The organism is Hazenella coriacea, assembly GCF_004341825.1.
In the GTDB taxonomy this organism is placed as follows: Bacteria; Bacillota; Bacilli; order Thermoactinomycetales; family Thermoactinomycetaceae; genus Hazenella; species Hazenella coriacea.
In genome coordinates, this window is sequence record NZ_SMAG01000003.1 from 288,358 (window position 1) to 346,028 (window position 57,671).

A 57,671-nucleotide genomic window follows, 5' to 3' on the forward strand; every position below is an offset into this window, starting at 1 on the left:
TTCCGCTCGTTCTCTTTTCCATATACTAATTCTGAAGCATCAAAAATAATTACTGCGTCAAATTCGATTCCTTTGGCCAAATAAGAGGGAATGACGAGGATCCCTGTCTCAAAAGAAACCGTCTCCTTTTGAATCAGATGTAGGGAAACGTGATCCTTTAAAGATTCGTAAGCAATGTGACTCTCTTTAGCGGTCTTGCAAATGATTGCGATGGACCGATGTCCCGTAGCTTGAAGGGCTTTAATGCGTTTTGTAATCAGTGGAACTAGCTCCGAAGTCTCTTTAACTAGAGTGAGCGTGGGTTTACTTCCTTGTCGATTGAAAGGCTCAATCATTTTTCCTCCTGGAATGAGTTCCCGTGTAAATTCGACGATCTGACGAGTGGATCGGTAACTTTTCGTTAGGATCAATGTCTCTGTCTGTTCAGCTTCGTAATATGAAGATAATGTTTCAAAGCCGTTCTGATCGATTGTGTGAGTATAGATCGCTTGATTTAGATCGCCAAGAACAGTGATTTTACTATGTGGGAAAATTTGTTTGATAAAGAAAAACTGAAATGGCGAGTAATCCTGTGCTTCATCTATAAATACATGTCGAATCGCCGTGTTGGTATGGAATCCTTCGATCCGCTCTTTAAAATATAAGTATGGGGTGGCATCCTCATAGGCAAGTTCTAATCGATCCAGTCTCTCTATTGTTTGATGACAAATCTCATTCCACTGTTCAGGTAGACATTCACTAGATCCCAACTGAGATGCCAAGGATGGCTGTGCAAACAATTGCCGATACATCGCAGGAATATCGATGAAGGTCAGTTTTTTCACATGTGAACGAAGTGGCTTGAAATGCTTTTTCACAACGATTTCAGATAACATCTCTTGTTCTCGATCAAAATCGTTAAACGTATTCCCTCTGTACTGTTTTTCTCTTTGAAGTCTTTGATATACACGAAGATAGACTTCATGATCAAGGAGTTGAACTTCATTTTCCACCCATGGTTCACTCTGCTCTCTACGCTCTTTTTCAGTTAAGATATCTAACAACTGATCAGTTAGTAACCCCATTCGCTTGGGAATCGAGAGCATGGGGTCTAAAGTGTAAAAGATGTCCCTCATCAGCTCGGCAGATATGATCACCTGATCCCGAAATCGAATCTCTTTAAAGATCAAGCCTTCCTGTCCAAGAAAACGGATATATTGGTCAATCATCTGCATAAATTCAATCGTTGCTTTATACTGAATTCCTGCGACCCGAGCTCTAGATCCCCCTTCATCACTGGGAGTCAGTACATTTTCCATCTGTATAAATGGATCTTCCACCTGAAATGTTTTAGCAAGGTGATGCTCCAAATATTCTTGGAATGTTTTTTGTTGGACATTTTCTTCACCTAGCTCAGGAAGTACCGTAGAAATATAGCTGCCAAACATCGTGTTAGGAGAAAAAAGAATGATTTGTTCTGGACGTAGTGTTTCTCGATACCGATAAAGTAGGTAAGCTACTCGTTGTAAAGCTGCTGATGTCTTCCCACTTCCTGCCGCTCCTTGAACGATGAGCAATCTACTTTTTTCATTCCGGATCAATTGATTTTGTTCTTTTTGGATCGTAGCGACGATGCTTTTCATCTGTGCATCTGCTTGCTTTCCCAAAACCTGTTGAAGTAACTCATCACCAATCGTAACCCCAGCATCAAACATACTGATGATTCGCCCCTGACGAATGATGTACTGGCGCTTTAACTCCATCTCTCCTGAAACTGTTCCACTCGGTGTCTCATATTCAACAGGACCAGGAGAGAAATCATAATACAGACTAGAGATGGGAGCTCTCCAATCATAGACTAGATAATTTTCACCCTTTGGATCAAGGAATGATGCAATGCCAAGATAAATCTTATCCAATTCCTTCTCTCCATGCTCTCGAAAGTCAATCCGACCAAAGTAAGGGGATTGCTTCAGTTTTTGTAACGTTTTCATCTGCTTCTGGGCAAGCTGATGATGACGCTCTCTTTCTGATAAGACTTCCGCCTGTTGTTTTACACTAATATAGGTTTCAGCCGCTTCACCAGGATCATCGATATTGACACTCACATCATCCCAAAAGTTTTTGCGAAGATCGACGACTTCAGAGTGGAACTTGGTAACACCTTTTTGCAGTATAGAAATTTGTTTGTCAATCTCGTCAGCTAATTGTTCAACACGAGTCTGTTCTTTTAGCCATTCTTGCTTTTCCATACTCATCACCTCAACTCCATGTTTTAAAAAATTTTAGGCTCAAGGGGTTTGACAAGTCGACAATCACCATGATATAATATAATTGGATAATAATAACCAAATGATTATGGATGTTTTTCGCCGTTTTTTATTGTAATATGAGATCGTTGAAAAAGCAAGTAATGACATAAAGTCGATTATTATATAAAAAAGCATGCATTTGCCCATACGAGATCGTGGGTGAATGCATGCTTTTTTGTTATTTAATCTCGATTTCGATCGGCTCAGAGACTAGAGACCATTCGCCACCTAACATGGAGTATGATGTGGTAGCTAATAAGGTCAGTTTACCTTTTGTAAGTGCCTGAATCTGATTTCCTTCCATCTTTACATGAGTTCCATTTTCAATAGCAAGAAGGTTTGCGGCGATATTGGTTTTAACTTCTTTTCGGTCAACCATCATCGCTTCAATGGAGACAGTTTCACCTACTTTTAAAGTTAATTTCTTTTTCTTTGGTTGCAAGCTAACTGGAGCCTCATTGACCCATTGAGTGTAATCAGTAATGGGGCCTGTGCCTCCAGATGCTAGATATTGTCTGAAGGGCTCCTGATTTCTAAAGGTCCAGTTATAGGTGAGCAGTCCTCTTTGTCTCATAAAAGTGAGGAATTCTGGGTAAAGGCTTCCATAGCTCGCATTTAGAGTCGCATTCATCATATTTCCATAGTGCATCATTTGGGACGCTTTTTCTAACTTAGCCTCTTTCGTCGCTGGGATCGATGATGAGTATAGATAACCTAAGCCGATCGCTGGTTGCAACTGATGAGTCGCTATCACACTATTCGCGTCAAAGCTTTGTACCATCACTTGACTAGTCATACCCAGTTCTTCAATCATGTCGACCATTTCTTTTTCAAGACCTGTAGCTTTAGTCTCTACCAACAGAACTACGTCTTTACCATTAAACTCTTCTAAGAACTCACGAAAAGTAGGAACTTTCTCTCCTGCAAACTCAGAACTAAATTTAGAGCCTGCATCTAGTTGACGAATTTGCTTTAAAGTCAAAGATTTCACTGCACCTGTTCCATTCGTTGTACGATTGACAGTTAGATCATGCATAATGACTATGTGTCCGTCTTTGGTCATTTGAATATCCGTTTCCAGTACGTCTGCTCCCAACTCATATGCCTTTCTATAAGAAGCCATCGTATTTTCAGGAGCCAGTGAAGGAACACCCCGATGAGCTACAATGACAGGTCTTTGCATCATCGTTTGCTCCGGATATTGGCTTAGTGCTTGAGTGATAACTTGAGGGAAGGATGTAATCACACCATTAACCCCAGTTTGAATCAATTGATGAGTAGATGTTAGATCTTTTTTATGACTCATTCCCCATACGGAAATCGCTCGTTGATGAAAGAAATGTGTGATTTCAGGAGTGATTGCCTTTTGTGGGAGAATCACCACTTTCGCTCCATGTGCATGAACCTCTTGTACGATGCGATTTAAATCTTTTTGGCTTTGAGATTCTTCTTCATAAAGAATACCACCACGTACGACACGATATTGAGTTTTTAGATCACGGACAATCTCTGGTTGACTAGAAACGATCTGCACATCGTCAATGTTCATTTCCTTTAGTAAAGTAGCTACTTGATGGACAAGCTTTGGATCCTCGATCCGGATGATGGGAATATGCTTTCCGTTTAGTTGTCGCAATACATCAGGGAGACTAGCAATAACTGTAGAACGATGGAAAGCAACCAATTGCCCTTTTTTCCCTTCACGAACTTTCAATAAAACAGAAGATACTCCCAAACTTTCTAATTGATTGATTTCTTCTATGGATTGAATTTGTGAAATAAGGGTTGGGGGGCTAACAATACCCGTCTGTGGTTCTTTAGGTTGTAAAGGAGCTTTTTTCTCCACTGGTGGGAGCGTCCCTGGATGAAGTGCAACACGAACATTGTCAAACTGTACAGTAGCTCCATTGACTTGAAAGCCTAGATCTCCAGTTTTCCATTGACTAGCTAAGTCGGTATGAATCACTCGTTTACCGTTAATATATTGTTCAACGATTTGATCTGATACGATGACTTTGACGTGATACGTTTTCCCTAAAACAAATGGTTCATGATAAAAAGCGGTCTCTGGAACATGCCATTGATTTGATTCGTTACGAATCGCAAACTCTAAACCATTTAAAGCGGTTGCTCCTCGTCGAATGGCGAATTGATAGTAAGGAAAGCCTTCTGGTTGAATTCGATACATCAAAGAAGCCCAACGTGAATCGTCTACTGCCGATTGAAACGTCAAATCTGCTTCAAAAATATAGTCACCTGTTTCTTTAGGTGCAGGGATACGAACCCGAGAAGGTTTACTTGATGATGGTGAGGATAAAACTAATTTTCCATCCTGAACGGCTCCAGTTCCTTCGATCAATGACCATTGATCTGGTAAAGAGCCATTGGCTAGTTCATTAAAGTTTTCACTTAACCATTCACTCTCTTGAGAAGGTGATGCTGGTTTGGTTTCCGCAAAAGCAAAACTTACATTTCCTAGTGCAAAAATCATGATCATCAACAATACAAATGATCTCTTTAACCAAGACTTCTTCTGGTGACTCATCATTCTCCTCCTTGACTAGCCTCGCCTCGTTATTCTTAATCTAGGCTGTCTTCACTCAGCCTATAATAGATTTGTTAATCAGCTGTATACGATCAATCACTTTTTAACAAAGATTCGATATAGCAAAAACTCTGTTTAGACTCGTGTATGATGAATTAAGAAAAATAGTGTACTTCATCTGCATATGTACTCTATTCGTTGCCTACAATACACAGAGATAGCCTATGTCTACATGCAGCGGACTTCTCCACTTCTTTACGAGGGATAAGCTCATGGTGGGTGAAAATCAAGCTCTGTTACTCTCTTTCATATAGGTAAATATTGTCTAATCGACACTACTGATTCTGCATGATTGTCAATAACACAGAGCCAATCATCAAGTAGCTGAAGTGGTATTCGTCAATGATTGACCCAAAAACAGTTTAGGTAAAGTGATTTCTGAAAAAGGTGCATGGATGACTAACACTCATCACCCGGCTCCGCATTTTCTATTTGTTTTATAGCATAAACTTTTTAGAAATAACCTACACTAAGGATATACTTAACACTACCAAAATTTGACTTGTTTTTTATGGTGAATTTTAATGAATACATTTACTCCTCCAACTCATTGGATGATGACACAAACATGGAATCATGTATTATTCGTTCACTTCCCACTTAAGCCAGATCTTTTACGGAGGCTTATTCCGCAACCGTTACAATTGGATACATATCAAGGAGATGCATGGGTGAGCTTTGTCCCTTTTGCGATCACAGATATGCGTCTTCACTATTTACCGCCGATCCCTTTCACCACACAATTTTTACAAGTTAATCTACGTACATATGTGAAATACAAAGAAAAACGAGGGATCTATTTCATTAGTCTTGATGCAAACAATCATTTAGCTACTTTATCAGCTCGTACTTTTTTTTATCTTCCCTACAAATTTGCTAGAATCACGATGGAACACCTAAACTTATGTAATCGCTTTACTTCTCACCGAGACAAAGACACCATCTTTACTGCTTACTTTCGCCCTTCAGGGTCCGTATTTTGCTCAACACCAGGCTCTTTAGAAGAGTGGCTCACCGAACGTTACTCACAATTTATTGTCAAGGGTAAACAGGTATATGAAGGAAAACTTGTACACCCTCGGTGGCTATTACAACAAGCTGATTGTGGTCTTTCTGGCAACTGGATCTCTAGCTTTCACCCCAGTTTGTCTGAGATCGAGCCCATCTGTCACTATTCCGAGAAACAGACAGCTTGGATGATGATACCAAAAAAAGTATAAAAAAATAAAAAGAGTGCTCATAAGCACCCTTTTTAAAGTCAAATCTATTATTTTGAAACGACTGATCCTGCTAAATGATATTTAATTGCAATCCGTTCCACTTGCTCACCTAACTTTTCACCTAATTCGGGGCGAACCATCCGAATATAGCTGGTGGTTCCTTGAATATATGCCCAGAAGTTCGGATGATTGGAACGATTTTCTGCTTCTAAACCATTTTTCTCTACATTGTGAAGCAAAGCACGAAAACGACGTAGGTCTTGCCGAGTAAGATTTGGCTTTTCGTTCACCACAATCCCTGTTACCCGTTGCCGACGGGAGGCTCGCAAAACTCTGGTTTTCTCTTCATTGACAGTAAAACCTTCAAACTTAACGATGTTCCGAACGGAATTCAAGAGAGTCCCAATCTTTGAAAGTGAAGACTCTTGACAAGAAAAGGTTAAGTCATCGGCATAACGTGTATAAATAAAACCATTCGTTTGTGCTAAGCCCGTTAACCTTTCATCCAAACGCCGACATAGAATATTAGTAATGCTTGGACTGGTACATGCCCCTTGAGGTAATTGACGTTCACCCAAAGCTACATGATAGATCTTTCCATTAAATGAGGCTTCTTTTCTTGGTGGTTCGGTACATAGACAAGCAAAAAGAGTGCTAATCGCTTCACTGTATCCAAATGAGTGAAATAAACCTCTAACACGCCAAAAAGTAATTGAAGGGAAAAAGTCTTTCAAATCCATTTTAATGACAGCTGCTTGGTTGACGTGTTGTTTTGCATTATCTACGGTATTGATTTGAGGCACAAATCCGTAAGCTGCCGAATGAACTTGAATCTGATCTAGAATATGGGCTTTGATCCATGCTTGCGCCTGTCGTAATAGAGGTTTTGGGGAGGATATTTCCCGTTCGCCTCCGTTTTTCTTAGGAATGGTAAAACGATAATAATGATTGATGGTAGCTGTATCCCGATGGTATGTAAGCCATTTTAATTGACTCAAAGTAATCCCCATCTCATCAGCACATTGAACCGCTGAACGGATGAGTGGTAACCTTTGCTCCATTAACTTCTTTTCATCGGTTTCAAAGGATTGTAAACCAGCCGAGAGTCCATCTCCTACATGTACGATATGCGATTCTTTGTAATCTTGCCAACGAGCTTTTCGGTCAGCCTCTCTTTTTTCGATGGCAGCTTTTCGGTCAGCTCGTTTCTTTTTACTCTCTTCAATCCGCTTTGCACGTGCTTGTTTTAATATTTTATTGAGATTAGAAATTTTCGCTGACTCTTTTTGTAACTCTTGTAGTTCAGCTTGTAGTTGCTTTAATTTTAATTCATCTTCTGCTTGTTCTCTTTTTTCTTCTGGAGTAAGTGGTTTTTCTATCCAAAATCCTAAACGAAGCATCTCTTTTTTGATCGCTTCAGTTCTTCCTTCTGATTTAATCCGTTCAATCCACTCTTCTCGGGTTAATTGTTTGACTTCCTCTTGGTTTTGTTCTTCAGTCATCGGTTTCCCTCCTCTCATCCTTGTTGCGTTTGCCGATAACTTGAGATTAACGCTAACATATGCTCACAAGGTCCCTGCATCAAGCGATTCTGTTTATAGAAGTAACAAGAGCAAGCTCCGCGAGCGATGCGACCATCTTTATCCAAAGTAACCGTTGGATTAAATGGTTTAGTCTTTCCTTCTACCGTTCCTTGAAGCTCTACACCTTCCTCAACTGTAGGTAAGACACCTTGTAATGAAACTTTCCCACTTTCAAGCAATTTTTCTGCTTCTTCTTCACGTGGATTCGTGTATTGTAATTGATCCATTGGAAGAGGATCACGAGTTAATTCCCGTAAACGATACTTTCCGATTTCTAAGTCAAACATGACTCTCCCTGCACTACATAGTTGGCGGATCGCAGCTTGAACTACATTCTCTGGTAAGTGGGTCCAACGGGCTAATTCGCTTTCCGTAGCCGTTTTCTTTAATTTTAGTTGCGCGAAAACAAGGGTACTTTGACGCGGTGTTGCTTCTACACTGGTTCCCACCATGAGGTCAAAGTTTCCGGCTCCTGCCCAGTCATTCCTTGTCCAACCAGACAGTCCAAGGGTAAAGCTAAGTCCACCCAAATCTACAACATAAAAGCTTGGCATCCCCGTTCCCAATAAATGGACAGTAATCTGGTTGGCTAAGGGTAAGAGACGCTCTAAAAGAAATAGACGGCGACGTCCCCAAACCCGAATCTCTTTTGGTTCATCACCTAGGTAGACAGAATCTGTAAAGACCATCTCTTCATCCCATGGCTGGATGATACATTTAACAGGTTGACCTGGTTGTAATACATACTTAAGGGATCGTGGGCTCTTCCGCTCCTTGTGACGGCGTAAGAAAGCACATAGATTATATAGATCGACTGGTTTCATCGTAAATGAAGAAGTAGGCAAGCTCATCGCCGATTGTACTTGTAAGAAACCTCGTACCCAACTGGTTGGTACATCAATCTTTTTTTCTTTATAAACTTCGCGTCCTTCTGTAGCTACCTCGAATCCACTTGGATCAATTTGAAATTCAGTAGGTCGATAAGTACGAATTCGTTGTAATGCCCCTAATAAGTTGTCTGAAAAGTCAATGTTGGTTGTTCCATATTGAAACTCCTTTACATCCGTAAATAAACGATCATGAACAGCTAATCGTCCATATGATGACTCATCTAAAGAAAAAGCTTCAAAAAAGACTTGATCTGGTGCCACAGTAATCACGGGATCTAAAACCCACCAAGCATCTGGACTATTCTTATATAAGTACTGGAAGTATTCTCGACGTGCATTATAAAAGTCAGTCATCCGCGCATCTCGCCGCTTTTGCAAAACTTTAATCTGTTCACGAACCCCTGTCATTTGTTTGGCTAGATCTGATTTCAGTGTCAAAATAACTGCAATATCATCCATGTACTGCTCTTGAACCCAAGCCTGATAGGCAGTATGATCTTTCGGTTTATAGTTTAAATCAGATACAACCACATCTCTTAGTGCAATCATGGCATCTCGATAGCGGATCGGATCAGCGATTTTCCCACGAAAATAAGTGGGCTCCCTTCCTAAGTCAGGGGAAAAGTCAACGAGTGTCTGCCCTCCGACATGACTGATTCCACTTGATTTGGCATAAGTTTGTTGAAAAAGCATAGTTCTCCCTCCATTTCGATATTTGTTAGTGTTGAGTTGACAGTAATCCTAATCATCTAAGGCATCGGAGATCGAGTTTTACCCACCATGAGCTTGTACCTTGTCAAGAAGCAGAGAAGTCCGCTCCACCCTTCGATTCCGGGAGCTGGCAATCGAAGGGCTCCACTAGGAAGCGGTACAAAGTCATTTTGGGTGAAACAACGACCCGACGGTATTTACATTTTGTGACTATAATTACTCATTTGGAGATCCTAATTTATCAATTGTAAAGGCGATGAAAGATTTGGATATTGGGTTTGAATTCGGGTTAACACTAATAGAATTCGTTCCAGTTCTTTTTTCGTCTCATTTCTAGCTACATCCGCTAACAGTGGTACAACACATTCAGCTAATTCTTCACTTTGCTGTCCCAAACTCATGAGTAAATCCAATGCTTTCTTTTTCGCTTTTCGCCCTGCATTCACTCGGAATAGAACAGTACGGAAAAAGAGTTCTAACCGTTTGACTAACTCCGCATCCCAACTGACTTCGTCCGCTAACTGTAGTGCATATTCATGAATGTGGGGATAAGGACTTTCGCTAGCTCTTAACATTAACTCCTTCATGTCTAACTCTTTTCGATGGATCTCAACCATCTCCATCGCAAATTGTTGGATATCATCCCGAGCTGTATCCAGTAGTCCATAGATCAAATCAGTAGTAAATTCATCTCTAGACAATGTTTTAATATAGCTAAACATCCACTCACGAGTATCTGCCCAGTCCGTTTCAACCAAGTTAACCATCCCATCATCCGTCAAATCTTTGCGGATCTGAAGGATCAGTCCACGCGCTTCCTCTCTCACTAAAGCTACTGGACAATGTGCCATGTTTAGCAACTGTTCAAAGGTCAACTGACTCGCTTCGGGTTGAATCAATTGTATGAGACGAGCACCAAACTCTTGCAGTGCTGTTGAATCTGAGTCGATTAACAAAAGCACCTTGGATAATGGAGTGGCTTCCAATTCAGACCAGAATAAAGAGCCTAATAAGTCCTCACGAATATAGTCGCATACTTCTTCAGGAAGATCGTTTCGCAACATCCTTTTCCATAGCTCTGGAATCAGTTCAGCATGGAAAGGAACTAACCATAACAATCGATCGGTGAAAAACTGAGTAGTAAATACTTGGTGATCTTCACCGGGAATCGATGCCAACTCCACTAAAAATGAAGGCGTGATTTGTAGCTGAGTAAACCGTTCCGATAAAATTTGTCTTGCCATCTGGCACAAAGGTGATTCGATCTCTGACAAGATCGGAAGCAAACTATTGGCATCCAGTGGGTATTTCGCCAAATCCATCTGGGTCACGAGCAGCAATCCTAGTTCTTGAATGGCAGGAATAGATACACTCATTAACTTTTGAACCAGCTGAAGTGTGGCAATCCGATTAAGAACAGGCTTGAGCTTATGATGGAACAACTGTACCCAGTCAGCGACAATTGCTTCTGCTAGATCATCAGTTTGAAGTTTGGAGACAAACCGTTGAACGATTGACCCCAATTGCTCCTCAGACCAATGAATCATGTTTGTTTTTAAGAAATGATAAGCCTGTTCGCGAACTTCTGGAAATTGGCTTATCGCTAAATCAAACCAAGTATCAAGGTCTGTCTGTTTGGGATCAAGACGATCACAAATCATCGCCGCAGCTACCATTCGTCTGACAGGATGTTGATCCTTGAATAATGTTTTTAATGACGAATCTTCTATGTTTTTAACAAAAGAAAAATTTCCTTTTCGCAATGCTTTTCCCGCAAATAAAATGACCTGCCCTGATCTAGCTTCTTGCACAAGCTTCCATAATTGCTCTGGATATGTATCCCACAAATCTGGAAATGCTTCTTCACGATCTCCAAGGAGCGGATTAGCGGCTACTTGATCATCTGTATTTACAATCGTCCATCCATCACTTCGATAGCGATATCGAGTGCTATTGTGGTATAAGATGTGGTTAAATAGCCAATATTTCCGGTTAAACTCAGTTCCATAGCTTTCATCAAGCTGCATCAACACGTCCATCGACATACGAATATAGTCTGATGGTCTTTCTCGACCTGTATTTCTCAATGTCCGCCATGTTCTCCGTCGCAGATAATGGCGGGTCTTGTTGGAAAAATAACCTTGACCATACAGGGTATCAAATCGGTGCGCTAAAACAGCCCAAGTTTTGTAGTCTCTTTTCCATTCGGCCAACTTGTAGATGGCTTTGATATAACGAAAATATACATCTGTAAATGGAATCAATGTGTAACTATATGTGCGGTAACTATAAAAGTCATGTGAAGGACCAGAAACCAAACCTTTTTTAGGTACCTCAACTTTGGTAAAAGGAACAAATTCACCATATGTATAATGAGTGAATAGCTCATGAAAAGCTTGGCGTGCCAAGGGATGCGGATTTAAATACAAGGTCCAAAGCCAAGATCCATTTTTTGTCTTATTTCGAACCCAAGTAAAATACCCCCCCCATCGAGTCTCTTGATATTTATAATTATTAAAAGATTGATAGGCGAACTTTTTTAATTCATCAATAAATGCAGGATCATTTTGCTTAAGCAATGCTTGTAAATGTTCTGGTAATTCTTTATGAGGTTGTTCTTCTCTCCACCAGGCTGAGTACTCTGGTTTCTTTCCGTTTGTGGAATTCATGCAGATCCTCCCTCTTTTCTTTTTAGCTTCTTTATTAATCCAGATCCAAATCCCATCTGGTGTATAGTCACTCATTAAAGAACCCATCCTCTCAGCTTGTGCCTTACGAATTAATCAAACTACTAAAATGAAAGATTGGCTCCTGAATTTCTGTACATCGAAATCATCGAGTTCTATACAATCAAATAAAAAATGCCCAACTTCATAAGAAGCCGGGCACGTTGAGAACTTGTTCCACTAAGACTCTCCGAGCTGGATTCGCCACTGAACAGGACCCCCGATAGGTAGGGTGCTAAATTCTTGCGGCTGCGCCTACTTAGGCAGAATTTAGCACCCTACCTATCGGGAAGGGCCTGCCAAAGTCGCGCGGAGCCGGGTGACGAGTGTTAGTCATCAACGCAGCCACGGCGTAACACCGTGTTCAAAATGCTAGAACAAGTCTCTATGTATTAATCTTATTTATAATATAAATTATTTAGTGGAGGTTGTCAAGAACAAACATTCGCTTTTCTTATTTTTTTATTACTATGAAATGGGTTTGCTTTTAGATCTGAACAGATATAAAAAATGCCCAACTTCATAAGAAGCTGGGCACGCTGAGAACTTGTTCCACTAAGACTCTCCGAGCTGGATTCGCCACTGAACAGGACCCCCACCTAGTAGTGGGCAAATTTCTTGCGGCTACGCCTACTTAGGCAGAAATTTGCCCACTACTAGGTGGGAAGGGCCTGCCAAAGTCGCGCGGAGCCGGGTGACGAGTGTTAGTCATCAACGCAGCCACGGCGTAACACCGTGTTCAAAATGCTAGAACAAGTCTCTATGTATTAATCTTATTTATAATATAAATTATTTAGTAGAGGTTGTCAAGAACAAATATTCGCTTTTTATGTTTTGCAGATACATAATCTTCATTTAGTTTATTAGATCTTGAGTCCAGATGATCAACAAATTAAATCTATTACTTCAATATTTAATATTATCAGGTTATTGATGAGAAATTAGCTATATTTAGATATCCACTCTTTAAGAGCATCAATTTTTTGAACACCATGTTTCGTACCTACTTCTTTTCCATCTTTATATAGCTTCAATGTAGGGATACTCATGACTCCACATTTTTGGGCGGACTCTGGACTTTCATCCACATCTACTTTTGCAATCATTACTTGTTCTCCCATTTGTCCTTCTAAATCTTCCAAGATCGGAGCCAAAAGACGACAAGGTTGACACCAATTGGCGGTGAAATCAACAAGTATAAGCTTTCCCGTTTCAATAGTAGATTGAAACTCCTGATCATTCAACTGAATGATTGCCATATTTTACCCTCCAAAACATTATTTTTTATCTCATCATCTAACCAAGTCAAACTAATTAAATAGAAGGAATGGTGTGATAGTTAAGAAGAATACTCCCATAAAAAAGATAATAGTTACTATTCATCTTGTCAATCACACAAGCATTTTTCTTTGTGTCATCAGATCTAAAACACGTGACAGTGTATAAGTTTTTAATTGTTCTTCATATCGTAACTCTGCATCTTTGTAGATTTGTTCCATCACAAATCCAATTTGAGATCCAACTAAACAATCCATCGTAGACTTTCCAGATCTCCATGGAGGAGCTAATTCGCCGAATGAAATCAATCGATATAATTCCCCCAATGTTACTTTTTCAGGATTACAATTTAGCAGATATCCACCTCCCGTCCCTTCCTTCGTTTTTACATACCCATTTTTCCGAAGTAAGGACATCACTTTTCGAATACGAACAGGATGGGTGCAAACGGTATCCGCTAACACTTCACTACTCGCCATATGTTCAGGATGATGAACTAAAAACACTAAACTGTGTACTGCAATGGTAAACTCACTATTCATATTAAAACTCCTTTTATCATTTGCAATAATAACAATTACAGTTTGAATGGTCAACCTTCTTTTTTCCTTAAATTAGAAAACTTTTCATCCTCATGGGAGTAACAGCCTTGAAACAGGATTAATTTTACAAATATATTTCGAAATTTAGGATAGAAATGTCTCTTTATCAGGACCATCTCTTTAAAACGATTCTCTTTCAAGCCCAATTATAAAATTTTTTTATTTATTTAAATCCCACTTCACTATGAAAAATCAGTTATTCACTCTATATTTCTTCATTTTTCTCTTGCTTTCGTTCCTTGCGCAATAAACGATTCACGGTTTCCCTACTCATTCCCAAAAACTGTCCAATTTCTTCTTGAGTGAGCAAGTCTTCCACAGGATGATGTGGACAATAAATAGCCAACCATTTTCGAAAGAGAGGAATCCGTAGTTCGATCGCCACTCGAGTCATTTCGATCCGTTGTTGCATTTGTCGGATGGTGTTTTGTAAGAGAAGTGCTACCTCTTTATACTTCTTAGGATCTTGCTCCAAATCTTTATACCATTCTTCAGCAGGAATCCGTTCTAATTGAGATGAGAGCATTGCAATCACTGATCCATAGTATTCTTTGGGTGTGATTAACGAATGATGCGGAAAGACCTCACCAGGCACTAAAATATTAAATAATAATTGTGATCCATCTTCTTGAATTCGAACCACTTTTAATAACCCTGAACGAAGACGAAATAACTCTCCTTGCTCTTCCTGTAAAAATAATACTTCCCCACGTTGAAGCTCCATGGATGTCACCCCTTTGTCAAACCTATTGTGCTTCTCGTCACAGATGATGAGATAAATGTCGTATATAGTGGAAACATAGAAATCAATGGCTCTTCATTCCTAGAACATCTAGAATGAGATCTAATGATAAATCAAATTAAACATCCAATGAGGTGATCGAGATGTTAAGTCCAAAAACTATTGAAATCGTAAAACAAACTGTACCTTTTCTACGGGAACATCGTGAACAAATCACAACACTCTTCTATGAGCAAATGTTCCAAGAGCATCCTGAACTATATAATATATTTAACATCACTCACCAAAAAGAAAAATCACAGCCTCGTGCTTTAGCAGATACTGTATATGCAGCAGCAGCCAATATCGATGATCTATCTTCCATATTGCCTGTGGTTAAACGAATCGCATACAAACATCGAAGTATCGGCGTTCAGCCAGATCAATACCCCATCGTCGGAAAACACTTACTAGCAGCCATTAAAGAAGTATTAGGTGATGCAGCGACAGATGAAATCCTTAACGCTTGGAAAGAAACCTATCAAGTACTCGCCGATGTGTTTATTGAAGTAGAAAAGGACATGTATAAGCAAGCGAATGAACAAGCGGGCTGGCAATTATTCCGCGATTTTCTCGTGGTGAAAAAAGTAAAAGAAAGTGACGTGATTACTTCTTTCTACTTACAACCCACAGATGGAGAAAAATTAGCCCCTTTCCAACCAGGTCAATATACCAGTGTGAAAGTTCATGTTCCAGGACAACCCTATGAACAGATCAGACAATATAGCTTATCAGCTTCTCCACATTCAGACACCTACCGAATCAGTGTCAAAAGAGAAGAAGGAAGAAACGGGCATCCAGAAGGACTCATCTCCTCGTATCTCCATGATCATATTAAAGAAGGCTCCATACTCCCGATCACACCTCCAGCTGGAGACTTTGTACTTGATCAAGAAATAGATACTCCTGTAGTCTTACTTGCTGGCGGTGTGGGGATTACACCATTGATGAGTATGTTTGAAACTCTGTTAAAAACCCAACCACAACGCCCAGTCACTTTGATTCACGCTACCATCAATGGAAGCGTACAAGCATTTAAAAAACAAATCGAACAAGCTTCACAACTTCCACAAGTAAATATTCATTTTTGTTATGAACAACCCACCGAACAAGATGAGCTTCATCCACTGTTCAGCAAAAAAGGATATATTGATGAAGAATGGCTCCGTACGATTGTACCAACAGTTGAAGCAGATTTCTACTTCTGTGGTCCTGTACCCTTCATGCGAGCTGTCAAACAAGCCTTGGAAAACATGGAAGTTGCTCCAGAACGAATTCATTACGAATTTTTCGGACCTGCATTGCAGATTGAATCCGAAGCGGTTCAAAACTAAAACCGTTCACCTACAAATCCCTCCTAAAATATTAGGAGGGATTTTTCATAATCACTTGTCTTCATGAAACTATTTATGTAATATTAATGTAACAAAACAGAAATATAATCGCAATAATACATACTAGGAGTGAAAGCCCGTGAAAATCTTTGTGATCGGTGGGGCTGGATTTATTGGTTCGCATGTCGTTGATACCTATATCCAAGCAGGTCATGAAGTTGTCGTATTAGATAACTTCCGATCAGGAAATCGCCAACAGATTCATCATCAAGCAAAAGTATACGAAGTTGACATCTATCGAGATCAAGAATATTTAGAGTCAATTTTTGAAAACGAGCAACCTGACATTGTAAACAACCATGCAGCTCAAAAGTCGGTGCCTGATTCAGTGAAAGACCCTATTACTGATGCGCAGATTAATATTATGGGTCCTTTACATCTGTTGGAGCTTTGTGTCCAAAATGGTGTCAAAAAATTTATCTTTAGCTCTTCTGGTGGTGCGTTAGCCAGTGAAACAGAGAATATTCCTACTACTGAAGAAGGAGAGCCACAACTTATCTCTCCCTATGCAATCAGTAAATTTATCCTAGAAAAATATTTGCGTTTCTATTATTTAACTTATGGTTTACAGTACACTGTATTACGATATGCCAATGTATACGGTCCACGCCAAGTAGGTGAAGGCGACTGTGGAGCTATCCCCATTTTTATGGACAACTTGGTAAACCATCGTCCTTCTTATTTATTCGCTTATTCAGATATGCCCAAAGGAACAACCCGAGATTATGTATATGTAGAAGATGTCGCCAAAGCCAACTTACTTGCTCTTCATAAAGGGAATCAAGCCATTCTAAATATTGGTACGGGTCAGGAAATGTATACAGAAGATCTGTATGAATTAATCCAAGAAGTAGTGATGAAGCGGATTCCATTGATCCGAGAGACAGAGAGAATTGGGGATGTAAAACGAAGTGCCTTAGACTCTATAAAAGCGAAAAATATTCTTGGTTGGGAATCTAAAACCGATCTAAAAGAAGGTTTACTCAAAACATACCAATGGATGTGCAACAATCCTACGAATGAGAGAGTTTAACTCTTAAACCTTGCCATCCTATGTCATCTGCTTTTTCAAATACAACATAGGATGGCTCCATCAACAAATTAGTACTCTCCTAGGTCTTCAATCTCATCCAACTCAGAAAACTGCTGGTCTATCACTTTTTTTAAATTCTGATTCCAATGTTTAGCAATATACTCAGCTGCTTCATCTAAATCTAATACGATTTCTTCATTTTGATATCGAATTGCCCAAGCAACTTTAATACCAACAAAAACACGATCTACTTCCATATAGCTGTCCGACTTGGCAGTGGGAAAATAGACGGGTTCGCCTATATTCATTTTTTTTAGGCTCTCCTTCAATTCTTGCGCCTTCATGGTTATTAACTCCCTTATAACAATGTTACAGCTATGGTATATTTCAACCGACAGTTTTCATCATCAACTTCTAACGTTTACTTTTTTAAAAAATGGTATCTTCACTTATAATTAACAGCCAATTTCTTTTACTCTACTGATATCTCTTACTATTTTATGTGTTCACTCAAAAAAACTCAATCAAGGTTCGCAGATTACTATGAACATCTCTTAACAGCATGGGCTCATGGAAGCAAAAAAGAGCCGTATCAGCGGCTCTTTTTTTATATTATCAGAAGAAATGTTTCATTTAGCGAGAAAACGGATACTGTCCAGGTGTTGGATAAGATGGACCAGGACTTGGGTACTGGTTTGGAGCAGAGTATTGCTGCTGAGACGATGGATATTGATTTACTTGCGGGGGTACAGGTAGGTTTTTCGATTGAGATTTTACTTCTTGATCTAACTCTTCCATTCCAAACTCTTCAAGCACACGACGAATTAAACTCAGTTCATAGCCGACCATTTCATCCTTGTTTTCAGATTTAAGCAATAAATTGTTGTACTGTAACAAAGCTTCTTCAATTGTATCTAGTTCTTGCTTGGTCAAGTTAATGGTAATCTTCATTCTAATTTTCTACTCCTTTAACTATTCCTCTACCTATCTATATCATAATCGCACAATCTGCGCAAAACAACTAGAGTGGATTTTTTGTTTTATGCATAACTTTCTTTACTCAGCATCTAGATCGACCTTAAACTGCATTCTACCTTTTTTTCTCTTTATTCGCCTTACCTTCTTTTTCCTGAATGGCTAATTCATCCATCACTAGTTTGAAAATACGTTTAGCCCTTGGATCTTCAGAATTGTCTACACCTCTTAAAACAACAGCTACTGAATACCTAGGTTGATTCGTGGGACCAAATCCAATCATCCATTTGTTATAACGACGATTATCTTCTCCAATCTGGGCAGTTCCTGTTTTTCCCGCTAGTGACCAAGTGGCATTAGATACAGAAGTAGCCGTTCCATCTGTCACTACTTCTCTCATCATTTTCTGCACAGCTTGAACTGTACTTTTTTTCAACGGCTTACTTTGCAGAAGATATTTATTTGCAAATGTAAAAATAACCCGACCTTGTTCATCCTGAATTTCTGTTGCTAAGCGTGGACTAATCGCTTTTCCTTGATGAAATAAAGCAGTAACCATATTCGCCGCTTGAACAGGTGTCATTTTCACACCACGTTGTCCAATGCCACTTTGCACCACTGCCCCTTCATCTTTGGGTGAAGTCTCTGAGTCAAAAATGAGTCCCGTTTGCTCCTCATGGTATTGCTTAAAATTAGCTTCTCGAAAAACAGGCCCCGACCAAATAATAGGTTGACTCAATCCTAATTGCTTAGCGTACTGATCTAATTTTCTACCGCCTAGTTTACCTGCTACTTGACCTAGGACAACATTACAAGAGTCTGCAAATGCTTCATGGAAAGATTGCCTACCATGACCTTTTGGATTCGAATCTTTCAACCCATATCGTCCTAATTCCCCTGTACAGGTAAACATCTGATTGGGATCAACCAAACCCTCATTAATGGCTGCGATCGCAACAACAATCTTAAAAATGGATCCAGGAGTTGCTTCCATCAATGCTCGGTGTTTCCACTCATCATCCACAGATTGAGTAAGAGACACATTGGGGCGGCTTCCCAACGCCAGTAAGTTACCTGTAGCGATCTCCTGCACCACTACGGCTCCTTCCTTTACCTGTTCACGCTCTAAAATTTGTTCCACTCGATGTTGAATCTCTTTGTCTAAAGTCGTTTTAATAACATGTTTAGGAAATTCATTTCCACTTTCTTTTTGCTTCACTTTCACTTGAACACCATTCAACGGTTTACGAGTCATTCCTTTTTTATAAAGAATGATACTTTCTTCTTCACTATGTAAAAATGGTTCAAAAGCCGCTTCTAAACCTGTTGTACCAATCCGCGATTGTAAAGAAATTCTTTGATTTCGCACTTCTTCAGGATAGCGTAACGCCACAAGCTTTGCTCCACGCTGCACTCTTCCAATCAAAGGCTGACCGATCTGACTTTTCATCATTCGTTGGTCGCTTTCAATCACATAGATTCCTGGAATCCCTAACCGTTCAATCTCTAACTTTTGGTCTGCACGAATGCTAAGTTTGGAACCATCTTTTGCAGGTAGAATTAAAGGCTCATCCAGTTGGGATAAAAGAGAAAAGAATTTGTCAAGGGAATAGTCAATCTGTTCAGCTAACTGGCTCCATGATTCCTTTCTCAACTCTATTTGTTTTGCAGATTGTGGGAAGACAAGGAGATTCCAATCTTTATCTCCAACAAAGGGGACTCCATTTCGATCCACAATCATTCCTCTCCCTGTATCGATGACAATTCCACTTGTCTGTTTTTCTTGTGCCAGCTCGATCAAGTCCAAGTTTTGATTAGAAAAAGCAGGGGAAAACGAACGTGTAGATTTCACTTGGATCATATATAATCGCATGATAATACAAACAAATGCTGTAACAAGACTCATGGCAATGAACCAATTGCGCCACTGACTTTTCATCATTACACCCCACTCTTCTATGTTCCATCTTGGACATGAAATAGGGTGGGTATACTCCTTTTTTTCACTCAATGAAATCTGAAATCAGTGGTGATGATTAGGTAATAATCACCTATTTGATAAAAGAATGAGTCACCCTTTTGTGAGCAGAAGGGTGACTCATTCTTTTATATCACACTCTCAATTACAAATGGCTTGAAAGTGACAACTTATTTATTAAAATCCGGTAACAGCTACCACTGCAGGACGGGGGAGATCACCATAAGGCCATAGACTAGTTGGGTTCGATGGATCTTTCGTTTCTTCACCTGGATGCTGGATCGCAAAGAATAATGTTTTCTCATTGGGAGTAAAATCAGGTCCAGTCATTTCAGACTCACGTGGTCCTGAGGCAAATTGATAAGCCTCTCCCTTTTGCTTACCGTGGGTAGCGATGAAAAAAGCTCCGTTGTTTTTAAAGGTTTCATAGGTATTATTTTTGTTTAATTTACTAGATGAAATATCTGTAAATACCCATAGATTTCCTTTAGAATCAAAGTGCAGGTTGTCTGGACAGGAGAATCCACTTTGGGCTCCACCTACAGCAAATACTTCAAAAGTGAACTCAGTTGCTCCTGCATCATGACCCTTCTCTATAAAGCGAAGGATTTGACCATGAAAATTTCCATGCTTGGTGTTATTAGTGAGAGCAAGATAAACAGTCTGATCTTTCGGATGAACCTCTACATCTTCTGGACGATCAAGGGGAGTCGCACCAAGAAGCTTCGCCGCTTCACGGGCATGGACGACCACTTCTCCCTGTGTAGAAAATTTCTCTTTTAACTTTGGAGACAATTCCAAGTCAAGCGGAAGCCATTTTCCTTCTCCCAACTCTGCAACATATAAAATTCCTTTCTCCAAAAGCTTAGAGTTTTGCTTACCAGCTTGGGGGTTGTACTTTTCTGCCGTGACAAACTTATAAAAATACTGATCGTTGGCATCATCACCCATATAGACAACTAGTCGTCCATCTTTAGATAAAGTCATAGCTGTATTTTCATGGGCAAATCGTCCCAACGAACTATGTTTCTTCGGCTTGGACTGTGGATCAAAAGGGTCTACCTCCACAACCCAACCATAATGAGTCTCATTTCTTCCCCAACGTTTCGCATCATGTTCAAAGTTTTCTTCACATGTGAGTACTGTATTCCATAAAGTTTTCCCACCGCTACAATTTGCATGCATACCTATCACTTCAGTAACATTGCCTACAGATGCATCTCCCTTAGCTGGACCAGTTAAATCCATCCGAGTATTCGCAGTGATCCGACGTGCATAGGTGCTACTTTTATCTAGTCTCCAGTGACCTTTTTCTCTTTTTACTTCAATAATACTGCCACCCACATTATATTGCTCAATCTGATGTTTTTGTGCTTCTGGAGTTAATGAATCATACATAAACATTGCACCTGAACCGATATATTCATGATTCACCCAAAGCAACCCATGATCAGAAGAACCTTCGATTGGGAAGTATAAAGTTAAGTCGCAATTATAACCAAACTTCTCTCCATTTCCAATATCATCTCCCCATGCCGCAACGACATCATATTTAAATCCTTTGGGTAAAATTAACTGGTCTTGGTCAGAAGCTTGAATTGGATGAAAAGGTGGTTTCCCTCCAATTTTATCGAAAAAGTCAGTTTGGACCTTGTCCATTTTTCCAGCAGCTTCTGCCACTTGTGCAACACCTGAAGCTGTTCCAACTAATGCTACAGTACCGACTCCTACAAATTTCATAAAATCCCTACGTGTGACTGATGATTCTCCCATGAAAAATCCCCCCACATCTTGATCTCTCTTAAAATCTACTAAAGAACTATTAATCTCGTTTTAAAGAGATGATAAGAGGGTGTTGTTTTCTTACAATGAAATGAGAGAGAAAAAACACTACCCATCTCTGTGGTAGTGTTCATGTGAAATTGCCTTTTTTAAAATGATTTTATACAATAAACATAGTATGATATTAACACTTTAAAACAATCCATCAGCCCGCGACTCATCGTAATCATCAATTACTTAGCATCACATTTAATATTTCGGGCATTGAGATTGCTTTGTTGAATATATTTATTATGTTGTGTATAGGTTTCTGAAAAATAATGCTCATTTGTACAGTCACTTTTCGTCACATAATACTTATACTTATGCTGATCAGGGTTTAATGCAGCTCTTAAAGCTTTGGCACCCGGATTGGCGATCGGTCCTGGAGGTAGTCCTCGATTCAGATATGAGTTGTAAGGGTTAGATAGTTTACGTTCATTATGGATATTGGATCTCACACCTTTTTTTCCTTGCATCTCTCCGGCAAATGCAACAGTCGCATCAATACGTAGTTTTTGATCATCTGCACTTCCATTCAAGCGATTGTAAATAACTCCTGCAATCTTTGAATATTCTTGTTCAGCCTGACTCTCTTCTTCAACCATCGAAGCAACAGTCACCCACTGATCCATATCCATGCCTTCTAAATATGGAAAACCAGCAAAGGATTTCTCAGCTTCAAGTTGATCCACTTGTTTTTGAAATTGACCCAGCATCGCATCAACGATCGCTTCCGGTTTTTCATCTTTGCGGAACTGATATGTACTTGGAAATAAATAACCTTCTAAACGATAATATCGTTCTTTATTTTCTCCAATTTTCTGTTCAAACGGATACTTTGCTTTGCGATCTTTTAATGCCTGAAGAAAACCCTCTCCATCATAACCCTTTTTTTCCAATACTTCGGCAATTTGTAAAACGTTATGACCCTCAGGAATTGTTACACGAACTAAATCCTGGCTTCCTTTTGAGAATTTTTGCAACATATCGTCTAATGAATCCGTCGGTTGAATATCATAAATACCCGCTTGCAAATTGGTTTTGTCATAGTATCCTACGTAATATTGGAAGAAAGTTGATTTGCGAATCAGTTTTTGTTTCTCTAACAGATTCCCAATCTCTTTGATTGATGTTTTAGGCTGGATTTCCACTGTCACCACTTCATCTCTGGGCGGTGATTCAAGGGTGTAATTGGCGTACATATAAGCGAGTGCGCCCCATCCAGCGAGCAGAAGCAATGTGAAGATGATACGCCAAATCCATTTCATTAACTGTGACTCCCTCTCTGACATCTAGATCTACTGTACTTGTACAAACACCCTTCTATGTTAGCATAGTTTATTAAAAAAATAACGGGGAATTCTCCCCGTTTTAGACTAAGAGTCATAAAAATATAACATTTCGTCCACAGCTTCTGCAACCCGTTCCCATTCATCATCTTCATCAACTTCTTCGGCTAAGCCCTCATTGATGCGAAATAGATAAACGTCATTAGGATCATCTTTCTGTTTATGCATCACTGCATAATGTTGACCATCTAATTCAACTTCATGAAGCACAGAATACTTCTCTTCACCATCCGTTGATGTACGAAGAAAAAAATCACCAGGCGAGATCTGACTACGAAGAATCTTCACTTCTTTAGCTAAAGGTTGGTTTAAATCAGTCATAGGTTTTACCTGTGATGATTAAAAGTCTTCCTCTTCTAAAGTATGAAGTACTTCTTCGATCATAGCCCATTCTTCATCACTTTCGATGATCTCATAAACAGGCTCTTCTTCACCCAGTTTAAATTTAATGGGGTACACTTCAACTTCTTCAGTCTCTTCTTCGCCTTCTTCAATCGCTGGTACTAGAAGTATGTAGTGATAACCAGTATCCTCTACATCAAATTCATATAAGACTTCAAACTTCTCATCTACTCCCTCTTCATTAGGGATATAGAAAAATGGATCCAAATCTTGGTTTTGTTGATCTGACATGTTACGTTCTCCTTTTTGCATCTAAATATCCTTGTAAAATCCATGATGCTGCAAGTCGATCGATGACTTTTTTCCGTTTTTTACGACTCACATCTGCATCAATGAGGGTACGTTCTGCGGCCATGGTTGATAATCGCTCGTCCCATAAATGAACGGGTAAGGAATAACGTTCTTCTAATTCTTTGGCCCATTGTTGACATGCTTCACCTTTGGGGCCAACCGTCCCATTCATATTTCGAGGGAAACCAACGACAATTTCCCCAATTTGATATTCAGCAATCAATCGGTCTAAGTGGCTATACCAGTTATCTAATTTGCGGTCTATAACTTCGACTCCCTGAGCTGTCCAGCCCAAGGAGTCACTGACTGCTACACCGATTCTTCTTTCACCGAAATCTAGTCCTAAGATCCGTGCAGAAGCACTTAAATCTGATGATGATAAATCATTCAAACTCATGTTGAATTCCTTTCTAGCTGTCTGGTTCCAGATAAGCCTTAACCAATTCTTCTACAAGCTCATCCCGCTCCAGCTTACGAATGAGAGTCCGAGCATTGTTATGACGAGGAATATAAGCGGGATCACCCGAGATGAGATATCCAACAATTTGATTGATCGGATTATAACCTTTCTCTTTTAAAGCATCATAAATGAGAATCAACACTTCCTTGGGATTGGTTTCCTGATCGCCCCGAAACTTAAACTTCATTGTTTCATCCATGGATGATCTCACAACCTCTCTTTGGATGATCAGCTAAAATTTTAATTTCGCCTTACTTACTAGTATTCCTCTTTTTATTGTACTTTACAATTGATTCGGAATCCACTCACTTACTAAGGAAAGTGCCTCTGGTAAACGATCCGTTTTTTTGCCCCCCGCTTGTGCCAGTTCAGGACGCCCCCCACCACCACCACCACAAACTTTAGCCACTTCTTTAATCAACTTTCCAGCATGAAGTCCTTTTTTTACAAAATCGGGGGAAACAGAAGCCAATAATTGTACTTTTTCATCAGCTACAGCTCCAAGGACGATCACACCTTCCTGCATTTTCTGTCTCAGATCATCCATCATCGAACGTAGCTGTTCCATTTCATTGACCTCTACGATGGCTGTGAGTAACGGAACATCTGCAACTTTTTGAACTTGACTTAATAAATCAGAGGCAGCTAATCGATTTAGCTTAGAGTGAAGGGATTCATTTTCGCGAGATAGTTCTTTGATTCGATCCTGATATTGAGCAATCCGATCAGTTAAATCCTGTGGGTGAGCTTTCACGAGTTGAACTGCTTGATGTAACATTTGTACTTGCTCATCAAAGTAAGCAAAGGCACGTTTTCCTGTCGCAGCTTCAATTCGTCTCACACCTGAACCAATCCCACTCTCACTGAGAATCTTAAATAAACCAATCTCTCCAGTGCTATGAACATGGGTTCCACCACATAGCTCTATACTGTAGTTGCCTACACGAACCACTCGAACCACTTCACCATATTTCTCCCCAAATAAAGCCATTGCCCCCATCTCTTTGGCCTCAGCTAATGGTTTAATCATGGTTTCGACTTTAGTATTTACCCATATTTGTTCATTTACACGCTGTTCAACTTCTCGAATCTCTTCTTCCGTCATCGCCTCAATGTGAGAGAAGTCAAAACGGAATCGATCGGGTGCAACTAATGAACCAGCTTGATTCACATGAGAACCTAGAACTTCTTTTAACGCTTGGTGTAAAAGGTGAGTGGCTGTGTGATTTTTGATGGTTTCGCCCCGTAACTCCTGATCAATCATTGCAGTTACTTTTTCACCCTGACGAATCGTGCCTTTCTCTACTGTTACAGTATGAATATGCTCGCCATGTGGACCTTTTTTAACGTCTTCTACTTTTAGCATTACTGAATCAGAAGAAATGAATCCTTTATCAGCAACTTGACCGCCACTCTCTGCATAGAATGGAGTCTCTTCAAGAACGATGAAGCCTTTGTTTCCTTCACCAAGAATATCCACCAATTGCTCATCCACAATGATTGCGGCAACCTTGGTTTCTGTAGCGAGCTCCGAATAGCCGACAAACTGGGTAGACACATTTAGGTCAGCAAGGGCTCCCCCTTGGATCTTCATACTTTCAGTTTCATGACGAGCCATCCGTGCACGTTCACGTTGGGCTTCCATTTCTTGTTGAAAGTGTTCATGATCTACGGACATGCCATGTTCTCTAGCAAAGTCCTCTGTGAGATCAACAGGGAATCCATACGTGTCGTATAACTTAAATGCTTCTTTTCCTGTGATCGACTTGCGACCTTCATTTTGTGCATGATGCACAAGATCTTCTAAGATTCGTAGACCATCAGCTAGGGTTTCTAAGAAGCGTTCTTCTTCCCCCTGAATCACTCGTTCAATAAATTCCTGCTTTTCAACAGGCTCTGGGTAATAATCCTTCATGATGGTTGCAACAATTCCCGTCAGTTCATACAAGAATGGGCGTTCAATCCCTAACTTTCGTCCATAACGAACAGCTCTGCGTAATAAACGACGCAGGACATAACCTCGACCTTCATTCGAAGGAAGAACTCCATCCCCCACTGCAAATACAATCGTCCGAACATGATCAGCAATCACTTTTAAAGCCGTGTCTGTTTCAGGATCTTTATTGTACTCGACTCCTGCTTTTTTACAAATTTCTTGAATGGTTGGTTGGAACAAGTCGGTATCATAGTTGGTAGGAACATCTTGTAATATAGAAGCCATCCGCTCAAGTCCCATTCCCGTGTCAATATTTTTCTTGGGTAGGGGAGTATATGATCCATCTGCATTATGATTGAATTGGGAGAAAACCAAGTTCCAAATTTCTAGATATCGTTCATTCTCCCCACCTGGAAAGCATTCCGGGTCGGATTGATCCCCAAAAGATTCTCCACGATCATAGAAAATTTCACTGTTGGGACCACTGGGTCCTTCACCAATATCCCAGAAGTTCTCTTCTAATTTGACAATCCGTTCAACTGGAATGCCTATTTTCTCACTCCACACCTGATAGGCTTCATCATCTTCAGGATGAATGGTGACTGATAGACGCTCTGGATCAAGCCCCATCCATTTGGGGCTCGTAAGAAATTCCCATGCCCACACAATGGATTCTTCTTTAAAATAATCTCCAACGGAGAAATTTCCCAGCATCTCAAAGAAGGTATGGTGACGTGCTGTGTAACCTACATTTTCAATATCATTGGTCCGAATCGCCTTTTGGGAGTTTACAATCCGTGGATTTTCGGGTGTTAGTCGACCATCAAAGTATTTCTTTAAAGTTGCAACACCGCTATTAATCCACAATAAGGAAGGGTCTTCGACTGGCACCAGTGAAGCACTTGGTTCCACTTTATGCCCTTTTTCCACGAAAAACTCAATAAATTTGCGACGAATGTCAGCCGATTTCATAAAAAATCCTCCTTTACCTGTATCTAACGTTCATTGTGCAGACATCAAAAAAACCTTCTCATCCCCATCAAATAGGGACGAGAAGGTTTCCCGCGGTACCACCCTGATTACCGCTATCTATATCACCTGTTGGTTGTAGACAGAGGTCACCTCATACATAGGATAACGGTGCGTGAAACACCGGCAGGGATTAGCTGCACTCCAGAATTGGCCACTGATCAGTCATTCCGAGAAAACTTTTCAGCCGATGAGTTTTCCTCTCTGACGGAGACTTGGTTCAGTTCGATTCCATCAACATGTTTAGATGTTATTCATCTTTATTTACAAAATACATTATACAGGGAGAAAAGGCAAGATTCAAACCTTATGATGAGCATAATGAGCAACTAGATGTTCGATCACCACTTTTCCCATCGCAAAAAAAGGAACAGCTAGTAGTAATCCAATAATCCCACCCATTTCTCCTCCAACCAATAATGCAAAAATAATCATCAACGGATGCATATGAAGCGTTCGCCCCACAATCTGGGGTGAAATCACATTTCCTTCCAATATTTGCACGATAAAATTGACAATGATGACCGCAATCACCATTTCTTTCGATTCTCCTAAGGCAACTAAAATTGCTGGAATCGCACCAAAAATAGGACCCAAATAAGGAATCACATTGAAAACACTGACTAAGCCTGCCAATAATAAAGCATAAGGGATTCCAATGATCAGATACCCCACATAAGCTAATAATCCCACCACTATACAGACAAGTAATTGTCCACGTATATAGTTTCCAAGCGCATGATCCATATCACGCATCAATCGAATGAGACCCCGTCTTTTTTCCCCTGGAAGCAAAGTCACTACGGAGCGCTCAATACTTTGCGCATCTTTCATCATGTAAAAAGCAAGAAACGGGATAATAAAAACCAAAAAAATTTGATTGATGGTCGTGCCGATTCCACCCATCATATTTCCTACCATATCACCAATCCCTTGCTCAACACGAACCAATGATTTCTCAATTCCGGCTTGAATCCCGATCGGTAGCATATCTTTTCCATGATCATTATATTCTTGAATCATATTTTGAATTTTTTCATTCCACTGGGGTAAGTGCTCTGCCAACTCATAAAGTTGTTCTTCAAGATGAGGAACCATGTTCATCACCAAAGTGATCATTGAAAGAATAAATAATGAATAAATGAGTAAAACGGCGATTGAACGTGGAACAGTCCGTTGACTTAGTAAGTTAACAATTGGATTTAGTAAATAGGAGATAATCATCGCTACAAAAAAAGGGCCCACTACAGACTTGATAAAACTGATGATCCAACGAATGTAAGGGCTCATCTGTGTCAGTAGAAATAATATGGCCAAAACGATCAAAATGAGTAAAGATCGGGTCAAAGCCTTGGACTCTTTCCACTGTTCCACTCTTAGCACCTCCACCCTTCAGACATAGCTTATCCATAAGATACGAAAATCAAGCCGTTTTTATGTCTACAAAAAAACCTCTGGACTGTATAAATCCAGAGGAAAAAAGGGATTATCTTGCTGTTTGGAAACGACGCATCATCTGTTTGCCCAGAACATTAAGAAATGAGCGACTCGTATAATAAGACCTACGTAAAGCTCTCATTGCTCGTGTTCTGCCATTGGTTCGAAATAGCATGCTTGCTAAAAAAAGAGCAGCTCCACCAGCAAGCATAGTATAGATCGTTTGGCGATTCATCAAGACTCACTCCTCCTTTGGCAAATGGTCAAACCATATAATGAGGATGAGGATCGTCATCTAGAAAAAGATCATTGAGTGAACTTAGGCTCCCATCTTCTTCCACCTGGTATACCGAGGAGATTTGGTCATTTTCGATGGTGATTTCAACAAAACATTGCCAACAATAGAGCTGGCTAGTTCCTACTTTTCCCAGGTCATGCGAATTACAATTTGGGCAACGAAGCATGCCAATTTTCCCTTCCTTTACCTTGCATCTTTGATTTCAACATGATCAGCGGAAGCGATAATACAATCTTTTCCCCAGATGAGAGGGTCAGAAGTTTTTAACATTTTACGTCCTTGGCTCAAATCGCTAATCATTCCATCCGAGAGTTCGTACCCTATCAGAGTTCCCATTTCTTCCAGAAAATAGACATTTTCAATCATGCCCATCTCGCATCCATTTGACAGTAAAATAGGACACCCTTTTAGCTTTCGAGCCCCTGAGACCATTCCCATCCAGCTTTCCGCTTCAGTATCAAAAGGAAGGATGACATCTTCGTTCTCGACAATCACTGCATCTTTTCCAATTGCGGTGATGTGATCTGTAGGAATATACTTTCTACTTTTAAAAACCAGCCCTGTCTCCAATAAAATCCCTCGAAAATGTTGAGTGTAATCAAACAGTAAATCAGCTACGGTTCCAAGCTTTTCGCCCGATGAAAGGACCATAATGGGAAGACCCATCACTTCTTGGGATCTTTGCAAAGGAAATCAGCCTCCCTTCGCTACTCTTATTATGAGCTGGCGACAGAGAGGCATGTAGGTGACTTCTTTCCATTTCCACTTCACTTATTTACCAATCTTCAAGAATTAAATCTTTGAGCCGACAATTCCGTTCTTCACCCCGTTGATTGGTAAGTCCTGCTTCTAGGGCTTGAGGTTCACCGCACATGATTAGGTAAGATTTGCTTCGTGTAATACCTGTGTAGATTAAATTTCTTTGTAACATGCGCCGATATGCATGTAAAACTGGAAAGATAACGATTTCAAATTCTGAGCCTTGGGCTTTATGAACGGAACAAGCATAGGCAAGAGAAATTTGTGAAAGCTGGCTTCGTTTATAAGGGACTTCTAATCGATCATATTGAACCCATAAAACGGGTTGCTCTGAACTTGCCTTCTCATCAATGGCAGAAATGACTCCCATATCTCCATTGTAAACGGGTTGCTCCGGGTGATTTTGTAACTGTAACACCTTATCTCCAAAACGGAAGATCCCATCTCCCCAAGAAATCTCTTTTTTATCTGGTGCTTGGGGATTAATCACTTGTTGGATTTCTTGATTGATTTTCTCCACTCCAGCTGGCCCTTTATAGATTGGCGCTAAGACTTGAACATCAAACAAAGTATATCCCCGCTGGATCGCACTTGTAAAAGTTTGCATGATAATCGAAATCGTTTGATCTCGTTGGCAAGGAAAAAAACGACGATCTGGATATCGAGTTAGTAAGTCATTAGGAGATTTTCCTTTTTTTATTTCGTGGGCGAGTTGGATGATGGAGGAACCTTCTCCTTGCCGGAAAATTTCAGTTAACTCAACTCGCTTGATTTGCTCTACCTGTAATAAATGATGTAACACTTGTCCAGGTCCAACTGAGGGTAACTGATCCTGATCACCAACCAAAATCACTTGCATTCCTTTGGGGATGGCTCGAAATAATTGATTCGCTAGCCAGATATCCAGCATCGAGACCTCATCCACAATCAAGAGAGAACCCGTGATCGGGTGATCAGAATGGTGCTCAAAAAACTCACCCTTCCACCCTAGAAGACGATGAATCGTCATCGCTGGCAATCCTGTTGACTCAGACATTCGTTTAGCTGCCCGTCCTGTGGGTGCTACTAAGCGAATAGGGAATGGAGTCTCTGTCCCCTCATACTCTTCAGGATCCAGAGAACATTCATGCAACGTAGCAAATAACTGGCAAATCCCTCGAATAACTGTCGTTTTCCCTGTTCCAGGCCCCCCTGTTAAGATCATCAAGGAGGAAGATAAAGCAGTAATCATCGCTTCTCTTTGTTGGTCCGCATAAGAAACCTGCCACTTTTCTTCCATCTCCCCAATCACTCGATATAGCTCCGCCACTGGAAAGTCACTTTCCACTTTCTCTTCCAAGCATTCTTTTACTCGTTTTGCCAAACCGTATTCCGAATAGTACAGAGTAGGTAAAAAATAAAGCTCCTCTTCAATCATAATTCGTTCGTCTTCTTCCATCTGCTCCAAACATTGTTGACGAACTTCCTCTAAGTAAAGCTGGCTGGCTTGACTTCCTAATAACTGATTTACTTGCTCATTTAACTGTATATAGGTAAGAAACACATGTCCATGTGAATAAGAAGCTTCTTTCATCGCATATAAAACAGCTGCCTGAAACCGCTCAGGAGCATCTTCTTTTAATCCCTGTTGACGAGCCATTTCATCCGCACGTCGAAACCCAATTCCATCCACATCATCGATCAAACGATACGGATTTTCCTTCAGGATCGCGATGGTTTGATATTTGTATAACTGAACGATTTTTAAAGCTAATTGGGGACCCAATCCAAATTCATATAGATATACCATCGCCTGTTCAAGAGCATGATGCTCATGCAAGCTATCGGCAATGGTTTGCGCCCGGCTCTTTGAAATCCCTTTAATTTCTGTTAAGATATCCGGATTTTGTGCAATCTGGTCCAAAGCTTTCGTCCCTAATTGGTCAACAATCTTTTCGGCCGTTTTTTTGCCAACTCCTTCAAATAGCCCACTCGACAAATATTTAATAATCGCTTCACGCGACTGAGGGAGTTCTTTTTTTACAGCCTGCACATGAAATTGTTTCCCAAACTTCGGATGCTCTCTCCATTCGCCATAACAGGTGTAGATTTCATCCGTGTGTGGTCGTAACAAATGTCCTACAACAGTAACAGCTTCTTCCTTGATCGGTTCAGAAGCCTCTTCAACCTGTAACAAAAAGACGCCATAACCATTCTCTTCATTATAAAAAATCTCTTGGGTAAATGAACCTTTAATAAAGCTCTCAGCAAATAAGTCAATTTGGGTTTGAGTCATTTCGTGTACACCCACCCGTCTACATTTAAAACTTAAACAAAAACATTTTCTGATCAGTTATATGAAAGAGTAATCCTATCAATCATGAAGAAAAGGAAAGTAGAAAAATGACCCCATTAGAAGGGTCATTCTCTACAAACTTACTTTTCTCAGTCATTTCCATATTCGGTTACACACTCAGGTGAACAAAACGATCCCCACTCTTGACGAGGATCCCACTCTCTCCGGAATGGAGCCATCGGATTAAATTCAAACTCACAGTGTTTACACTGTTTCGTTTGAGTCAGTCGTAATAATCCATCATGTAAAAGATCTAATTGTGTTTTACTTAACTGTAAAGTATAGGCGATATAGTTCATCACCTCGTAAACGTCAGCAAAAAAGTAAGGATCTTCCTGAGCATAGAGACGTGGATTCCACCAAGCCCAACGTCCATCAGAAAGGTGAGTAACATAAAACTGATCCACAATCAATCTAGAAGCTTGTTCTAATCGTTCAAAAGATGGAAAGCCAAGTTCTGCAGCAAGATTGTCCATTAAAGCCTGATCAATATCACTTAACATCTCTTTCCAATTAATGTTATCTAATTCATCTTCCCATTCATCCATTTGCTTAAAATTACCTAGATTCACGACTCATCTTCCTTTCTCTCTCACTAAACCGTCGTCAATCTACGGACAATCTCAGCCGTCTTTTTTGCTACCCCTCTCATTTGTTCCACTGTATTCCCACGTCCAAAACTAAAACGAATCGCTGATCGGGTAATTTCCTCACTGAGTTGCATCGCTTTTAATACATGTGAGACTTCTAAGGTCCCAGACGTACACGCAGAGCCACTTGCACAAGCAATATCAGCTATATCATAGTTCATCAATAACGTTTCTGAGTCTGTTCCGGGGAAACTAAGATTGAGGATATGGGGTAAAAAACGTTCTGGATGTCCGTTTATAACAAAGTTTACCTTTTCTCTTTTCAATTCTGCAAGTAACGTATGGCGTAAATGAAGCAAAAATCGTTTATGTTCTTCTCTTTCTTCCATTGCCAGCTCTGTGGCTTTTCCAAACCCTACGATTCCGATGACATTTTCTGTCCCAGGACGGCGTCTTCGCTCCTGTGCACCACCAAAATTTCGCGGGATGATGCGAACTCTTTTCGATTGGTACAAAGCACCTACACCTTTGGGTCCATTAATTTTGTGGCTAGAAAGAGAGAGCAAGTCAACAGGAAGTGTACGAAGATCCAATTCCTCTACACCAAAGGCTTGAACAGCATCTGTATGAAAATAAATCTGTTGCTCCTGAGCCCATTGACCCATTTCTTCAATCGGTTGTAAAGTACCTACTTCATTGTTTCCAGTCATAATCGAGATGAGACACGTGTTAGGACGTGTTGCCTTTTTTAATTCATCTATAGAAATCATTCCTGTATGATCTACGGGAAGATAAGTGACTTCAAACCCGACCCTTTCCATATATTTACAAGTATCTAGAACCGCATGGTGTTCAATCTCCGAAGTAATAATATGATTTTTTCCTTCTTCCAAACATGCTGTAGCCACACCCATGATCGCTAAATTATCTGCTTCCGTTCCTCCACTTGTAAAGGTGATTTGTCCTGGTTCTGTGTGAAGAGCATGGGCAATCTCCTGTCTTGCTTGATCAATAGCAGTACGAACTGTCCTTCCATACTGATGAATACTAGAAGGATTACCAAATGCCTCGTCTAAAAATGGAAGCATTGCTTTTTTTACTTCAGGACGAATCGGTGTAGTAGCAGCATGATCCAAATAAATTGCCATAGCCCACTCCTCCGCTAAATATAAAACATATAGTTCTCATTGTTCCCATCATATTCAAAATTGATCAGAGAAGCTAAAGAAGTGGAATCTAACACCTCTGCAATCGAATCACGAATCCTTCTCCATAAATCCCTACGAGCTGGATCCTCTTCTTCAGTAAATTCAACTGGACTGATCGGACCTTCTAACACACGAATAATGTCCCCAGCCGTAATTCCTTCTGGCGGCTTAGCCAGCTTGTATCCCCCATAAGCTCCACGCACACTTCGCACTAACCCTGCATTTCTTAAAGGAGCGATTAGCTGTTCCAAATAATGTTCAGAAAGACCATGTCGTTCTGCTACACTTTTGAGCGGAATCGGTCCTTGTCCATATCGACATGCTAAATCCATCATGATTGTGAGACCATAGCGACCTTTAGTCGAAATTTTCAACCGAATTGACACCTCTTTTCAAAAGCAATTGCAACAAACGTTGACTATATTGAATCGAGACTTGCATCAAGGGACCTGCTAAAAACCCAAAAAAGAGGGTACCGATGTGTACAGGTCCACCCAAAAACCAGCCGATGCTACCAACAATTAACTCCATTATAGTACGAACACTACGGATCGACCAGCCAAAGCGTGAGGAGAGTTCAATCACTAAACCATCTCTTGGACCAGCTCCAGCTTCAGGTGCAATATAAAGTCCAATTCCCACTGCGATCAAACCTATGCCTATAACAAGTAAAACTCCTTGAGACCACCACTGATTAGCCATAGGAATAAAATCAAAAAACATAATAATATCAATAAAAATTCCAAAGAGTAACATATTGAGAATCGCCCCAACACGTGGAAATTGACGATTCAGTATACAGGTACAAGCAACAATCAAAACTCCAATCGCGATTGTCCAAAAACCGATGGATAAAGGAGTGATCTTTGCTAGACCGATATGTAACACTTCCCATGGGGCCACTCCCAAATTCGCTTGAATGGTACAAACGGTCCCTAAAGCCATGATCCATAGCCCGAATATAAAAAATGAAAAACGATACCAAAAATCCCCTGAACTTTTTGAAAAGCCCCCTATAAACCAATTCACCCATTTTTTTCTTTTACTCATGATAAAAAACCTACTTATTATTTATATTATATTTTAGGTTCAATCCGCCACATGAGGAGTGTTACTATTTTTTAAAACCATACAATTTATGCAACATTTTCTACGGTTTGTAGTCAGTTTATCACAGGATGAATCTTTGCGAACAGAACATTTTCTGATTAAATATAGATTGTTAATTTTGTTGGATGAAAAAACAACATCACCTTGGCAACTCAAAATAACTGACTCCTTACAAATATACATAAATTCCTATTGCCCACTTTTACTAATCCCCTCTTATAAATAAAACCATTTAACAAAAATATAATTATCAGAAAAACCCTCATATCCATTTCCACTTTTTTCATTCACGATAAACTTTTTTTGCAAACTTTCATCAATGAACCACCCACTCAAATCATCGAATTATTGCACTTCACGATAAATCTCAAGGTGTAAGGAGACATGTTACAATAGTACAGGAAAGCTAAACAATACATTTTTTTGTTAACTATGAGATTCAAATAAAAGTAATGCTTAAAATCATGAAATCATCGATCACTGAGTCTGCTTATATTTTCACTATCTATCAATAAGAGGGATGTACATTGGACTTATTTGAATTTGGAATGGAAAAAGAACGAGAAACAAAGGCACCCTTAGCAGCTCGCATGCGTCCTCGCCACTTAGATGAAGTAATCGGTCAATCTCATATCATTGGGTCTGGAAGACTCTTACGACGAGCCATCGAAGCTGATCAATTAACATCCATGATTTTTCATGGTCCTCCTGGCACGGGAAAAACCACACTTGCTCAAGTGATTGCCAATTCCACAGAAGCCTATTTTGAAAAATTAAATGCAGTCACTGCAGGTGTTGCAGATTTGAGACGCATTGTGCAAGAAGCAAAAGATCGGTTGGGAATGTATGGACAAAGAACGGTTCTGTTTATCGATGAAATTCATCGGTTTAACCGTTCCCAACAAGATGCCTTACTTCCCTATGTGGAGGATGGAACCATGATCTTCATCGGGGCTACGACTGAGAATCCTTCCTTTGAAGTAAATGCAGCCCTTCTCTCTCGTTCAAGGCTTTTTTCTTTACAAACATTAAGCGATGAAGAAATGAAACAGATCCTTCTACGTGCATTAGAAGACCGAGACAGAGGATTAGGAGAGTATCAAGGAGAGCTAACACCAGAAGCTTTAGATCATCTTGTTCAGATCGCAAATGGAGATAGTCGAAATGCGCTAAATGCTTTGGAGTTAGCCGTTCTTACAACGCCACCCAATGAAGAGGGTATTCGAAAAATCACTTTAGAAGTGGCTGAAGAATCCATTCAAAAGAAAATAATTCGCTATGATAAAAATGGGGATCAGCACTATGATACAATCTCAGCTTTTATCAAAAGTATACGTGGCTCTGATCCTGATGCAGCCCTCTACTATCTAGCAAAAATGATCCTCGCAGGTGAAGATCCTCGGTTCATTGCTCGACGAATTTTTATTCATGCTGCTGAAGACGTGGGAATGGCAGACCCCCGAGCTTTATTAATCGCCTCTGCGGCTGCTCATGCCGTTGACTATATTGGACTCCCTGAAGCTCAAATCCCCTTAGCCGAAGCGGTGATTTATTTAGCTACAGCTCCTAAGAGTAATGCGGCTTACAGAGGTATCAATGAGGCACTAGCTGCTGTCAAATCGGAAAGAAATGCGGAAGTTCCTCCCCATCTTCGTGATGCCCATTTTAAAGGAGCTAAAGAACAAGGGAGAGGCAAAGGATATTTATATCCTCATGATTATCCACGTGGTTATATTAAGCAACAATACCTTCCGGATGAACATGTAGGGAAAACATTTTACCATCCAACTACCATTGGCTATGAACAAAAACTACAAGAATTTATTCGTTGGGTCAAGAAAGATAAATAATGATCGATGTATTTGAACACTCCTTTAGGGCAAATTAAGAAAAAATACTTAAAGGAGAGTGTACGAATGGATCCGCAAATGAAAAATTTGATTGATGGTCTCAATGAAGACCTTAGCTATGAACTAACAGCCGTTCATCAATATATCTACAATGCGGCGGTGGTGTCGGGATTAGCTCGGTTAACACTGAAAGATTTCTTCTTAAATGAAGCCAACGATGAAATGACTCATTCCCAATACCTTTCAGAGAAAATTGCTTCTTTGGGCGGTGAACCAAAGGTTGAATCGAAACCCATCTCTTCCCTACGGAATGTAAAGGAGATGCTCGAAGCTACTTTACAAGCCGAAATAGATACGATCCAGAGGTATACTCAACGAATTGAACAAGCGGAGGCTGTGCGGGATCTTGAGTTAAAAATAAAACTAGAAGACTTTATCGCTGATGAAACCAAGCACAAGGAAGAGATCCAGCGTTTGTTAGCTGACCCTCGACTGTAGACAAGAAAAAAACTCTCACCAAGAATGGTTAGCTTTCTCACCTTCAAGTCTCTCCATAGACCCAAAACCCCCCTTTCTCTTTGTAAGGGGGGTTTTTACATATAACCGCTATGAATGTTTCGAGATTATCTCATGCACTTGACGCCAATCTGTAATTCTTTTTAAAGGAATGGGGAAATCACGATTATAAGAAGCATCGACAATCACTGTAGGGATCCGATTCTTACATAAATTTTCTAAATGTTTGGGTGCATCTTCAAAAAAAAGGTCAATTCCAATCTCATTAGCGACTTTTGCTTTATCTTGAGCACTCATTACCAAATTCCTACCTGTGTAAGGAAACTCATGCTTTTGTAACCAGTCGATGGTCACTTTACGTAAATTTCTCATTCCTGGACGTGCAGTAATAAAAAATACTTTGTGCCCACTCTCTACTAGCTCATTGAGAACCTCTGATGCATGGGGTAAAGGAAGACCTAATGTGTAGATTTTTTCCTCTAGTTTCCGCCACATCTTGGCACCTTCCTGGCGTGTTAACCTATAAGCTCGATCTAGATAAAACTCTGGTACATCTTCCACTTCGATGGTTTGATTGAGCTCTTCATTATAAACTTGTACCGCTGCACGGTGAGTGTCTTTAATGGTTCCATCGATATCCACACCGATATTCATTCTGTCTCTCCTACCATCATTGGTTTCATTTTATAAATTCCCCAAAACAGTCCGCTCCATACAAAAAAAGAGCCCCATTATGCCGTGCTCCCTTGGTTTTGAACCTGCTCTCTCGCAGGTGGGTGCTCTACATCTCAGATCATGGGTCCACTCCTGTGGCTTCCACTTACAAAGATGACTCAAGCTCCCATAGAAAATGTGTTGGTTACAAAACGTAAGGTGCACGAACATCGCAGGACTCTTTTTTGTTTGTGATTTTATGGTATCAAATATACAGACAAAGTGCAAGTAAAACTATTATCTAGTTAAGAAATTAATTTTCTTTTCGTTTGTCTTTACGTAGCTCAATATTTAATTCTTCTAGTTGTTTTTCATCCACCGTTGATGGCGCTTGTGTCATTAAACAACTAGCACTTGCTGTTTTGGGGAATGGAATACATTCACGTAAATTGGTCCGCCCCGCTAGTAACATCACCAAGCGGTCAAAGCCAAAAGCAATTCCCCCATGCGGAGGCGCTCCATACTCAAATGCTTCTAGAAGGAAACCAAACTTCTCTTTTGCTTCCTCTGGGGTAATTCCTAGTGCATGAAACATGAGCTCTTGCACTTCACGCCGATGAATTCGACGACTTCCACCAGCTACTTCGTATCCATTCAGAACCATATCATATGCAACCGCACGCACTTGTTCAGGGTTTGTTTTCATCAATGGCAGGTCTTCTTCCATCGGACTTGTAAATGGATGATGCTTAGCATAAAACCGTCCATCTTCTTCCGAGTACTCTAAGAGTGGGAATTCAGTGATCCAGACAAATCGATATTCATTTTCGTTAATAAGCTTTAACTGTTGACCGAGACGAACACGAAGTCCTCCTAGAACATCGGCAACGACCGCAGGACGATCGGCGACAAAAAATAGAAGGTCTCCCGTCTCCGCTTGGGCTGCTTGACAGATGGAGGTAATCTCCGCCTCAGATAAAAACTTAGCTACGGAACCTTTAACCCCTTCTTCTTTTAAAGCGATCCAAGCGAGACCTTTCGCTCCTAACTTTTCAGCCTCTTTCCCCCACTGATCAATCTCTTTCCGGCTCCAATGTGCACATCCTTTCACATTGAGTGCCTTTACTTGTCCACCACTAGCGATCGTGGAAGCGAATACTTTAAATGAGGTCTCTTTGAGTGTCTCCGATAAGTTGATCAATTCCATTCCAAATCGCAAATCTGGCTTGTCAGAACCATATCGGTCCATCGCCTCTTGATAAGACATGCGTTGAAACGGTGTAGGCACTTCTACATCAATAATTTCTTTGAGTAGAAGAGCCGCCATCTCTTCCATCATGGTTAAAAATGTTTCCAATGGAAGGAACGAAGCTTCAATATCGATTTGTGTAAATTCTGGTTGTCGGTCGGAACGCAGGTCTTCGTCACGGAAACATCGGGCAAATTGGAAGTAGCGTTCCATCCCTGCTACCATGAGCAACTGTTTAAATAGTTGTGGAGACTGAGGAAGTGCATAAAAAGAACCTTTATGAACCCGACTCGGAACCAAATAGTCCCTAGCACCTTCAGGAGTACTTTTCGTTAACATGGGGGTTTCTACTTCAATAAACCCATATTGATCTAAATAACGACGTACCAACTGCATCGCCCGGTGACGAATCAGCATCGTTTGTTGCATTTTAGGTCGACGCAAGTCTAAATATCTATACTTCAAACGAATCGCTTCATCAACCTCCACCCGGTCTTGAATCAAAAAGGGTGGGGTTTTCGCCTCGTTAAAAACGTCAATTTCTTTACTGATGACCTCGATGTCCCCTGTGGCCATCTTAGGGTTTACTGTTTCTGGAGAACGAGCAACCACTTTTCCTGTAATGGAAAGTACATATTCGCTTCGTACTTGTTCAGCGATTTCAGCAAGCTCCGGAGATGAGTCTGGGTTGACCACGACTTGGACAACTCCAGACCGGTCACGTAAATCGATGAAAATTACGCCACCTAGGTTTCGTTGTTTTTGCACCCAACCATTTAAAGTAACGGTTTGACCAATCAACTCTTTGTTGCACTCATGTGCATGATGGGTTCGGTATCCATGCCCCATTTGTATCACACCTCATCCAATTCATTTTCCATTCGCTACACCATTTATTTGTTATTGCGTAGATAAGTGACGACTTCAGCAAGAGGGACCAGCTCTTGTGTACCTGTACCCAGATTCTTGAGATTCACTTTTCCTTCTTTCAACTCGTCTTCTCCAAGAATCGCTACCCAACGTGCTTGAACCCGATCAGCTTGTTTCAATTGGGCTTTCATCTTGCGATTGAGATAATCTTGATCTCCAGTGAAACCTGCTTTTCTTAGGTCTTGTAACAATTGAAACCCTGTTACTTTAGCCTCTTCACCTATACTAATCACATAGCAGTCCACCCCTTTATCAATGGGTAGAGAAACATTTTGCTCATCTAAAGCTAAGACAACACGCTCTAAGCCAATTCCAAATCCGATTCCTGACATCTCTGGTCCGCCAATCTCCTGAACTAATCCGTTATATCGACCGCCACCACCGATGGTACTTGCTTGTGCCCCTTTGACATCTAACATAAATTCAAAGGCTGTATGTGTGTAATAATCAAGTCCCCGTACCAGACGATCATTAACCACATAGTTGATTCCTAGTGCATCTAAATACTTTTTAACCATTTCGAAGTGATGTGCACAATCTTCATTTAAGTGGTCAAGGATCGAAGGGGCTTGATTGGCAATCTCTTTAGTTGCAGGATCTTTGGTATCAAGAATTCGCAATGGGTTCCTATATAGCCTTGCTTGTGCATCGGCTGCTAGTTGATCTTTATAAGGCTCAAAATACTCAATGAGTTTTTGCAAATAAACAGGACGACATTCCGCATCCCCTACACTATTGATTTCCACCCGAACTCCTTGAAGACCCAATTCCTCGAAAAATTGCATTCCCATCGCGATCACTTCTGCATCTAAAGCTGGGTTGGTACTCCCGAACGCTTCTAAACCAAACTGGTGAAACTGACGCTGCCGACCGGCTTGTGGACGTTCATAACGAAACATGGGCCCCATATAAAACCATTTCGTTGGTTGAGGTTGTGCATACACTTTATTCTCAACAAATGAACGCACAATCCCTGCAGTCCCCTCCGGTCGAAGTGTTAAACTCCGTTTTTTCCGATCCAAAAAAGTGTACATTTCTTTCTCTACAATATCAGTAGTCTCTCCTACACCTCTTTGAAACAGTTCGGTCGTTTCAAAAATAGGTGTACGAACTTCACTAAAGCCATAACGACGACTGATTTGGCGAGCTTTTTCTTCTACCCATTGCCACTTCGTTGTTGTGTCTGGCAATAAATCTAAGGTTCCCCGTGGGATCTTATAACTCATTTCCTTACCCTCCCAATCCTAAAAAAGCATTCACTCGGTAAAATCAAAAAATCTCCCGCCACTGACCTAATGTCAGGGACGAGAGATTAGTTAACATTCCCGTGGTACCACCCTTATTAGAAATTGGTATGATGCCAATTTCTCACTCAAGTCCTGTTATCGCCAGGAACGCGTCTAAATCTACTAACCATCATCATGGCGTTCGGTTAGAACCTCCAGGTGTCTTTCCTCGAATCGTAACACAGGAAACTTTTCAGCCACGAGTTTCCCTCTCTAGTTGTTCGTAGACGAGTACTTTTCCTTTCACCGGTGTTCATATATCATTCAAAAAACTGGATGTATTTAAGATTAGATTTTATAGACTGATGATTTAATTGTCAAGGCTATTTTATGTCGTATCCCTGCTCTATATGTGTATAATTTGTGTCTGAATTAAATTTTTAACCTAGGAGGGAAGATATTTCTCCGGCAAAGGACTTTTGCGGATCCACTACGGAAGTCAGATAGAGAAACAACGCCCCGACGGGATTTGGAGTAATATTGTGACTGAAATTACTCAAATTTAATTAGTCAATGATTTGCCAACAAACAGTGACATCTTGACCTCAACCAGCTGAATAGTTCCATCATTGATTGTGTTATAGTAAACATAATCAATTGTATGCACGATTGGAGGAGAGTTCTGCGTGATGAAATTATTTATCAGTCTTGGCAGTATCAATATGGCTTTAGCGATTGCGATTGGTGCCTTTGGTGCACATGGATTAGTCGGGAAAGTTTCAGAAAAAATGTTAGCCAATTGGAACACTGGTGCCCACTATCATATTGTTCATGCGCTAGCATTGATTGTCATTGGACTATTAATCTCTAAAATAGGACCTACACCTTCCTTACATTGGGCAGGGTGGCTGATTCTTGCTGGTATTATTTTATTTTCAGGTAGTTTATACGTAATGGCACTTACCAATATTAAAGTTTTGGGAGCTGTTACACCTTTTGGAGGGGTAGCCTTTATAATTGGTTGGGTGTTAGTAGCCATTGCTACTATTAAAAAGTTAACCTAATCTTTATACTATATCCTCCTATAACATGAATAAACTCTACTTTTAAATCAAGATCTTCTTCAGCTGGTTGTTCACATGGACCAGCTGTTTTACTTAAAAACAAACTTTAATTTTTATGCACACTTTGCAACCCCAGGAGGAAATCTGATGCTTCATCATATTGAGATCTATGTGTCAGACCTTCAAAGAACGATTCAATTCTGGAATTGGTTTTTAGGTGAGTTAGGATATGAAGTTCATCAACAATGGAGCTCAGGAATTAGTTGGAAGCATGGTTCCACATACTTGGTATTTGTACAGGCTGATCAAAAATATATGGATGTCACCTACCACCGATGTCGTGTCGGGTTAAATCATTTAGCTTTTCATGCCAACTCAAAAGAACAAGTGGATGAGATCACCTTAAAGTTGCAGGAGAAAAAAATTAAAATTTTGTATCAAAACAAACATCCCTTTGCAGGAGGAGAACATCATTATGCGGTCTATTTTGAAGACCCTGATCGGATCAAAGTAGAGTTAGTCGCTCCATCGAGTCAGTGATATGTTTGATGAAACCATTACTGGTATCATATAGGGGAATGTGATTATTCAAACTTTATCCATCGTGCCGAAATCTCCATTCACAAAAAACGTCGCTGCTTCAGTTTTTGTAAACAATCTTTTTCTTGCTCATGCTCTTCTTGATTCATCTCCTCTATGGGAATCTGTTCCAGTGAATGGACTGACCCGTATTGCATCATTTGTTCAAGAATGGCTATATCTTTAGGTAACCTACGCATATTATTTCCTCCCTTGGAAATCATCCTGCTTTCAGGTTGCCCTTATTAATCATCGACTAGTCTTTGGATACTTAGAGATGGTGCAAACAAAAAGACTGCCGAAATTCAGCAGTCTTTTTGTGTTTGACCCTATTTTTATTTCTTCAAAAGAGCTTCCACCCGCTCCATCACATGATCCACATCAAATCCATACTTTTTCATTAAAAATCCACCTGGTGCAGAAGCCCCAAATTGATCGACACCAATGATCGAGCCCTGTTCACCTACGTAGCGTTCCCAGCCCATTGGATGAGCCGCCTCGACTGCGAGCCGAGCCCGTAAATTTGGTGGGAGAACTGAGTCTTGGTACTCTTGAGATTGTTGGTCAAATAGTTCACGACATGGCATGCTGACTACACGTACATAGATTTCTTTTTCAGCCAGTTTCTGCTGAGCTTCAATCGCTAGACTGACTTCCGAGCCTGTCGCTATGATGACTCCTTGCGGATTTGCATTCTGTGCTTCTGAAACGATATAAGCACCCTTAGCAATGATTTCTTGATCTTTTCCGACCGTACCTTCCAAGATCGGCAAGTTTTGTCTACTCAATGCTAACACAACAGGATGCTCTTGTTGATTCATGGCATATTGCCACGCCGCAACGGTTTCATTAGCATCTGCTGGACGAATCACATGTACGCCAGGGATCAAGCGTAAAGATGGAATTTGTTCAACCGGTTCATGAGTTGGTCCATCTTCTCCTACTGCAATGCTGTCATGTGTAAAGACATAGATGACAGGAAGTTTAGAGAGTGCTGCGACACGGATCGCTGGGCGTAAATAATCGGAAAAGACAAGGAATGTGGCTCCAAATACACGAACCCCTCCATGGTACATCATTCCATTGAGGGCTGCCCCCATTCCATGTTCACGAACTCCAAACCATAGATTACGTCCCGCATAATTCTCACTATGAAAGTCTTGTTCATCTTTCATCAAAGTGTTATTGGAAGAAGCTAAATCTGCCGATCCACCGATGAGCATGGGGACATGCTTAGCTAAGGCTTGAATCGTTTGACCTGAAGCAACCCGAGTCGCCATAGCTTTATCAGTAGCTTGATAAGCCGGGAGATGTTGCTCCCAACCTTTAGGTAACTCTCCCTTGATGGCTAGTTGTAATTGATTTGCTAGCTCTGGATATTTCACTTGGTATTGATCATATAAGTCATTCCATGCAGCTTCTTTTTCTGAAAGACGAGTTTGAATAGAAGCCAGATGCTCTCTTACTTCTGCTGGGACATAAAAATCTTCCTCAGAGCTCCATTGATAAGCCTTACGAACTTCAAATCTTTCTTCTGTTCCTAAAGGCTTTCCATGTGCTTCTGAAGAACCAGCCCGATTGGGGCTTCCATACCCAATTACTGTTCGAACCTCGATCAGGGTTGGTTTTCCCGTTTCCTTTTGTGCTGCTTCAATCGCACGACCCATCGCTTCGAGATCATTTCCATCTTCTACACGTAAGTATTGCCAACCATAAGCTTCGTACCGCTTTTTCACATCTTCGGTGAAAGAGACCGCAAGCTCTCCATCCAAGGAAATATCATTAGAGTCATATAAAGCAATTAATTTTCCGAGACGCAAATGCCCTGCTAATGAGCTAGCCTCTGCAGAAACACCTTCCATCAAGTCACCGTCACTACAAAGGACATAGGTGTGATGATCAATAACAGGGAACCCTTCTCGGTTGTATGTAGCTGCTAAGTGTGCTTCTGCCATCGCCATCCCTACACCATTGGAGATTCCTTGTCCCAAAGGTCCTGTCGTCGCTTCGACACCTACTGTATGTTTAAACTCAGGATGTCCAGGGGTTAGACTTTGCCACTGCCGGAAATTTTTCAAGTCTTCAAGGCTTAAATCATAACCAAATAAGTGCAGTAAACTATATAAAAGAGCAGATCCATGACCTGCAGATAAAATAAAGCGGTCACGATTCACCCAATCTGGATTAGCTGGATTATAATTCATATATTTGGCCCACAACGAATACGCCATGGGAGCAGCTCCCATCGGTAAACCTGGATGCCCGGAATTGGCTGCTTCAATTTGGTCAATAGACAGTAATCGAATGGTATCAACTGTTAACTGATCTATGTTTGACATATTAGTTTTCCCCCTTTTGGAATCAATCAGTTTCTGTATTATGATGCTTCATTTCACAAGGAGTTTGCAAGAGTCTTTTCTCTGACATTCATCCTAGTTGTCCGGATCTTCTTTCGTAAACAGTCACTGATATGAGCACATGTAGTAATTAATTTATCCAGACCGTTCAAATCCTATTGGGTGTTGTTTCTCCAGATCAAAGAAAATGAGTTACATTTCCAAACTACTAGGAACATTTTTCTTAAGTCGGTAAGCAAATAATTCTTTATCTAGCATATGTACAAAGCTACATCCATAATCTTGATCACACAGAAGTCATTTTGTGGTGATCAGTTGAATCGTCCAATTAGTTACTTTCTAAAATCAATGTAACAGGTCCATCATTGACCAGCGACACATCCATCATCGCTCCAAAAACGCCCGTCTCTACCTGTAGACCTGCTCGTTGAAGCTCTTCATTAAACTTTTCATAAAGAGGTAACGCTTGGTCTGGTTTGGCTGCATCCATAAAGTTGGGGCGTCTTCCCTTACGACAATCTCCATAGAGTGTAAATTGGGAGACAGATAGAATACTCCCTCCAATATCCATAATGGAGTGATTCATCTTACCCGATTCATCTTCAAAGACCCTGAGATTTGACACTTTATTAACTAAAAATTGAATGTCTTTTTCTGAGTCCTCATGAGTGATTCCAACAAGGAGAAGCAGACCGTGGGCAATTTCCCCCACGATCTGCCCTTCAACCGACACTTTTGCTTCTTTCACACGTTGTAATACAATTCTCATTATCTGCTCCCCTATTTACTGCATCACTCGACGCACACTGTAGATATCACGAACTCTTTTTACACGTTCGACCACTGATTGTAAGTGCTTTGTATTCTGTATACAGAGGCGGATGTGAATCGAGGCAATCCCTCGTTTTTCATCCCCTTTCGCATTAACCGCTGACAAGGTTGTTTTGGTATCATAAACAGCTTGTAAAACATCATTGAGTAAGCCTTCTCGATCAAAACCTGTCACTTCAATATCGACATGGTAGGAGTGTACAAGTGCACCATCCCATTCAACAGAAATTCTACGTTCATCTGGTACAGCCGTCAAATTATTACAGTCAGTACGATGAACCGTCACGCCCCGACCTTGTGTCACATATCCAGTGATATCATCACCAGGTACAGGGTTACAGCATCGAGATAACCTGACCAACAAATTGTCAATTCCTTTTACACGTACACCCGAATCACGATTACGATGAGGCATTGTTTTTACTTCAGGTAATACAATCGGCTCGTCCACCTTTAAGCCATCTGTAAGTCGGTGCACGACCTGTGCTGTTGAAATGCCACCATAACCGACTGCGGCGAATAAATCCTCCGTATCTTGGAAGTTAAACTTTTTAGCCACTTCGAGTGTACGATCCTGAGTCAGAACATCATTGACTTCAAACTCGTTTTTAGTCAAAAGAGCCTCGACCATTTCGCGGCCTTTTTCGATGCTTTCCTCACGTCGCTGTTTTTTAAACCAGCTACGTATTTTACTGCGAGCATGAGATGTTTTTACAATTTTAAGCCAATCTCTACTAGGACCATAGCTATGTTTGGAAGTTAAGACCTCGATTCGTTCACCAGTATTCAGCTTATAATCGAGAGGAACAATCTTGTTATCCACCTTGGCTCCAATACATTTATTGCCGATCTCTGTGTGAATTCGGTAAGCAAAGTCAAGAGGAATGGATCCTTTTGGTAGTTCAATCACATCTCCTTTAGGTGTAAAGACAAAGACCGCATCAGAGAACCAATCCCCTTTTAAACCTTCCACAAACTCTTGGGCATCAATCGTTTCTTGTTGTAATTCCATCATTTCACGGAACCACTTCAACTTATCTTCAAAACTATCTTCTACAGTTGCCCCTTCTTTGTAAGCCCAATGAGCAGCGATCCCGTATTCCGCAGTACGATGCATCTCTTTGGTACGAATCTGAACTTCAATCGGTTCTCCTTTGGGACCGATCACCGTCGTATGCAAAGATTGATACATATTGGTTTTAGGCATGGCGATATAGTCTTTAAATCTTCCTGGCATCGGCTTCCAAATGGTATGGATAATCCCTAATACAGCATAGCAATCGCGTACTGTATTGACAATTACCCGAACAGCCATCAAATCATAAATTTCATTAAACTCTTTGTGTTGCTTAACCATCTTTCTATAAATGCTATAAATATGCTTGGGCCGACCCGAGATATCTACTACATTGACTTCCATCTCTTCAAGACGGAGGCGTAAGGCTTTAATCACTTCCTCTAGGTATTGCTCTCGTTCTGCCCTTTTCTTTTTCATCAAATGAACAATTCGATAATACTGTTGGGAATTCAGATATCTAAGCGCAATATCTTCTAACTCCCATTTAATTTTAGAAATTCCGAGTCGATGAGCGAGTGGAGCAAAAATTTCTAGGGTCTCTTTGGACTTTTCACGTTGTTTGTGTTCAGGCATATGCTTGAGAGTTCGCATATTATGAATCCGGTCAGCCAACTTAATCATAATAACGCGGATATCTTTAGCCATCGCCACAAACATTTTCCGATAGTTTTCTGCCTGATGTTGTTCATTGGAGTTAAACTTGACTCGTTTACGAAGTTTGGTTACCCCATCAACTAGATGGCTAACCGTTCCCCCAAACTCCTCTTCAATCTCTTCTAAAGTCACGTCTGTATCTTCAACAACATCATGAAGTAAACCAGCAGCTAATGTGGAAAGATCCATATGAAGTTCTGCTAAAATCTCTGTCACAGCTACAGGATGATTGATAAAAGGTTCCCCAGATTTGCGCACTTGTCCTTCGTGCGCTTGCTTCGCAAATTGATATGCTTTTCTGAGTTGCTCCACATCTTCTATCGATAAATACTCGGATGCTTTTTGTATCATGTGCTCAAACGGCATAATCGATCACATCCGTACCCTTTAAATGATTTTCCTCCTATTATCACCCAATCATATAGGATTGTAAAGTAAAGACCTCTTCGACCGAAGTTGTAGGTTGGTATCTTTACTTAGCAAAAACACAAGTTATTAGGAATATTTTTTCTCTCCAACCCACCGAGGAGAGGAGAGGTTTCTCTGACAAGATACCTTTACAGATCTGCAGTGAGACAGAGAAACAGCGCCGCCCACGGGATCTAGATCAATTTACTCATATAAAGTCAATACTAAAAAGAAGTCGCTGGATCAACCAGCCACTTCTTTTTTTATTATTTATGTTTACGCACTTTCGAGCGCCCGAATGAAAAGCCCATGGTACGCTTCCGTATTTGAAAACAGATCAAAGACAAGATAATTGCTGCAATGGTAACCATCACATAATGAAAAACCTCGTCTTCAGTCTTAAAAGCCATAATAGGTCCCACAATGACTCCACCATACGAGACAATTTCAAATGAATAAAGAAGCCATTTGAGAACTTTCATCAGATAATCACGGATATGAAAAGCATCAGAACTAAATAACTCTCGAAATAAAAGAAATACTAAACCAGCCATCCATAAAAAAAGCGTAAATAGACCAATCGTTGCAAACCCTGATACTGTTTCAAAAGATAGCTTTTCAAAAAACTCCACTCACTCTTTCTCTCCTATTCCTAAAACTTGATAACTCCAGTTTAATAATAAATGATAAAACCTTCAAAAGGCAAATAGACTTTTCTGAATAACAGTCTTTTTAATCATATTAGCTTTTTAGACTAGCTAAATTCAATGAAACTCTTTAAAAATTTTTCCTTTCTACATAGGTTCACTCATTGCCTTATCACAAAGAAAATTGTAATGACAATATTGACAACGCTCTCCTGGAACTGCTGTCCAAGGCTGGGTCAAATCGAAAGATCGAAGCCACTCCACACTCTCCCATAATCGCTCTTTAGCCTCTCTCATCCACTCTTGATCAACCGGAAAAGTATACTTGATCCCGGGCTTTAAGAAAAGGAGTGTCGCTTCATCAGGAAGAGTCCCCTCAATCTGTTGAATCGCCAAAGTGTATAACTGCAACTGTGGTTTATATTCATGAGCCAATGCTTCAACTTGATCATTGGTGACTTGATCCGTTTTATAATCAATCATTTGACAGGAGCCTGTAGACGGTCTCAGATATAGGTCAATCACCCCTGTTACTTGTAATCCTCCTAATGGAAGCGAAAAAGGAAGTTCAGTGAATACTTGGTCAGGAGCTAGATGAGAAAGTTCTTGGGCAATATCGCTTTCAAGAAAACAGCTGATATATGGAGCGATCTCCCTTTCTGCCTGTTCTTGAATAGGATCAGGAACCTTAAATTCTTCCCACACCTGTGTCAATAAAGGAGTCCAGTCGTTCATTTTTTCTTGAGATAGACTCCATAACTCAATCACACGATGAACAATGGAACCTTTCGTTACTGATGACAAAACATACTGTTTTCTAGGAGGAATATTATCTTGATCTTCTTTGATTTCTGGGAGACCGAGTCGATGACGATAAAAGTATTTACGAGGACAGTTGAGCAATGACTTCCAACTAGTCACGTTAATCTCTAACAACTCATCAGGACTTATTCCTTGAGAGTGTAACATTGGAGCCACATCAGGAAAAGTCTCCATGACCAATGGCTCTTGGTCTACCTCTTCATCACCTGACTTCTGAACTTTTGGACCACTATCCTGTACAAATAACTCATCCATCACATGGATCGGTAAACAAGGATCTCCAATCTCCCACTTGTTTCTTTCCCGATCGATTTGGTCATATGAAAAAATACCATCCAACCATTTACTCCACTTTCGCTCATCTTCAACAGTTTGGTTTTCTTTCAAACGATCCGGAATTCCACTAAAGATCAAAAGTTGTTCTGCTCGTGTGGCAGCTACATAAAATAGCCGAACAGACTCTTCCCATTCCAAGCGTTGCTCACGCTCTTTGGCCTGACGAAAACGTTCAAACTCAATTTTAGTTCCATACTCATCCTTAAAGGAAGTGACCAATCCCATGGAAAAATCTACTTTTAAATCAGGCATCCGCAATGGATTGGAATAAGACAAATCAGGTACTACGACGATCGGAAATTCAAGCCCCTTGGATTGGTGAATAGTCATGATCTTAACACTATTACTATGTTCATTTTCGACTGAAGCCTCTGTTTCAATCTGTTGCTCCTCCATAAGAAGGTCAATCCGCTCTAAATAATGATGGATCGAATAAGCTTCAAACCCTTTTAACCCTTTCGCCTGTCGAATCAACTTTTTCAAGTTAGCTACACTTTGTTTCCCTCTAGCAGTTGCCCATAAAACAGCTAGATAACCACTCTCTTCTAACAATCGTTCCATGAGGTCTGGAACGGTCAACGCACCCACCCATTCTTGAGCTTGACTGTAAAAGTGAGCGAACTGATCCAACTTCCTTTTTTCCTCTTCTCTGATCTCTGAGTTCTTGATCCAATCTTGAAATGAACCCTGCCATTGAAACTGCATGACTAGTTGAAACAATGCTTCATCAGATAAGCCACAGAATGGGGATCGTAATACTCCTACCATCGACAATCGGTGATCAGGATCAATCAATAGTCGCAGGAAATGAAGGAGATCTAGTACCTCTTGCCGATCATAAAAACCTCTTCCTTTTACTACATGGAAGGGAATTCCCCAGCGGTTAAATTCCTTTTCATAAGTTTTCACATGAGTCATAGCTCGAAAAAGAATCGCAAAATCTTTATACTTCCCTTTGCCTTCCTCAACTAACTGTTGAATCTGTTGAGCAATCAATATCGCCTCAGCTTCATGACGATTCGCTTTTTCTGGTAGCTCTTTGGGATCAGGAACAGCGATAAAGTGGACAACCGAATTTAGGTTCTCTTGCTCTTTCATTTCTCTAGCCTTGATTTCAACAAAGTAGTTCGGAGAAGCACTTTCGGATGACATCAATTGCTGAAATAACCGATTATAAAAATCAATTAATGCGGGATGTGAACGAAAGTTTTGGTTTAATTCGACAGGTTGACCTCCTTCATCAGTGATTTCTGACAACGTTTGATGAAACATGGATACATCTGCCCCGCGAAAGCGATAAATCGATTGTTTGGGATCCCCAACTACAAAACGTTTTCCAGGTGCGGCTCTTCCCTGTTCATCTTTAGTGATGAGATCAATCATTCGTTTTTGTAAATCATTTGTATCTTGATATTCGTCCACCATCAAATATTTGATTCTTTGTTGAATCTCCTGGCGAATCTCATCATGATTCTCTAATAACTGACAAACTCGCCACTGCAATTCATCAAAATCTACGCCGCCCTGCTTTTGCTTTGATTGCAGGTAACGTTGGTGGATTTGTGCAATTACATCAAATAGCGCTTCTAACAACTCATGCTCATCTTGTAAAAAATATCGTCCATGTAGATCTTTCAGATATTCACCACACAACTCTTTACAACGACCAATCGTCTCCTTAATCTCTGAATCTCTTCCCCAATTACCTCCAACCCCATCTGAACCACATAAGGCTTCTAATAGAGCCATTTGTTCAGGCAGAGTCGTTCGTTGATCCCATTGCTCCCTTAAATCACTCCATCGTTCCCGAAAAGGAGGAACTTTTTTTAATTTCTTTTTAACCTGACACAAGAAATCAACACATTGGAAAATCGACTCTTGAATCTGAACATGTTCACGTTCACGGTTAGTTAAATCTTCTTCCGCCTCCTTCAGATGCTGAATCGTGATTTGCTTCAAATCTTCAGGAGTCCAACCATGTGTGGATAACTCTAAATAAACTTGGGTAAAGTGTTGAATCGCCGCATTCATACCAACTCCAACTAGCCATCGCTCCAATTGACTCCACTGAGAATCTGGAAGCGACTGCTTAAGAAAAAGCTCTCTCAGTGTTACCTGAACGGCTTCCTTCAATAACCAGCGAGACTCAAAATCTTCCAAAATCGTAAAATCAGGGTAAACTCCCGCTTCAATCGGATATCGTTGTAATATTTGCTTACAAAATGAATGAATCGTCATGATACGAGCTCGATCTAACTCTGTAGCCAGTAGATACCAAGCTTCTGCTTCTGGTTGGTCAACTTCCATCTCTGTTTGGTAACGACTTAATAAGCCATTACGAATCCGTTCTTTCATTTCGGTCGCAGCTTTTTCTGTAAACGTGATCGCAACAGTTTGTTCTAATATATGAGGCTGAAGATGATGTTTTTCACAAATATGAAGATATCGTTCTACCAGTACACGCGTTTTTCCAGATCCAGCTCCTGCAGTCACGATACAGTCAAAGTCTAGCGAATCCACAGCTCTCTGTTGTTCAGATGTTAATTGAATTTTGGGTTTAGTCGTCATTTTTCTAAATCCTCCTTTCCCTTAGAAGAGACATACTCACTGACACGACAGATCGTGCGGTATGCACAATGTTGACAATCTAGATCTGGCCACAAAGGCTCTACCGTACCAAATCCTTGCTCTATTTGCTCCACTTTTTCTAAAATCCGATGACGTATGTAGTCTTGCACCTCCTGCCATCTATGCTCATCTAAGCGCGAACCAACCCGGTTACTAATCCCAATCCGATGAGCCAACTCTTTACGCCACAATCCAGTATTCCGATTATCCTTGGATTGGATTGATTTTCCCGCTGTATAAAACGAAGCACCCATCGCTTTTTCGGGTTCCAATTGAAATCCTTGTTCAAGAGCCCACAGGTATAGGGGAAGTTGAAGCTGTTTCCCACTTCGTACTAGCTCAGAGTTAGGGGGATTCCCGCTTTTGTAATCATAAACAGCATAAAACCCCTCGGAGTCTAGATCAACACGATCTATCTTTCCTTTTAATCGAATCGAACGTGTCTCTGCAAGCGGGATCTCAACAGGAGCTGTTTTAGATTGCATATCAAGCAATCCCAATGATTGACGAAGCATATCGATCGGTAATCCAAAAGATAATTCCAAATAAGTAGGTGGCTGAGTATACCCTGTTTCTTGTCGCCAACTAATTTCATGCCTCCAAAAGGAAAATATTTTCTGTGTCACTCGATGTTGATCGATACACAAACTTAATGGATCTCGAGGGATCGGAGAGGATGCAACTCTTTGCGCCACTTGTTCTTCCACCAGCTCTAAAAGCCGTTGGTAGGTTTGCTCGTCATCCAGAGAGGTAAGATCCCCTTGTCGAAACTCATGCATAGACTGACATAAAACATCGTGCAAAATGTTTCCTTCTTCTAAGGATGACAAGCCTTCTGTTGGGGCTGTGGCTTCACGTAATCCCCAAAATTGACTAGCCGTAAAATGAAAGGGACAACTCACAAGCTGATTTAATTCAGTAGCACTCCAAACTTTCTTCTCAAGTAGTTCTTGCACTTTTTGAATGAGATTCATGTCTTCAATTCTTCCATCAAATCGAGTCAATGTAGGGAGCTGCCTTTCTTGTTCCACTTGAATCCGATCAAGAAGTGATTGCCAAGACTCTGGAAATTGCTCTGCATACGTTTGATAGACTTGCTCAGCACGACTTTGATCTGGTTGAGTCTGCGATTGATATTTATGGAACACAGCATATTGAACCCCACTCATCATGGAGTGACAAGCATCCCATAAGAGGGTGGCAATTGGCTCAAAAGAGTGATCATTTTTTATCAGTGATTCTTTCGTAAATACAGCAAGAGCTTCTTCAAGATAAGAAGAAGGAAGTTGCTTCTTACCATCTTCATTTGAGGTAGAGTAAGAGAAAACTAATAATTGTTTCGCTGCCAACATACTCATAAAAAACGGCATAAGCTGTCTTTGTCTTAACTCCCACGAGAGGTCAAGCCAAACTTCTTCTTCTCGTAATCGTAGTCGCTCTTGGTCAGGCAGTAACCAATTGTCTGAATAAGCTCTTGGCCAATTTCCTTCTTCACACCCTAATACAAAAACGACATCAAATTGATCACCACGTAGCCGCTTGGCATCTAAAAAATAAATACCACTATGTAATTCGGGTTGAACCGTCACTTCCACCTGTTCCGCCAATTGAGACAATATATCTAAAAAATGAGTGCGGTCAATCGGTTGCTGAGCCGTAGAAAATCGATTCATCCATTCCCCAGCTTGTACCATCTGTCGCAACTCCTGCCATCCATTCATCTCTGCTGTTAGCTCGGAGAGACGTGAAGCATCTTTCCCCATCTCTTGCCATCGTTTTTTGTTTTTTAGAGGACGAATCCAATCTACAAACCAATCTAACCACTCTAGCCAGGTTTGTCTTTCTGGAATCGATTCAAGCCATAGAATCAGTTGCTCCAATGCAGAAAAAGCTTCCAACTCGGTCAATGGACTCTCTAAATGATCTTCCAACAACATTTCTTGTCTCACTGTCCAAGCCTGAGCTAAATCCTCTTTCTGTGCTGGACAACCCAATACTTTATATAAACGGAGTGTCTCCTGTCTCTTCGTATACAAAGGTTCAAAATGAGGCTGCAAAAGGAGAGGTTCAAAACAGCCCTGTCTCCCCATCCGTACAGAAAAGGCTGCTTTGACCGTTTGAAAAAGTGAATGATCACTTAACTTTTTTGTTTGTCTAGTTCTCACTGGAATGCCTGCTTGAGCTAATTTTTTAAATAAGACTGGAGCATAACGTTCCATCTCTGTGGTGATAACAGCCACTTCTTTATGGAGATGTTCAGGCTCTTGCAACCAACGTTTAAGCCTTGTTACCATCAGTTCCACTTCGGCTTCAATGCCAGAAGCAACAATGACCTCGATTGTAGAATCAGCGTTTTTGATCTCTGGAGCCGTGAAGAAGGCCTGCTCTGACAGATGAATCAAAGACTCTTTTTTAAGAGAGGAAATAATTTTTCTTGATACTGGGTTTACTTGAAATAGGGGTTGTAATCGTCGCACTAAAGGTTGAGTAAGATCATTCAAACGGGGGCGATTTTCATCCCACATTAAATGTAACTCTACGTGCAATCCCGCACTAACTAATTGCTTTAATAATTGCTCTTGCAAGAAATTAGCGTCATAAAAGCTCTCCAAAACCACTCGATCAGGTAACATTCCCAAATCTGTTTGAGTTCTTAACTGAGTCATGATGTCAAGATAGGGCTGTTCATGATCTGTTAATCTATACTGATCCAAATAGGCTTGATATCTGTCATAAATAATTGCCAACTCTACCCATTTATCCCCTTTTCCACTCCATAAACGACTTAATCGAGCCGGTAAAACTCCTGCTCTTTTAAGTTCTCCAATCACTTTTTCAATTGAATGAATCCATTGATCTGTCTCACCGATTAAAGAGGAGAAATAAGTCAGTAATTGTGTAGATTCCAATTCGGCGACCACTTGTTGCACAATCCAATGTTGCTCGACAGGCGATAAGAAATGACGGTCATCCTGCTGACTAATCTCCCTTACGAATTGGTCAAAAGTCCTCCACTGAACATGTTTAGCTTGCACTTTTTTTCGTAAGTCTCGGACTTGACGATGACTTGGCAATATGTACACAGTTTTGATTTCTTCTGTATCCATTGAGTCATCATAACCCATACCTAGAAAGGCTTGAGAGACGGGATGTAGATAAATCTTTCCTAACAATAGCTCCACTCCTTTGCTTAACTCTATATCAGCCATTTGATCTAAATTCTATCAGATTGTTGTTTCTCTACCTCACTTTCGAGTTGTGATCAAAAAAATCTTGCACCAGACAAACATCTCTTCCCCTTGGTTAAAGTGCCAACGCCCTCAAGTAATTTTGTAAATTAAATTTTTTAGCTGAAATTACCACGTATATGAGTCGAATAGAGAGAGATCTTATACTTATCCTTTACTAATAGGAGGTAAAAAGCAATGGGCAAAAAAGAGATGAAAGCAAAGCCAATCCCCAAAGAATCGACTGATACTGAGTTCGCTTCTGAATTTCAGTTTTCTACAGAAAGTAATGAAATTACTCACTCCATTAATGAAGCGTATAGCCAAATCGGCCCTCGAAAACGAGATCTAGAAAAGTAATTTTAGAGAATAATGCTCCATAGCTATGGAGCATTATTCATAGTACATTCATTTTTAGACTCTATATGTCATTGCATATTTTCAAATAATGACATACACTTTTGTTTATAATGTGGCGAATTAGGTCAACTAAAAAATGCCATCTTTATTTTAATTATCCATTTTCCTTCCTTTTTCTTATTTCTATTTTTACATATAGATCTTAAGCTTTTGGATGAATGTTGAACCAGTAAAATTCGTCCTCTTTTTATATCTATTTTCATTGAACGGGGGTTCTTTTTATGCAAGGCATTAAATCCGACTTATATGAACGTATTGGTGGCGAGCAAGCAATCACAGCAGTAGTCAACGAATTTTATGGACGACTCTTAGAAGATGATCGGATTAGTCACCATTTTGAAGGAAAAAATATGCGGAGACTGATGCTAAATCAAATCACCTTCTTTATCAGTTATGCAGTTGGAGGTCCCAAACGTTATACAGGTGGAACACTTCGTCGGTCTCATGAAGGTTTAGATATTACCTTTGACGAGTATGAAATTTTTCTGAAGCATCTAAGTTCATCTTTTCGTAAGTTTAATGTACCAATTGCAGATATTGCTAAAATTGAAGCTTTTGTCCGCACTTTAAAACCTCATATTATTGAGAAATAAAGCAAGATAAATGCCCAGTATATTTATATACTGGGCATTTTCTAAAATCATGAATGCATTCGAACCTTGTGATAGGTGATTCCTTCTTCCTCCAAAATCTTCCGCTCCCGGGTATGGCATGTACAGATCAAAATCTGATGATTCTCGCCTAAACTTCCCAATGCACGGAGCGCTTCCCTTAATCGGTCTTCATCAAAATGAACAAAACAATCATCCAGAATCATAGGTAAACGGATGGAGGGTGAAGTATTTTTGGAAAAAAATTGAATAAGACTTAACCGTAAAGCAAAGATCATTTGATCAATTGTTCCCCGACTTAATCGATCAATCAGATGGTTTTCGCCTGTTTCAGGAGTAGTTACACTTAGAGTCAATCCCTTACTTGGATCGATAAATAGTTCTTGATAGCGCCCATGGGTAATTCTTTGAATCCAATGAGAGGCATGTGGTTGAAGTCGTGGAGCTAAGTGACCTTGAAGATCCTCAGTAGCCTCACGAATCAATTCT

At 40.4% G+C, this 57,671-nt stretch carries 47 protein-coding genes, 1 other RNA gene and 1 other annotated feature (2 of these 49 only partly in view); of the genes, 9 read left to right on the top strand and 39 right to left on the bottom strand.

Annotated elements, in window-relative coordinates; genetic code table 11:
• On the bottom strand, positions 1 to 2,237 hold the 5' portion of the coding sequence (gene helD, locus EDD58_RS07575; RefSeq protein ID WP_131924254.1) for an RNA polymerase recycling motor HelD. 118 nt of this gene lie to the left of the window's left edge; the window shows 2,237 of its 2,355 coding nt (coding positions 1–2,237); it begins with the start codon at positions 2,235 to 2,237; the stop codon falls past the left edge of the window.
• 232 nt (positions 2,238 to 2,469) lie between these two features.
• Positions 2,470 to 4,836 (bottom strand): glycerophosphodiester phosphodiesterase family protein, encoded by a 2,367-nt coding sequence (locus EDD58_RS07580; protein ID WP_165875863.1) that lies wholly within the window; start codon positions 4,834 to 4,836, stop codon positions 2,470 to 2,472.
• A gap of 584 nt (positions 4,837 to 5,420) precedes the next feature.
• Between EDD58_RS07580 and EDD58_RS07585 the strand changes: the two genes are divergently transcribed.
• Complete coding sequence (locus EDD58_RS07585) at positions 5,421 to 6,116, top strand: YqjF family protein (RefSeq protein WP_131924256.1); 696 nt, start codon at positions 5,421 to 5,423, stop codon at positions 6,114 to 6,116.
• 47 nt (positions 6,117 to 6,163) lie between these two features.
• On the opposite strand, the gene EDD58_RS07590 is transcribed toward EDD58_RS07585, so the two are convergent.
• The 6 genes from EDD58_RS07590 to EDD58_RS07615 all read right to left on the bottom strand — a co-directional run bounded on the left by EDD58_RS07590 (position 6,164) and on the right by EDD58_RS07615 (position 14,630).
• Entirely contained in the window at positions 6,164 to 7,618 is a 1,455-nt protein-coding gene (locus EDD58_RS07590) for a reverse transcriptase domain-containing protein (protein ID WP_165875864.1), read from the bottom strand.
• A 14-nt stretch (positions 7,619 to 7,632) separates the two neighbouring features.
• On the bottom strand, positions 7,633 to 9,282 hold the full coding sequence (locus EDD58_RS07595; protein WP_131924258.1) for an SWIM zinc finger family protein: 1,650 nt from the start codon (positions 9,280 to 9,282) through the stop codon (positions 7,633 to 7,635).
• Between the two features lie 251 nt (positions 9,283 to 9,533).
• Complete coding sequence (locus EDD58_RS07600; RefSeq protein ID WP_131924259.1) at positions 9,534 to 12,044, bottom strand: hypothetical protein; 2,511 nt, start codon at positions 12,042 to 12,044, stop codon at positions 9,534 to 9,536.
• A gap of 923 nt (positions 12,045 to 12,967) precedes the next feature.
• Positions 12,968 to 13,285, bottom strand: coding sequence for a thioredoxin (gene trxA / locus EDD58_RS07605; protein ID WP_131924260.1), 318 nt, complete (start codon positions 13,283 to 13,285; stop codon positions 12,968 to 12,970).
• Between the two features lie 132 nt (positions 13,286 to 13,417).
• Positions 13,418 to 13,846, bottom strand: coding sequence for an Rrf2 family transcriptional regulator (locus EDD58_RS07610; RefSeq protein WP_131924261.1), 429 nt, complete (start codon positions 13,844 to 13,846; stop codon positions 13,418 to 13,420).
• A 265-nt stretch (positions 13,847 to 14,111) separates the two neighbouring features.
• On the bottom strand, positions 14,112 to 14,630 hold the full coding sequence (locus EDD58_RS07615; RefSeq protein WP_131924262.1) for a Crp/Fnr family transcriptional regulator: 519 nt from the start codon (positions 14,628 to 14,630) through the stop codon (positions 14,112 to 14,114).
• Between the two features lie 161 nt (positions 14,631 to 14,791).
• Between EDD58_RS07615 and hmpA the strand changes: the two genes are divergently transcribed.
• Together hmpA and EDD58_RS07625 are read left to right on the top strand one after the other, a co-directional pair.
• Positions 14,792 to 16,021: an NO-inducible flavohemoprotein gene (gene hmpA, locus EDD58_RS07620; protein ID WP_131924263.1), complete on the top strand. Its 1,230-nt coding sequence runs from the start codon at positions 14,792 to 14,794 to the stop codon at positions 16,019 to 16,021.
• Positions 16,022 to 16,160: 139 nt separating this feature from the next.
• On the top strand, positions 16,161 to 17,114 hold the full coding sequence (locus EDD58_RS07625; RefSeq protein ID WP_131924264.1) for an NAD-dependent epimerase/dehydratase family protein: 954 nt from the start codon (positions 16,161 to 16,163) through the stop codon (positions 17,112 to 17,114).
• 68 nt (positions 17,115 to 17,182) lie between these two features.
• Here the strand turns inward: EDD58_RS07625 and EDD58_RS07630 are convergent, their stop codons facing one another.
• From EDD58_RS07630 to EDD58_RS07720, 19 genes are all read right to left on the bottom strand, one after another.
• Positions 17,183 to 17,458, bottom strand: a complete 276-nt coding sequence (locus EDD58_RS07630) for a hypothetical protein (RefSeq protein WP_131924265.1) — start codon at positions 17,456 to 17,458, stop codon at positions 17,183 to 17,185.
• Between the two features lie 289 nt (positions 17,459 to 17,747).
• Complete coding sequence (locus tag EDD58_RS07635) at positions 17,748 to 18,065, bottom strand: hypothetical protein (protein ID WP_131924266.1); 318 nt, start codon at positions 18,063 to 18,065, stop codon at positions 17,748 to 17,750.
• Between the two features lie 139 nt (positions 18,066 to 18,204).
• The gene (locus tag EDD58_RS07640) at positions 18,205 to 20,028 is read right to left on the bottom strand and encodes a peptidoglycan D,D-transpeptidase FtsI family protein (protein ID WP_165875865.1); all 1,824 of its coding nucleotides are present in this window, start codon (positions 20,026 to 20,028) and stop codon (positions 18,205 to 18,207) included.
• 216 nt (positions 20,029 to 20,244) lie between these two features.
• Positions 20,245 to 21,840 (bottom strand): PhoX family protein, encoded by a 1,596-nt coding sequence (locus EDD58_RS07645; RefSeq protein WP_131924268.1) that lies wholly within the window; start codon positions 21,838 to 21,840, stop codon positions 20,245 to 20,247.
• 242 nt (positions 21,841 to 22,082) lie between these two features.
• Entirely contained in the window at positions 22,083 to 23,159 is a 1,077-nt protein-coding gene (gene mltG / locus EDD58_RS07650) for an endolytic transglycosylase MltG (protein ID WP_165875866.1), read from the bottom strand.
• Between the two features lie 108 nt (positions 23,160 to 23,267).
• A complete protein-coding gene (locus tag EDD58_RS07655) occupies positions 23,268 to 23,561 on the bottom strand; it encodes a DUF1292 domain-containing protein (RefSeq protein WP_131924270.1) in 294 nt (97 codons plus the stop codon).
• 18 nt (positions 23,562 to 23,579) lie between these two features.
• A complete protein-coding gene (locus EDD58_RS07660; protein ID WP_131924271.1) occupies positions 23,580 to 23,873 on the bottom strand; it encodes a DUF1292 domain-containing protein in 294 nt (97 codons plus the stop codon).
• A 1-nt stretch (position 23,874) separates the two neighbouring features.
• Positions 23,875 to 24,330: a Holliday junction resolvase RuvX gene (ruvX, locus tag EDD58_RS07665; protein WP_131924272.1), complete on the bottom strand. Its 456-nt coding sequence runs from the start codon at positions 24,328 to 24,330 to the stop codon at positions 23,875 to 23,877.
• 13 nt (positions 24,331 to 24,343) lie between these two features.
• Positions 24,344 to 24,592 carry an IreB family regulatory phosphoprotein gene (locus EDD58_RS07670; protein ID WP_131924273.1) on the bottom strand — a complete coding sequence of 83 codons (249 nt, stop codon included), beginning with the start codon at positions 24,590 to 24,592 and terminating at the stop codon, positions 24,344 to 24,346.
• An 84-nt stretch (positions 24,593 to 24,676) separates the two neighbouring features.
• Positions 24,677 to 27,301 carry an alanine--tRNA ligase gene (alaS, locus tag EDD58_RS07675; RefSeq protein ID WP_131924274.1) on the bottom strand — a complete coding sequence of 875 codons (2,625 nt, stop codon included), beginning with the start codon at positions 27,299 to 27,301 and terminating at the stop codon, positions 24,677 to 24,679.
• Positions 27,302 to 27,658: 357 nt separating this feature from the next.
• A complete protein-coding gene (locus EDD58_RS07680) occupies positions 27,659 to 28,732 on the bottom strand; it encodes an AI-2E family transporter (protein WP_131924275.1) in 1,074 nt (357 codons plus the stop codon).
• Between the two features lie 112 nt (positions 28,733 to 28,844).
• Positions 28,845 to 29,030, bottom strand: a complete 186-nt coding sequence (locus EDD58_RS07685) for a hypothetical protein (RefSeq protein ID WP_131924276.1) — start codon at positions 29,028 to 29,030, stop codon at positions 28,845 to 28,847.
• Between the two features lie 28 nt (positions 29,031 to 29,058).
• On the bottom strand, positions 29,059 to 29,259 hold the full coding sequence (locus EDD58_RS15120) for a hypothetical protein (RefSeq protein ID WP_131924277.1): 201 nt from the start codon (positions 29,257 to 29,259) through the stop codon (positions 29,059 to 29,061).
• Between the two features lie 17 nt (positions 29,260 to 29,276).
• Entirely contained in the window at positions 29,277 to 29,759 is a 483-nt protein-coding gene (locus EDD58_RS07695; protein WP_131924278.1) for a PRC-barrel domain-containing protein, read from the bottom strand.
• A 109-nt stretch (positions 29,760 to 29,868) separates the two neighbouring features.
• Positions 29,869 to 32,127 (bottom strand): SF1B family DNA helicase RecD2, encoded by a 2,259-nt coding sequence (gene recD2 / locus EDD58_RS07700; protein WP_131924279.1) that lies wholly within the window; start codon positions 32,125 to 32,127, stop codon positions 29,869 to 29,871.
• Between the two features lie 149 nt (positions 32,128 to 32,276).
• Positions 32,277 to 32,759: a hypothetical protein gene (locus EDD58_RS07705; protein ID WP_131924280.1), complete on the bottom strand. Its 483-nt coding sequence runs from the start codon at positions 32,757 to 32,759 to the stop codon at positions 32,277 to 32,279.
• A gap of 23 nt (positions 32,760 to 32,782) precedes the next feature.
• Complete coding sequence (locus tag EDD58_RS07710; RefSeq protein WP_131924281.1) at positions 32,783 to 33,925, bottom strand: cysteine desulfurase family protein; 1,143 nt, start codon at positions 33,923 to 33,925, stop codon at positions 32,783 to 32,785.
• Positions 33,926 to 33,939: 14 nt separating this feature from the next.
• A complete protein-coding gene (gene cymR, locus EDD58_RS07715; protein WP_131924282.1) occupies positions 33,940 to 34,359 on the bottom strand; it encodes a cysteine metabolism transcriptional regulator CymR in 420 nt (139 codons plus the stop codon).
• Positions 34,343 to 35,035, bottom strand: coding sequence for a YczE/YyaS/YitT family protein (locus EDD58_RS07720; RefSeq protein WP_131924283.1), 693 nt, complete (start codon positions 35,033 to 35,035; stop codon positions 34,343 to 34,345). Before EDD58_RS07720 ends, cymR begins: the two co-directional genes overlap by 17 nt.
• A 587-nt stretch (positions 35,036 to 35,622) precedes the next feature.
• Between EDD58_RS07720 and EDD58_RS07725 the strand changes: the two genes are divergently transcribed.
• Together EDD58_RS07725 and EDD58_RS07730 are read left to right on the top strand one after the other, a co-directional pair.
• Complete coding sequence (locus tag EDD58_RS07725) at positions 35,623 to 36,945, top strand: AAA family ATPase (RefSeq protein ID WP_131924284.1); 1,323 nt, start codon at positions 35,623 to 35,625, stop codon at positions 36,943 to 36,945.
• 66 nt (positions 36,946 to 37,011) lie between these two features.
• Entirely contained in the window at positions 37,012 to 37,443 is a 432-nt protein-coding gene (locus tag EDD58_RS07730) for a ferritin-like domain-containing protein (protein ID WP_131924285.1), read from the top strand.
• A gap of 108 nt (positions 37,444 to 37,551) precedes the next feature.
• On the opposite strand, the gene EDD58_RS07735 is transcribed toward EDD58_RS07730, so the two are convergent.
• From EDD58_RS07735 to hisS, 4 genes are all read right to left on the bottom strand, one after another.
• Entirely contained in the window at positions 37,552 to 38,115 is a 564-nt protein-coding gene (locus EDD58_RS07735) for a 5' nucleotidase, NT5C type (protein ID WP_131924286.1), read from the bottom strand.
• Between the two features lie 67 nt (positions 38,116 to 38,182).
• A non-coding RNA gene (ssrS, locus tag EDD58_RS07740) (6S RNA) lies at positions 38,183 to 38,357 on the bottom strand.
• A gap of 71 nt (positions 38,358 to 38,428) precedes the next feature.
• On the bottom strand, positions 38,429 to 40,213 hold the full coding sequence (gene aspS / locus EDD58_RS07745; protein WP_131924287.1) for an aspartate--tRNA ligase: 1,785 nt from the start codon (positions 40,211 to 40,213) through the stop codon (positions 38,429 to 38,431).
• A 44-nt stretch (positions 40,214 to 40,257) separates the two neighbouring features.
• Entirely contained in the window at positions 40,258 to 41,520 is a 1,263-nt protein-coding gene (hisS, locus tag EDD58_RS07750) for a histidine--tRNA ligase (protein WP_131924288.1), read from the bottom strand.
• Between the two features lie 71 nt (positions 41,521 to 41,591).
• Positions 41,592 to 41,836 (bottom strand) — a binding site (T-box leader).
• A gap of 373 nt (positions 41,837 to 42,209) precedes the next feature.
• On the opposite strand from hisS, the gene EDD58_RS07755 reads away from it, so the two are divergent.
• Positions 42,210 to 42,584 (top strand): DUF423 domain-containing protein, encoded by a 375-nt coding sequence (locus EDD58_RS07755; protein ID WP_131924289.1) that lies wholly within the window; start codon positions 42,210 to 42,212, stop codon positions 42,582 to 42,584.
• Between the two features lie 147 nt (positions 42,585 to 42,731).
• The gene (locus EDD58_RS07760; RefSeq protein WP_131924290.1) at positions 42,732 to 43,124 is read left to right on the top strand and encodes a VOC family protein; all 393 of its coding nucleotides are present in this window, start codon (positions 42,732 to 42,734) and stop codon (positions 43,122 to 43,124) included.
• Between the two features lie 80 nt (positions 43,125 to 43,204).
• Here the strand turns inward: EDD58_RS07760 and EDD58_RS14820 are convergent, their stop codons facing one another.
• The 7 genes from EDD58_RS14820 to EDD58_RS07790 form a co-directional block, all read right to left on the bottom strand.
• The gene (locus EDD58_RS14820) at positions 43,205 to 43,363 is read right to left on the bottom strand and encodes a hypothetical protein (RefSeq protein WP_165875868.1); all 159 of its coding nucleotides are present in this window, start codon (positions 43,361 to 43,363) and stop codon (positions 43,205 to 43,207) included.
• 135 nt (positions 43,364 to 43,498) lie between these two features.
• A complete protein-coding gene (gene tkt / locus EDD58_RS07765; protein ID WP_131924291.1) occupies positions 43,499 to 45,502 on the bottom strand; it encodes a transketolase in 2,004 nt (667 codons plus the stop codon).
• 346 nt (positions 45,503 to 45,848) lie between these two features.
• Positions 45,849 to 46,289 (bottom strand): D-aminoacyl-tRNA deacylase, encoded by a 441-nt coding sequence (gene dtd / locus EDD58_RS07770; protein ID WP_131924292.1) that lies wholly within the window; start codon positions 46,287 to 46,289, stop codon positions 45,849 to 45,851.
• Between the two features lie 15 nt (positions 46,290 to 46,304).
• A complete protein-coding gene (locus EDD58_RS07775) occupies positions 46,305 to 48,449 on the bottom strand; it encodes a RelA/SpoT family protein (protein WP_131924293.1) in 2,145 nt (714 codons plus the stop codon).
• A 308-nt stretch (positions 48,450 to 48,757) separates the two neighbouring features.
• Positions 48,758 to 49,123 (bottom strand): hypothetical protein, encoded by a 366-nt coding sequence (locus EDD58_RS07780; protein ID WP_131924294.1) that lies wholly within the window; start codon positions 49,121 to 49,123, stop codon positions 48,758 to 48,760.
• A 162-nt stretch (positions 49,124 to 49,285) separates the two neighbouring features.
• Positions 49,286 to 52,864 (bottom strand): UvrD-helicase domain-containing protein, encoded by a 3,579-nt coding sequence (locus tag EDD58_RS07785; protein ID WP_131924295.1) that lies wholly within the window; start codon positions 52,862 to 52,864, stop codon positions 49,286 to 49,288.
• Positions 52,861 to 56,097, bottom strand: coding sequence for a PD-(D/E)XK nuclease family protein (locus EDD58_RS07790; RefSeq protein WP_165875869.1), 3,237 nt, complete (start codon positions 56,095 to 56,097; stop codon positions 52,861 to 52,863). The genes EDD58_RS07785 and EDD58_RS07790 overlap by 4 nt, the downstream gene beginning before the upstream one ends.
• A gap of 252 nt (positions 56,098 to 56,349) precedes the next feature.
• Between EDD58_RS07790 and EDD58_RS14825 the strand changes: the two genes are divergently transcribed.
• Both EDD58_RS14825 and EDD58_RS07795 read left to right on the top strand, forming a co-directional pair.
• Positions 56,350 to 56,511, top strand: a complete 162-nt coding sequence (locus EDD58_RS14825; protein WP_165875870.1) for a hypothetical protein — start codon at positions 56,350 to 56,352, stop codon at positions 56,509 to 56,511.
• Between the two features lie 281 nt (positions 56,512 to 56,792).
• Positions 56,793 to 57,164 carry a group I truncated hemoglobin gene (locus EDD58_RS07795; protein WP_131924297.1) on the top strand — a complete coding sequence of 124 codons (372 nt, stop codon included), beginning with the start codon at positions 56,793 to 56,795 and terminating at the stop codon, positions 57,162 to 57,164.
• Positions 57,165 to 57,211: 47 nt separating this feature from the next.
• On the opposite strand, the gene EDD58_RS07800 is transcribed toward EDD58_RS07795, so the two are convergent.
• Positions 57,212 to 57,671, bottom strand: partial view of an AAA family ATPase gene (locus EDD58_RS07800; RefSeq protein WP_131924298.1) — the final stretch only. Its footprint extends 2,345 nt past the window's final position; only the last 460 of its 2,805 coding nucleotides appear in the window; its start codon lies off the right edge, out of view; it ends in the stop codon at positions 57,212 to 57,214.

What these genes read in the sequence shown, in the direction of transcription:
- EDD58_RS07580 (WP_165875863.1), bottom strand. Translation starts at nt 4,836, where the DNA reads ATGAGTCACCAGAAGAAGTCTTGGTTAAAGAGATCATTTGTATTGTTG.
- EDD58_RS07585 (WP_131924256.1), top strand. Translation starts at nt 5,421, where the DNA reads ATGAATACATTTACTCCTCCAACTCATTGGATGATGACACAAACATGG.
- EDD58_RS07590 (WP_165875864.1), bottom strand. Translation starts at nt 7,618, where the DNA reads ATGACTGAAGAACAAAACCAAGAGGAAGTCAAACAATTAACCCGAGAA.
- EDD58_RS07595 (WP_131924258.1), bottom strand. Translation starts at nt 9,282, where the DNA reads ATGCTTTTTCAACAAACTTATGCCAAATCAAGTGGAATCAGTCATGTC.
- EDD58_RS07600 (WP_131924259.1), bottom strand. Translation starts at nt 12,044, where the DNA reads ATGAGTGACTATACACCAGATGGGATTTGGATCTGGATTAATAAAGAA.
- trxA (WP_131924260.1), bottom strand. Translation starts at nt 13,285, where the DNA reads ATGGCAATCATTCAGTTGAATGATCAGGAGTTTCAATCTACTATTGAA.
- EDD58_RS07610 (WP_131924261.1), bottom strand. Translation starts at nt 13,846, where the DNA reads ATGAATAGTGAGTTTACCATTGCAGTACACAGTTTAGTGTTTTTAGTT.
- EDD58_RS07615 (WP_131924262.1), bottom strand. Translation starts at nt 14,630, where the DNA reads ATGGAGCTTCAACGTGGGGAAGTATTATTTTTACAGGAAGAGCAAGGA.
- hmpA (WP_131924263.1), top strand. Translation starts at nt 14,792, where the DNA reads ATGTTAAGTCCAAAAACTATTGAAATCGTAAAACAAACTGTACCTTTT.
- EDD58_RS07630 (WP_131924265.1), bottom strand. Translation starts at nt 17,458, where the DNA reads ATGAAGGCGCAAGAATTGAAGGAGAGCCTAAAAAAAATGAATATAGGC.
- EDD58_RS07635 (WP_131924266.1), bottom strand. Translation starts at nt 18,065, where the DNA reads ATGAAGATTACCATTAACTTGACCAAGCAAGAACTAGATACAATTGAA.
- EDD58_RS07640 (WP_165875865.1), bottom strand. Translation starts at nt 20,028, where the DNA reads ATGAAAAGTCAGTGGCGCAATTGGTTCATTGCCATGAGTCTTGTTACA.
- EDD58_RS07645 (WP_131924268.1), bottom strand. Translation starts at nt 21,840, where the DNA reads ATGGGAGAATCATCAGTCACACGTAGGGATTTTATGAAATTTGTAGGA.
- mltG (WP_165875866.1), bottom strand. Translation starts at nt 23,159, where the DNA reads ATGAAATGGATTTGGCGTATCATCTTCACATTGCTTCTGCTCGCTGGA.
- EDD58_RS07655 (WP_131924270.1), bottom strand. Translation starts at nt 23,561, where the DNA reads ATGACTGATTTAAACCAACCTTTAGCTAAAGAAGTGAAGATTCTTCGT.
- EDD58_RS07660 (WP_131924271.1), bottom strand. Translation starts at nt 23,873, where the DNA reads ATGTCAGATCAACAAAACCAAGATTTGGATCCATTTTTCTATATCCCT.
- ruvX (WP_131924272.1), bottom strand. Translation starts at nt 24,330, where the DNA reads ATGAGTTTGAATGATTTATCATCATCAGATTTAAGTGCTTCTGCACGG.
- EDD58_RS07670 (WP_131924273.1), bottom strand. Translation starts at nt 24,592, where the DNA reads ATGGATGAAACAATGAAGTTTAAGTTTCGGGGCGATCAGGAAACCAAT.
- alaS (WP_131924274.1), bottom strand. Translation starts at nt 27,301, where the DNA reads ATGAAATCGGCTGACATTCGTCGCAAATTTATTGAGTTTTTCGTGGAA.
- EDD58_RS07685 (WP_131924276.1), bottom strand. Translation starts at nt 29,030, where the DNA reads ATGAATCGCCAAACGATCTATACTATGCTTGCTGGTGGAGCTGCTCTT.
- EDD58_RS15120 (WP_131924277.1), bottom strand. Translation starts at nt 29,259, where the DNA reads ATGCTTCGTTGCCCAAATTGTAATTCGCATGACCTGGGAAAAGTAGGA.
- EDD58_RS07695 (WP_131924278.1), bottom strand. Translation starts at nt 29,759, where the DNA reads ATGGGTCTTCCCATTATGGTCCTTTCATCGGGCGAAAAGCTTGGAACC.
- recD2 (WP_131924279.1), bottom strand. Translation starts at nt 32,127, where the DNA reads ATGACTCAAACCCAAATTGACTTATTTGCTGAGAGCTTTATTAAAGGT.
- EDD58_RS07710 (WP_131924281.1), bottom strand. Translation starts at nt 33,925, where the DNA reads ATGGCAATTTATTTGGATCATGCTGCTACTACACCGATTCGTCCTGAA.
- EDD58_RS07720 (WP_131924283.1), bottom strand. Translation starts at nt 35,035, where the DNA reads ATGAGTAAAAGAAAAAAATGGGTGAATTGGTTTATAGGGGGCTTTTCA.
- EDD58_RS07730 (WP_131924285.1), top strand. Translation starts at nt 37,012, where the DNA reads ATGGATCCGCAAATGAAAAATTTGATTGATGGTCTCAATGAAGACCTT.
- EDD58_RS07735 (WP_131924286.1), bottom strand. Translation starts at nt 38,115, where the DNA reads ATGAATATCGGTGTGGATATCGATGGAACCATTAAAGACACTCACCGT.
- aspS (WP_131924287.1), bottom strand. Translation starts at nt 40,213, where the DNA reads ATGGGGCATGGATACCGAACCCATCATGCACATGAGTGCAACAAAGAG.
- hisS (WP_131924288.1), bottom strand. Translation starts at nt 41,520, where the DNA reads ATGAGTTATAAGATCCCACGGGGAACCTTAGATTTATTGCCAGACACA.
- EDD58_RS07755 (WP_131924289.1), top strand. Translation starts at nt 42,210, where the DNA reads ATGAAATTATTTATCAGTCTTGGCAGTATCAATATGGCTTTAGCGATT.
- EDD58_RS07760 (WP_131924290.1), top strand. Translation starts at nt 42,732, where the DNA reads ATGCTTCATCATATTGAGATCTATGTGTCAGACCTTCAAAGAACGATT.
- EDD58_RS14820 (WP_165875868.1), bottom strand. Translation starts at nt 43,363, where the DNA reads ATGCGTAGGTTACCTAAAGATATAGCCATTCTTGAACAAATGATGCAA.
- tkt (WP_131924291.1), bottom strand. Translation starts at nt 45,502, where the DNA reads ATGTCAAACATAGATCAGTTAACAGTTGATACCATTCGATTACTGTCT.
- dtd (WP_131924292.1), bottom strand. Translation starts at nt 46,289, where the DNA reads ATGAGAATTGTATTACAACGTGTGAAAGAAGCAAAAGTGTCGGTTGAA.
- EDD58_RS07775 (WP_131924293.1), bottom strand. Translation starts at nt 48,449, where the DNA reads ATGCCGTTTGAGCACATGATACAAAAAGCATCCGAGTATTTATCGATA.
- EDD58_RS07785 (WP_131924295.1), bottom strand. Translation starts at nt 52,864, where the DNA reads ATGACGACTAAACCCAAAATTCAATTAACATCTGAACAACAGAGAGCT.
- EDD58_RS14825 (WP_165875870.1), top strand. Translation starts at nt 56,350, where the DNA reads ATGGGCAAAAAAGAGATGAAAGCAAAGCCAATCCCCAAAGAATCGACT.
- EDD58_RS07795 (WP_131924297.1), top strand. Translation starts at nt 56,793, where the DNA reads ATGCAAGGCATTAAATCCGACTTATATGAACGTATTGGTGGCGAGCAA.